The sequence below is a fragment of the Burkholderia sp. Ac-20384 genome (assembly GCF_017104605.1).
In the GTDB taxonomy this organism is placed as follows: domain Bacteria; phylum Pseudomonadota; class Gammaproteobacteria; order Burkholderiales; family Burkholderiaceae; genus Burkholderia; species Burkholderia lata.
This window is the reverse complement of record NZ_JAAGPE010000035.1, coordinates 1-51,499: the sequence shown is the minus strand read 5'-3', so window position 1 is coordinate 51,499 and position 51,499 is coordinate 1. Positions and strand designations below refer to the sequence as shown.

General features: G+C 62.9%; 58 protein-coding genes and 1 pseudogene. 16 read left to right on the top strand and 43 right to left on the bottom strand.

What is annotated here, in order from left to right:
• Positions 1–233, top strand: a pseudogene (locus G3O00_RS43300) (hypothetical protein); the annotation flags it as partial.
• Here G3O00_RS43300 and G3O00_RS43295 read toward each other — a convergent pair.
• Positions 230–442 carry a hypothetical protein gene (locus tag G3O00_RS43295; protein ID WP_241025067.1) on the bottom strand — a complete coding sequence of 71 codons (213 nt, stop codon included), beginning with the start codon at positions 440–442 and terminating at the stop codon, positions 230–232. The pseudogene G3O00_RS43300 and the gene G3O00_RS43295 overlap by 4 nt on opposite strands.
• A gap of 713 nt (positions 443–1,155) precedes the next feature.
• On the opposite strand from G3O00_RS43295, the gene G3O00_RS09750 reads away from it, so the two are divergent.
• The gene (locus G3O00_RS09750) at positions 1,156–3,798 is read left to right on the top strand and encodes a hypothetical protein (RefSeq protein WP_206142856.1); all 2,643 of its coding nucleotides are present in this window, start codon (positions 1,156–1,158) and stop codon (positions 3,796–3,798) included.
• Positions 3,799–4,144: 346 nt separating this feature from the next.
• Entirely contained in the window at positions 4,145–4,900 is a 756-nt protein-coding gene (locus G3O00_RS09745; RefSeq protein WP_206142855.1) for a DUF4393 domain-containing protein, read from the top strand.
• Positions 4,901–5,028: 128 nt separating this feature from the next.
• Here G3O00_RS09745 and G3O00_RS09740 read toward each other — a convergent pair whose 3' ends face one another.
• Both G3O00_RS09740 and G3O00_RS09735 read right to left on the bottom strand, forming a co-directional pair.
• Entirely contained in the window at positions 5,029–5,454 is a 426-nt protein-coding gene (locus tag G3O00_RS09740) for a lysozyme inhibitor LprI family protein (RefSeq protein WP_206142854.1), read from the bottom strand.
• Complete coding sequence (locus G3O00_RS09735; RefSeq protein WP_206142853.1) at positions 5,451–5,948, bottom strand: glycoside hydrolase family protein; 498 nt, start codon at positions 5,946–5,948, stop codon at positions 5,451–5,453. The genes G3O00_RS09740 and G3O00_RS09735 overlap by 4 nt, the downstream gene beginning before the upstream one ends.
• Positions 5,949–6,200: 252 nt before the next feature.
• On the opposite strand from G3O00_RS09735, the gene G3O00_RS09730 reads away from it, so the two are divergent.
• The gene (locus tag G3O00_RS09730) at positions 6,201–6,587 is read left to right on the top strand and encodes a hypothetical protein (protein WP_206142852.1); all 387 of its coding nucleotides are present in this window, start codon (positions 6,201–6,203) and stop codon (positions 6,585–6,587) included.
• A 65-nt stretch (positions 6,588–6,652) separates the two neighbouring features.
• Here G3O00_RS09730 and G3O00_RS09725 read toward each other — a convergent pair whose 3' ends face one another.
• From G3O00_RS09725 to G3O00_RS09645, 17 genes are all read right to left on the bottom strand, one after another.
• A complete protein-coding gene (locus G3O00_RS09725; protein WP_206142851.1) occupies positions 6,653–7,444 on the bottom strand; it encodes a DNA adenine methylase in 792 nt (263 codons plus the stop codon).
• A 167-nt stretch (positions 7,445–7,611) separates the two neighbouring features.
• Positions 7,612–8,106: a DUF2514 family protein gene (locus G3O00_RS09720; protein ID WP_206142850.1), complete on the bottom strand. Its 495-nt coding sequence runs from the start codon at positions 8,104–8,106 to the stop codon at positions 7,612–7,614.
• Positions 8,103–8,597, bottom strand: coding sequence for a glycoside hydrolase family 104 protein (locus G3O00_RS09715; RefSeq protein WP_206142849.1), 495 nt, complete (start codon positions 8,595–8,597; stop codon positions 8,103–8,105). The genes G3O00_RS09720 and G3O00_RS09715 overlap by 4 nt, the downstream gene beginning before the upstream one ends.
• A gap of 2 nt (positions 8,598–8,599) precedes the next feature.
• Positions 8,600–8,884 carry a phage holin family protein gene (locus G3O00_RS09710; protein ID WP_206142848.1) on the bottom strand — a complete coding sequence of 95 codons (285 nt, stop codon included), beginning with the start codon at positions 8,882–8,884 and terminating at the stop codon, positions 8,600–8,602.
• Positions 8,885–8,961: 77 nt separating this feature from the next.
• Positions 8,962–10,011: a contractile injection system protein, VgrG/Pvc8 family gene (locus G3O00_RS09705; protein ID WP_206142847.1), complete on the bottom strand. Its 1,050-nt coding sequence runs from the start codon at positions 10,009–10,011 to the stop codon at positions 8,962–8,964.
• A 9-nt stretch (positions 10,012–10,020) separates the two neighbouring features.
• On the bottom strand, positions 10,021–10,227 hold the full coding sequence (locus G3O00_RS09700; protein WP_205816817.1) for a tail protein X: 207 nt from the start codon (positions 10,225–10,227) through the stop codon (positions 10,021–10,023).
• Positions 10,202–11,080, bottom strand: coding sequence for a phage tail protein (locus tag G3O00_RS09695; protein ID WP_206142846.1), 879 nt, complete (start codon positions 11,078–11,080; stop codon positions 10,202–10,204). Before G3O00_RS09695 ends, G3O00_RS09700 begins: the two co-directional genes overlap by 26 nt.
• A gap of 10 nt (positions 11,081–11,090) precedes the next feature.
• The gene (locus tag G3O00_RS09690; RefSeq protein WP_206142845.1) at positions 11,091–13,529 is read right to left on the bottom strand and encodes a phage tail tape measure protein; all 2,439 of its coding nucleotides are present in this window, start codon (positions 13,527–13,529) and stop codon (positions 11,091–11,093) included.
• Between the two features lie 80 nt (positions 13,530–13,609).
• Entirely contained in the window at positions 13,610–13,912 is a 303-nt protein-coding gene (locus G3O00_RS09685; protein WP_205816820.1) for a phage tail assembly protein, read from the bottom strand.
• A 97-nt stretch (positions 13,913–14,009) separates the two neighbouring features.
• Positions 14,010–14,513: a phage major tail tube protein gene (locus G3O00_RS09680; RefSeq protein ID WP_206142844.1), complete on the bottom strand. Its 504-nt coding sequence runs from the start codon at positions 14,511–14,513 to the stop codon at positions 14,010–14,012.
• Positions 14,514–14,522: 9 nt separating this feature from the next.
• Positions 14,523–15,692, bottom strand: a complete 1,170-nt coding sequence (locus G3O00_RS09675) for a phage tail sheath family protein (RefSeq protein ID WP_206142843.1) — start codon at positions 15,690–15,692, stop codon at positions 14,523–14,525.
• A 74-nt stretch (positions 15,693–15,766) separates the two neighbouring features.
• The gene (locus tag G3O00_RS09670; protein ID WP_206142842.1) at positions 15,767–16,528 is read right to left on the bottom strand and encodes a tail fiber assembly protein; all 762 of its coding nucleotides are present in this window, start codon (positions 16,526–16,528) and stop codon (positions 15,767–15,769) included.
• Positions 16,529–16,541: 13 nt separating this feature from the next.
• Positions 16,542–18,773 carry a phage tail protein gene (locus G3O00_RS09665; RefSeq protein ID WP_206142841.1) on the bottom strand — a complete coding sequence of 744 codons (2,232 nt, stop codon included), beginning with the start codon at positions 18,771–18,773 and terminating at the stop codon, positions 16,542–16,544.
• Complete coding sequence (locus tag G3O00_RS09660) at positions 18,761–19,339, bottom strand: phage tail protein I (protein WP_206142840.1); 579 nt, start codon at positions 19,337–19,339, stop codon at positions 18,761–18,763. The genes G3O00_RS09665 and G3O00_RS09660 overlap by 13 nt, the downstream gene beginning before the upstream one ends.
• Positions 19,329–20,225: a baseplate J/gp47 family protein gene (locus tag G3O00_RS09655; protein ID WP_206142839.1), complete on the bottom strand. Its 897-nt coding sequence runs from the start codon at positions 20,223–20,225 to the stop codon at positions 19,329–19,331. Before G3O00_RS09655 ends, G3O00_RS09660 begins: the two co-directional genes overlap by 11 nt.
• Positions 20,222–20,557, bottom strand: a complete 336-nt coding sequence (locus G3O00_RS09650) for a GPW/gp25 family protein (protein WP_124647107.1) — start codon at positions 20,555–20,557, stop codon at positions 20,222–20,224. The genes G3O00_RS09655 and G3O00_RS09650 overlap by 4 nt, the downstream gene beginning before the upstream one ends.
• Positions 20,557–20,718: a hypothetical protein gene (locus tag G3O00_RS09645; protein WP_226135219.1), complete on the bottom strand. Its 162-nt coding sequence runs from the start codon at positions 20,716–20,718 to the stop codon at positions 20,557–20,559. Before G3O00_RS09645 ends, G3O00_RS09650 begins: the two co-directional genes overlap by 1 nt.
• A 129-nt stretch (positions 20,719–20,847) precedes the next feature.
• Here G3O00_RS09645 and G3O00_RS09640 point away from each other — a divergent pair, with 129 nt between their 5' ends.
• Positions 20,848–21,690: a hypothetical protein gene (locus tag G3O00_RS09640; RefSeq protein WP_206142838.1), complete on the top strand. Its 843-nt coding sequence runs from the start codon at positions 20,848–20,850 to the stop codon at positions 21,688–21,690.
• Here G3O00_RS09640 and G3O00_RS09635 read toward each other — a convergent pair.
• The 17 genes from G3O00_RS09635 to G3O00_RS09555 form a co-directional block, all read right to left on the bottom strand.
• Positions 21,674–22,354 carry a phage baseplate assembly protein V gene (locus tag G3O00_RS09635; protein WP_206142837.1) on the bottom strand — a complete coding sequence of 227 codons (681 nt, stop codon included), beginning with the start codon at positions 22,352–22,354 and terminating at the stop codon, positions 21,674–21,676. The genes G3O00_RS09640 and G3O00_RS09635 overlap by 17 nt on opposite strands.
• A 3-nt stretch (positions 22,355–22,357) precedes the next feature.
• Positions 22,358–22,882, bottom strand: coding sequence for a hypothetical protein (locus G3O00_RS09630; protein WP_206142836.1), 525 nt, complete (start codon positions 22,880–22,882; stop codon positions 22,358–22,360).
• On the bottom strand, positions 22,872–23,402 hold the full coding sequence (locus tag G3O00_RS09625) for a phage tail protein (protein WP_206142835.1): 531 nt from the start codon (positions 23,400–23,402) through the stop codon (positions 22,872–22,874). Before G3O00_RS09625 ends, G3O00_RS09630 begins: the two co-directional genes overlap by 11 nt.
• Positions 23,403–23,404: 2 nt before the next feature.
• Positions 23,405–23,692, bottom strand: a complete 288-nt coding sequence (locus G3O00_RS09620; RefSeq protein ID WP_206142834.1) for a hypothetical protein — start codon at positions 23,690–23,692, stop codon at positions 23,405–23,407.
• A 1-nt stretch (position 23,693) separates the two neighbouring features.
• The gene (locus G3O00_RS09615; RefSeq protein ID WP_206142833.1) at positions 23,694–24,689 is read right to left on the bottom strand and encodes a major capsid protein; all 996 of its coding nucleotides are present in this window, start codon (positions 24,687–24,689) and stop codon (positions 23,694–23,696) included.
• Between the two features lie 73 nt (positions 24,690–24,762).
• The gene (locus G3O00_RS09610; protein ID WP_206142832.1) at positions 24,763–25,107 is read right to left on the bottom strand and encodes a head decoration protein; all 345 of its coding nucleotides are present in this window, start codon (positions 25,105–25,107) and stop codon (positions 24,763–24,765) included.
• A gap of 29 nt (positions 25,108–25,136) precedes the next feature.
• The gene (locus G3O00_RS09605; RefSeq protein WP_206142831.1) at positions 25,137–26,219 is read right to left on the bottom strand and encodes a head maturation protease, ClpP-related; all 1,083 of its coding nucleotides are present in this window, start codon (positions 26,217–26,219) and stop codon (positions 25,137–25,139) included.
• Complete coding sequence (locus G3O00_RS09600; protein ID WP_206142830.1) at positions 26,216–27,709, bottom strand: phage portal protein; 1,494 nt, start codon at positions 27,707–27,709, stop codon at positions 26,216–26,218. The genes G3O00_RS09605 and G3O00_RS09600 overlap by 4 nt, the downstream gene beginning before the upstream one ends.
• Complete coding sequence (locus tag G3O00_RS09595; protein WP_206142829.1) at positions 27,706–27,912, bottom strand: hypothetical protein; 207 nt, start codon at positions 27,910–27,912, stop codon at positions 27,706–27,708. Before G3O00_RS09595 ends, G3O00_RS09600 begins: the two co-directional genes overlap by 4 nt.
• Before the next feature lie 13 nt (positions 27,913–27,925).
• Complete coding sequence (locus tag G3O00_RS09590; protein WP_346778964.1) at positions 27,926–29,968, bottom strand: terminase gpA endonuclease subunit; 2,043 nt, start codon at positions 29,966–29,968, stop codon at positions 27,926–27,928.
• Positions 29,913–30,443 (bottom strand): MarR family transcriptional regulator, encoded by a 531-nt coding sequence (locus G3O00_RS09585; RefSeq protein ID WP_206142827.1) that lies wholly within the window; start codon positions 30,441–30,443, stop codon positions 29,913–29,915. Before G3O00_RS09585 ends, G3O00_RS09590 begins: the two co-directional genes overlap by 56 nt.
• Positions 30,444–30,533: 90 nt before the next feature.
• Positions 30,534–30,728 (bottom strand): hypothetical protein, encoded by a 195-nt coding sequence (locus G3O00_RS09580; RefSeq protein ID WP_206142826.1) that lies wholly within the window; start codon positions 30,726–30,728, stop codon positions 30,534–30,536.
• An 86-nt stretch (positions 30,729–30,814) separates the two neighbouring features.
• Complete coding sequence (locus G3O00_RS09575) at positions 30,815–31,189, bottom strand: hypothetical protein (protein ID WP_206142825.1); 375 nt, start codon at positions 31,187–31,189, stop codon at positions 30,815–30,817.
• 377 nt (positions 31,190–31,566) lie between these two features.
• On the bottom strand, positions 31,567–32,340 hold the full coding sequence (locus G3O00_RS09570; RefSeq protein WP_206142824.1) for a zinc finger-like domain-containing protein: 774 nt from the start codon (positions 32,338–32,340) through the stop codon (positions 31,567–31,569).
• A gap of 220 nt (positions 32,341–32,560) precedes the next feature.
• Positions 32,561–35,068 carry a VapE domain-containing protein gene (locus G3O00_RS09565; protein WP_206142823.1) on the bottom strand — a complete coding sequence of 836 codons (2,508 nt, stop codon included), beginning with the start codon at positions 35,066–35,068 and terminating at the stop codon, positions 32,561–32,563.
• 260 nt (positions 35,069–35,328) lie between these two features.
• Complete coding sequence (locus G3O00_RS09560; RefSeq protein WP_206142822.1) at positions 35,329–35,712, bottom strand: hypothetical protein; 384 nt, start codon at positions 35,710–35,712, stop codon at positions 35,329–35,331.
• Positions 35,699–36,241, bottom strand: a complete 543-nt coding sequence (locus G3O00_RS09555; RefSeq protein ID WP_206142858.1) for a phage regulatory CII family protein — start codon at positions 36,239–36,241, stop codon at positions 35,699–35,701. Before G3O00_RS09555 ends, G3O00_RS09560 begins: the two co-directional genes overlap by 14 nt.
• A gap of 388 nt (positions 36,242–36,629) precedes the next feature.
• Here G3O00_RS09555 and G3O00_RS09550 point away from each other — a divergent pair, with 388 nt between their 5' ends.
• The 6 genes from G3O00_RS09550 to G3O00_RS09525 all read left to right on the top strand — a co-directional run bounded on the left by G3O00_RS09550 (position 36,630) and on the right by G3O00_RS09525 (position 40,299).
• Positions 36,630–37,058, top strand: coding sequence for a transcriptional regulator (locus G3O00_RS09550; RefSeq protein ID WP_206142821.1), 429 nt, complete (start codon positions 36,630–36,632; stop codon positions 37,056–37,058).
• Between the two features lie 455 nt (positions 37,059–37,513).
• Positions 37,514–37,732, top strand: coding sequence for a hypothetical protein (locus G3O00_RS09545; RefSeq protein WP_206142820.1), 219 nt, complete (start codon positions 37,514–37,516; stop codon positions 37,730–37,732).
• 50 nt (positions 37,733–37,782) lie between these two features.
• Positions 37,783–38,145 carry a beta-hexosaminidase gene (locus tag G3O00_RS09540; RefSeq protein WP_124647088.1) on the top strand — a complete coding sequence of 121 codons (363 nt, stop codon included), beginning with the start codon at positions 37,783–37,785 and terminating at the stop codon, positions 38,143–38,145.
• Positions 38,145–39,575 carry a pyridoxal phosphate biosynthetic protein PdxJ gene (locus tag G3O00_RS09535; protein ID WP_206142819.1) on the top strand — a complete coding sequence of 477 codons (1,431 nt, stop codon included), beginning with the start codon at positions 38,145–38,147 and terminating at the stop codon, positions 39,573–39,575. Before G3O00_RS09540 ends, G3O00_RS09535 begins: the two co-directional genes overlap by 1 nt.
• On the top strand, positions 39,572–40,048 hold the full coding sequence (locus tag G3O00_RS09530) for a hypothetical protein (RefSeq protein ID WP_241025066.1): 477 nt from the start codon (positions 39,572–39,574) through the stop codon (positions 40,046–40,048). Before G3O00_RS09535 ends, G3O00_RS09530 begins: the two co-directional genes overlap by 4 nt.
• Positions 40,045–40,299 (top strand): AlpA family phage regulatory protein, encoded by a 255-nt coding sequence (locus G3O00_RS09525; RefSeq protein ID WP_241025065.1) that lies wholly within the window; start codon positions 40,045–40,047, stop codon positions 40,297–40,299. The genes G3O00_RS09530 and G3O00_RS09525 overlap by 4 nt, the downstream gene beginning before the upstream one ends.
• On the opposite strand, the gene G3O00_RS09520 is transcribed toward G3O00_RS09525, so the two are convergent.
• A complete protein-coding gene (locus tag G3O00_RS09520; protein ID WP_206142818.1) occupies positions 40,277–41,551 on the bottom strand; it encodes an integrase family protein in 1,275 nt (424 codons plus the stop codon). The genes G3O00_RS09525 and G3O00_RS09520 overlap by 23 nt on opposite strands.
• 159 nt (positions 41,552–41,710) lie before the next feature.
• Here G3O00_RS09520 and mutS point away from each other — a divergent pair, with 159 nt between their 5' ends.
• Both mutS and G3O00_RS09510 read left to right on the top strand, forming a co-directional pair.
• The gene (gene mutS / locus G3O00_RS09515; protein ID WP_206142817.1) at positions 41,711–44,401 is read left to right on the top strand and encodes a DNA mismatch repair protein MutS; all 2,691 of its coding nucleotides are present in this window, start codon (positions 41,711–41,713) and stop codon (positions 44,399–44,401) included.
• Positions 44,382–45,653 (top strand): hypothetical protein, encoded by a 1,272-nt coding sequence (locus tag G3O00_RS09510; RefSeq protein WP_206142816.1) that lies wholly within the window; start codon positions 44,382–44,384, stop codon positions 45,651–45,653. The genes mutS and G3O00_RS09510 overlap by 20 nt, the downstream gene beginning before the upstream one ends.
• On the opposite strand, the gene G3O00_RS09505 is transcribed toward G3O00_RS09510, so the two are convergent.
• The gene (locus G3O00_RS09505) at positions 45,633–46,175 is read right to left on the bottom strand and encodes a peptidylprolyl isomerase (RefSeq protein WP_011352527.1); all 543 of its coding nucleotides are present in this window, start codon (positions 46,173–46,175) and stop codon (positions 45,633–45,635) included. The genes G3O00_RS09510 and G3O00_RS09505 overlap by 21 nt on opposite strands.
• Before the next feature lie 32 nt (positions 46,176–46,207).
• On the opposite strand from G3O00_RS09505, the gene G3O00_RS09500 reads away from it, so the two are divergent.
• From G3O00_RS09500 to G3O00_RS09495, 3 genes are read left to right on the top strand one after another with little or no spacing between them, the layout of a single operon-like run.
• On the top strand, positions 46,208–47,428 hold the full coding sequence (locus tag G3O00_RS09500) for a cupin domain-containing protein (protein ID WP_174933654.1): 1,221 nt from the start codon (positions 46,208–46,210) through the stop codon (positions 47,426–47,428).
• A 56-nt stretch (positions 47,429–47,484) separates the two neighbouring features.
• Positions 47,485–47,730 (top strand): hypothetical protein, encoded by a 246-nt coding sequence (locus tag G3O00_RS44115; protein ID WP_075122947.1) that lies wholly within the window; start codon positions 47,485–47,487, stop codon positions 47,728–47,730.
• Positions 47,660–47,923 (top strand): hypothetical protein, encoded by a 264-nt coding sequence (locus G3O00_RS09495; protein WP_041493100.1) that lies wholly within the window; start codon positions 47,660–47,662, stop codon positions 47,921–47,923. The genes G3O00_RS44115 and G3O00_RS09495 overlap by 71 nt, the downstream gene beginning before the upstream one ends.
• Before the next feature lie 112 nt (positions 47,924–48,035).
• On the opposite strand, the gene G3O00_RS09490 is transcribed toward G3O00_RS09495, so the two are convergent.
• The 4 genes from G3O00_RS09490 to G3O00_RS09475 form a co-directional block, all read right to left on the bottom strand.
• Entirely contained in the window at positions 48,036–48,812 is a 777-nt protein-coding gene (locus tag G3O00_RS09490) for an MBL fold metallo-hydrolase (protein ID WP_206142815.1), read from the bottom strand.
• A 4-nt stretch (positions 48,813–48,816) separates the two neighbouring features.
• Positions 48,817–49,962 carry an outer membrane protein assembly factor BamC gene (bamC, locus tag G3O00_RS09485; RefSeq protein WP_206142814.1) on the bottom strand — a complete coding sequence of 382 codons (1,146 nt, stop codon included), beginning with the start codon at positions 49,960–49,962 and terminating at the stop codon, positions 48,817–48,819.
• Positions 49,963–50,073: 111 nt separating this feature from the next.
• Positions 50,074–50,979, bottom strand: a complete 906-nt coding sequence (gene dapA / locus G3O00_RS09480) for a 4-hydroxy-tetrahydrodipicolinate synthase (RefSeq protein WP_011352532.1) — start codon at positions 50,977–50,979, stop codon at positions 50,074–50,076.
• Between the two features lie 48 nt (positions 50,980–51,027).
• Positions 51,028–51,499 (bottom strand): SAM-dependent methyltransferase (locus G3O00_RS09475; RefSeq protein WP_206142813.1); only part of this gene is annotated, 472 nt, incomplete at its 5' end.

The following is a 51,499-nucleotide window of genomic DNA, read 5'->3' as shown; positions in this document are numbered from 1 at the left end:
GATTTTGCACGAAATTCGTCGAAGAGTACAACCTTCTGAACGAATCGGCAGGCCTCTTCGGCAAGCGCCTTCTTCATTTCGTCGAAAAGTGCCTGAACCTCGACCGCCTGATCGACGACCACGGCAAGCTGTTTGCCGATGGACTCGACGCTTTACGCGCTGGCCGCTCTGCAGGTGAAATAATCGTCGACGACCTTCTCATAGACACCTGCGGCGACTACTCCACCATCTAAGGCCGACGGTTCCTGCGCAGTTCGTGGACTGCATAGACGAAGAGGAAAATCCCTACCATCGCCACGCCGGACGCAACGAAATCATTCAGCATACCCGTGCTATGTAGAAGTTTGGGGAAAAGTCCCATGCTCGTTCCGACGACGGCCAGAATCAGACCAGCGACTATGCCCCACGCCGGCCCAGACTTATCAAAGCTTTCATTTTTCATATCATCCCCCGTCCGATGTTGTTGTCTCCGAGGCATTTTCAATATAGCCGATCGATGCCAGAACATTGGCAACGGTGCCTCGACGGCCGTGCCTACGCAAAAAGCCCCGCCCTCGGGGGAAATGTGAGGACGGGGGAAAGAAACGGACGTCTCTGGCACAAGATGGGTCCAACAGGGTTATCGGCTGCATCGAGATGAACCTGAGGCCCGCAGCGCCGGAAAGTGCCGACGGTCAACCCGGCGTGACAATTTGGGCGGCTTTCAAGGTACAACGAACGTTCGTGCAGTCGCATCGGAACATGGGAGTTCGGCATGGCAACGCCTTGTCGCAAGAACGGACGATGCTGGCGGGTTAAGTCTGCATTTTCTGGGGTTTGTCGCGCGCAGCTTCCCGACGATGGACGCCGCGAGAAAGGCTGCTCCCGACTTCGCGCGGCGCGTGCACTTGTGCCTTGGCGGCATGATCGCGGACTGACCAAGCGCCGATGATATGGGCGGGCGCTTTGCAACGAGGCGTCATGTATCGCCTCGCGGCCGGTTGGGACTTTGGTCAGCTGCCGGACGAAGGTCGCCCTGTGTGACTGCGCGTCCTGGCGCGTCGGACTCTCTGAGCACTGGTTTTCTACGCCAAACCTGTAGAATCGTCAGACATTGGAAGCCTGCGCGAGGCGACCGCCAATCGCATAAGAAGAACGATCCTTTGCTGCACAGCCATGACACCCACCCACATTCCTACGCTGTCGTCCCTGCTCGAGCAAACGGTTCCACCAGATCCGGAAGCAGGCATTGAGAGTGCCGCCGATGCGTGCCTGGTCCGTAACCAGTACGACGAGGCGCTTTCAGGCTACTACCAGCTGGACGCGACGATCCCGCGAATCGCCACGAAAATCGCTTTCTGCCAGTGGCTGGCGGGAGACTACGAGGACGCACGAATCCGCCTGTTTGATCTTGAGGCGGAGCTTGAGGAGGACGGGATTGGCCTGCTGTGTGAGCTGATCGTTATCGATTCCGACTACACGCGCAAGAAAGCTGACATGGCAGCGATGTGGCCACGCCTGAAGGCTGTGATCGCTGCCGACTCGGTGCCCCGGATCGCGGCCGTGGCTCGCTCCCAGGGATTCTGGCCCGAAGACTTCGATGACCGGGAGCAGCGCCGGCGTGATCTCCAGCGCCTGCTCGTGCTTCACCCAGCTAACCAATTTATTCGTCTCGCCGTCATTCGCGAGATGAGGTTCTCAGACGCCACCGCAGCCGAAGTGTATGCGCTGCTCAAGGCGTGGCCGAGTCGTTCGCCAGCGCCGCGCTACCTGTGGGAGGCCGCCAAGGTTGCGGCAGACGCTGGGGAAGCGGCCGAAGCGCTCGACTACCTGAGCCAGCTCGAAGCGCGGGAGCGCCGTAGCGAGCAGCCTTCCGACGATCTGCTCTTTCAAATTGGTTTCGCGCGGTGTGTCATCGCGCTCGAATCGAACGCTCCCGACACGATGTCAGCGTTCGATCGTCTGATCGGCGACGCCGCTCACGAAGAACACCGTGTCGTCGCAAGCCTCGCCGCGCTTGAGGCAGCGTGCCTTGTCGCGCCGGATAGCGTGAGCGCATTCGGGGATCGCTTTATCGCGGCTCTCGAGGCGAGGCATTACGGCCTTTCGCTCGGTGCGTCGGAGCTCTTCAACGAAGCCATGCCGGTGGCAGGGGCAGGTTGGGACGAGTCGGGCAGCGTCTGGTCCTTTGGCGACCTGCAGCCGCTTCTGCCGATGCTCGCCAACGCCACAGGCGGACGTACGCGTCTTTATTTTCGCGCCTGCATAGTGGATTCAATGCTCGACGATCAAACCGATAACGACGTTGAACTCGCGGATCTTCCGACCGCCTTCTGGGATGAGCTCGCCGACGTGCTCGGCGATATTTCGGGTTATGAAGGCGAGTTCGCTGGGCGACTGCTATCGCTCCACACCGCGATTCAGGCCTATCGCGCCGACCCTGACTGGGCCGAAATCGGTAGCCGGTGGATCGCCTCAGAATGGGCGGCTCGACAAGTCCAGTACGCCGTGACTCGTGGGGAGTTGACAACTGATCTCGCGTGCGTCGAGGTGGAGTCGCTGAAGCCCTTTGCTGGCGGCGTCGCTGCTTGGCTGAAGGAACACCCAGTGCCTGCGCCGAGTGCCTACGACCTGGTTAAAAGCATCGTCGCCGACCTTGTTTCGAACGATGTGCGCGACGAGTACTTCCAGTTGATGGAAGTCGTCTCGCCGGGAGACGATCGCCCCGAGGTCCAGTTCTATTTCGGACTGTCTGCCCACTGGATGAAACAAGGTGCGACGGCGCGCGCCGCTTATCAGCGAACCCTTGCCAAAGCGCCCGCGCACTACTCGGCGATCTTCAACTCGCTTCTGCTCTGCAATGCGGTCGTCGACGCGCCATTCCTCGAGGAAATTGCAGGCTTCGTGGCGCAATTTCCGGAGAACGAATCGGAGCGGAAACAAAAGCTCGCCGACGCTCTGGTCAATGCGCAGAAGCGCTGTGAAGACGTTGCTGATGCCAGACGGCGAATGATTCGCGAGGAACTGTCCACATTTCCGCCACTCGTAAGTGGCCGCGTCGAGCCGGGTGACATCTCGCTGCGCGCGGCGGTGGCGCTGCTCGCGCTCTTCCGATGCGCCAACGCCGAACCCGGTGACGATGAGTTGCCACCGTTCGGGGGCAGCACCGTCCCCTTTGCCCCTGCCGTCGGTTGCCGCCGTGTGCTCTTCGATTTGCTGAACGCCGGGCTTGTCACCGTCCACCCCAAAACCAGCACCGATGCGTTTGCCTTCAAGGACGGCCAAGTCGAGGCTTGGCGTTTCGCAAGCGTGAGGTGGCTGCTCTCGCCATCGTGTGAAGCGCTGGTTAACCGCCTGCGTGGCCTGAACGGGGAGATCCCGCCGTCTTGGTACGAGGACGTGCTGCCTCTCGCGTCCGAGATAGCACGGGGTGAGGTCGTCGAATATCTCTGCTTTCTCGCTGAGGAACGCGGCTGGCCCGAGCCACGCGACACCGAGGAGGTGGCGGACCTCACGCGCGCTCTCGTCAATGAGTTGCCCGTCTCACAAACATTCTACGTGGCTTACCTCGGTGCCATGTCAGCCAGCGACTACAAGCAGAAGTATCCGGTCAGCCGCCAGCAGGCCTCCGACATGCTGGTCAAGCGCACGGCGGCCCGGCTGGAGTCCGTGCGTTCAGGCAAGTTTCCGGCCAAGGAATACGAGCGGCCCTGGAAACTGCCGCGCTCGGCCGTCAGTTTTGCGCTGTGGGGGACGATTCTGGACCGAGGTGACGATGGCTTCACGCGGCGCATCGCGGACCTGATGAGAGAGATCTAAGCCGCCGCCTAGTGGAAGTCGCGGTTCACGGCCGGCGGCTCGCCGAGTATCCAACGCGCGTCTGCAAGGCGGTTTACGGAGCAGAACTGCCCCTCGCACGTCCGTGCATGGTGATCGACGGGTGACCGCACATGGCCGGCAGCTGCCGGTCGTGGCCTCCCGCAACTGGCCGAACGGCGAACTCCAGCGAACCCGTGTGGGCCGCTGGTAAACTCGGGCAGCCAAAGCAACTTTTCCCGGTCACATAAGCTCGCAATCCACTGCAGCACCTGCACTCTGCACCGTGCTCGATAGACTCGATTCGCTGTAGGATACAAGTACGAACTTTTGCGACGAGCGCACAAACATGGATGACGTAGATCTTTTGAAGGCAATCCCACCCGAAGTCGTCAAGGCGGGCTATGACGATGCGATTTCACCAGCCATGAAGGAAACGGGAAAGTTCGGCGAGGATGTGATCAAGGCTCTTCGACTCGCCCTCTTTCCGCTTCAGTACCTTGCCACATATCAAGATAGGCTAGCGCGACATCTTCGCAGATCAATTGACCGCGTCCCGGAAGAGCGAAGAACAGTGCCAATTGAGGCCCTAGCTCTGCCAATTGTCGAGCAGTTGAAATTCCACGACGAGAAAAGCGTTGTCGGACAAATGTTCGTGAATTTGTTGGCACGTGCAATGGACCGCGAACGAGTCGGCGAGGCGCACCCAGCATTCGTACAAATTGTTGGTCAGCTTGCACCGGACGAAGCAGTATTAATAAGGCAGATCGCTCACGCAAAACCTTCAGCATACCTGCGCCCCCTCAAAAGAGGTCAAGTCGTCCTACTCAAAAGCGCTCGAGCTGCATTAATCAACGCGTCCAGCATGCCGCAAGGGCACAAGCAATTACTCGAATCGATATCGGTCTGCCCAGAAGAACTCGGTCAGCCCGAATTGTTGTATACGTACATCGAGCACCTAGTCTCGTTGGGCATCGTTTCATATACCGACGAGCCGCGACTCGACCAGTTCAAAGGCGTGAGAGAAGTCGGGTTCGACTTTTGGTTCATAACACTCAACGGCTTAGGAGAACTGTTTCATCGAGCGTGCTTGGATGAAAACTAGCAACACTACGCATGCAAAAATGGGGCAGTGAATTGCCCCTGCTGCTGCAAATCCTCGAAATGTAAAAAAGCCCGCTCGCAGCGGGCTTTTGCGCTTCTGGAACATCGATTGAGCACTGCGTTACGCGCTCATTTCGGCTTTCGAGTCGCGGTCGCAGATAGCCTCTGCGTCATCTTATTCGTCACGATCGCAGCACAGGTCGCTTGCGCCGCCGGCCGCATCGACCCATCCCCCCACTCCTTACGCGAGGACTTCTCGCACGATGCGTCTCGAGCCTTCTTCCACTTTGCGATCTTTGCCTCAAGCGCAGCCTTGCGCTCCGGATGCGCTTCAATCTGCTTGTCGACGACCCGCTGCAGCTGACGCTCCGCGACGATCTGGTCACGCCACGCACAAAAGTTCATGCTGGTCTGACTGCCATCGCAATTGTTCAACAGCTCGGCTACTTCACTTGCCGGTAGACCGCTGCGTGCCGCGATTTCATCGGCCGGGGTTTGCTCGGCATGCGCAGCAGCCGATACGATCAAAAGCACCCAGAGGAAAGATTTCCTCATCGCGCCCCCTGCGACTGGAACGGTGCGGTCTCCAACCGCCGCCGGTTCACGAGACCGTTCGACCGGACCGCACGAAGCCGACGACCATGCGCATCGCGCGGATGAACGTAGACACGCTGATTCATGTGGGACACAACGCCGGCATCGTTGTTCTGGTTCGCGGCATGTAGTGCGTCCACGGCCCCGGTATTGCCAGCGTTGTAGGTGTAGCTGACGAGTTCGTCGAACTGCGCCTGCGTCAACTCTCGCTGGGTCACGGTTCTACGCACCTGGGCTTCCGCTCGGCCCACGCCCGTCGCAAGTTGCGCATTCACCTGCGCGGCTGTTACCGGGCGACGCAGCTCCTCGGGGGTGCAGGGCCCCGTATGCGCAAGCGTCCCCACCCCAAAGGTGCAGTTGTTCGCCTGATCGTTGTAATAGGCCATGACCGCCTGTTCCCGCGTCCGCAGTGCAGCCCAGCCGGCCTCGCTTAACCGCATATTTTCATTTGCCATCGTCGCCCTCTCAAAGCGCATATTCGTATCCCACGACTCCGCGTGGTCGAGGCACTTTACCACTTGCTGAGGACCACAATCGCGAAACAGCAAGAAGGCTAGAGGCAGGACAGCATAAAAGTCACTTTGGCATCGCTGCCATCTCACCCTGACCGGCAATGCCACGAGAATGATCGCGTACCTCGATCATGCCGACGAGCTGCAATACGCAGCCCCGCTACGCCGCCTGTCAAACAAAATCGACAAGAGATCATGCGGGTCGGACGCATGGGCAACCCGCGCGCATCCGTTGCTCCGTTCTCTGATGAGTGGCGCGCACACGAAGCCATGAAATGCCGGCTCCACGACGTCCCCGGCGAACCAGATCCAGGCTCCGACAAGGCAACTAAGCTGCCTGAGTTCCAACGCCTGACATGGGAGGAGTTGCGCGACGCGTGGAGCGCGACCGCCTACAAGAAAAATCGTGCGCTGACGCTCGAACAGCGATTCATGCTGGAAGTCGTGCATGTACGCCGGACATTGCGGCTCATGGAGAAAATGGTCTGCGCCGCCGAGCTGGAGTTGAAGAAGAACGGCTATCCAGACTCGTTCGCACTCGACCAACTCCGCCGCATGATTGATGGTGCTCGCTTCGATTGACGCTGCCGGCCGTCGCCAACCTGTGAATGTGATGCCGGCACGATAAATCGCGCCGGCATCGTCGGTTAGAACAGTCCCACAGGTTGGGCTGCGTCATCCCAACTGAAGATGATCAGCTCGTTACGGTTCACCGCTCTACTACCTCCGCCGACGACGTACTGGATCGGCACCGCCTCAATGTGATACCCATCAAACACGCGCCGAATGTCAGGATGATCGTTCAGACTGACGATCGCCCGCCCCTTGATTGTCCGTAGCCGCTCCGCCATCTTCTCGTACTCCGCAAACGGAAACGGAACGCCATACCCCTCCGTCTCGTAATACGGCGGATCGAGATAGAACAGCGTATGCGGACGATCGTACCGATCAATGCACGCGGCCCAATCGAGGCGCTCGATATACGCCCCAGCGAGTCGAAGATGTGCTGCAGACAGGTCCTCCTCAATACGCAGCAGATTGAGCTTCGGCGGTGTTTCCGTCGCTGTCCCGAATGTCTGGCCTGCGACTTTGCTACCAAAGCAACTTTTCTGTAAGTAGTAGAACCGAGCCGCGCGCTGAATATCAGTGAGGGTTTCAGGGACTGTCAGCTTCAACCACTCGAACACCTGACGGCTCGTCAGCGCCCATTTGAACTGGCGCACGAACTCCTCCAGGTGATGCTGCACGACGCGATACAGGTTGATCAGCTCGCCGTTGACATCGTTGATCACCTCTACCTTCGCCGGCGGGCGCATGAAGTACAGCGCGGCCCCGCCTGCAAACACTTCGACATAGCAGTCGTGTGCGGGGAAGCGCGGGATCAGGTGATCTGCAAGACGGCGCTTACCGCCGATCCAAGGAATGATGGGATTTGCCATTGTGAAAGCCGTTTTTAAACTTGGTGTAGAATCCGGCCCGCCTACGTAGGTAAGCAGGGCCTTGGCTAATTCACTGGCTCAGACAGTGGAAAGGCGGCCGGCAGGATGCTCTAACATCCCGCCGGCCGCCCTGTTTCTTTCGAGACCGCTCGGCCTCGATTGCCGCGCTACTGCGGCAAATTGGTTTGCGCGTCCCCGATCAACGCGTCGTAACTGCGCTCGCACTGCCGGCCGGCGATGCCGCGCTCGTCAGCGATCCTCGCCAACTCTCCCGCGCGCTCGTCAGCCCGGCCGAACACGTCGGCAAGCAGATCGAGGGGGTCACCGGCTGTCGTGCTTCCACCGGTAACGCCGGCACGCCGGACGTCGGCGATAAGCCCGGCGACCTGCTTACGCAGCCCGTCAGCAGTTCCACTAGCAGCAGCGGCATCAGCCACCGCCTGATCACGTTCTTTCGCAGCATCGGTTGCGATCTCCTGTTGTGCCGCCAGTCGACGGCGAAACTCGTTACGCTCGTTCGCCAGGTCGTCGATCTGCCTCGCCTGATCCGCAACCTTCGCGGATTGATCGGCGTCACGATGTCCTTTGACGTACCCGCAGGCCGAGCCGGCTATCACGCCGGCCACGACGACCAGCCAGATACGCGGATCGATCCATGTCATGCGACCACCTCCCCGCCGGCCGCGCGATACGCCGCCAGCAATTTCTCGATGTCGTTTTCATGCTGGCCATACCCCGCCCCCGGCAAACTGGCCCATACGTTCGACACCTTCGCGACGGCTTCGCGGAACCGCCCGGCATCGATCAACGACAACGCGCCGTGTTCACGAAGCTGCTGCAGCGCGTACCGATCCTGCGATACCGGTCCGAAGTCCGGCAGCTTCATTTGCGCCTGATAGATCCGCCACCAGCGCGTGAGAATCTGATAACGTCCGGCCGCCGTCGACGGAACCCGGATCTGCCGGTTGAGGACGTTCGGATGCGCCGCGTAGTTCGAGAACAGCAGCGGCCGCGACGCCGTAGCACCGACCAGCACGTTGTAACCGTCGTCCGACTTCGCCAGCAGCGCAGTGCCGATCTCGCTGACCGCGATGGCGTCGAGAAACGCCACCCGATTCTTTCCGCCTGCACAGGCAACACTCATTCGTGCCATCTTCACTTCTCCCCAAACAGTCGCTTCGCATTCCGACGCAACAGCACTTCGAGGTACTGCGACCCCACAATGCCGAGCGCGCTCCCGAGACCCAACAGCGCGATCGGTGGCAGATCCGGGATCTGCAGCAGCGCAATGCCGGCCACCATCGACGTGGCGGACCCCAACATGGCCCGGCCGGCGACGAGCCGAATCGTCAGTTGCTCCCCGCCCACCAATACCTTCGCAATGCCGATCAGTCCGCCCATGATGATCAGCTCCAGAATCGTCTTTTCGTGGTCTTGCATCGGTTCCCCTTAGCCCGATAAAAAGAAAGGCCGCCCCGGTTGCCCGTGAGCGGCCTGTAAATACGGTGCTTGACGCGTTACTGCGGCGCCGGCACCACCAGAGTGATTTTCTTGCCCGACTTCTTCTTGTGCCCGACCTTCGCCTTCCCCTTGTTCCCTCCGTTCAATGAGACGACCGTGATCCACCCGCGCGACGCGAACGTGTGTTCGACCGACTCGATCAGAAACTCGCCGTCTACACCGGTCTTGAACCCCTTCAGCGCGACCGTCTTTTCCGCCGACAGATCTGCGCGGCCGCGCATCGTCAGCCGGCTCGTCGACGTATGGCGGTTGAGCGTCGCCAGTCGCGACGTCGCACCGGCCTTCGCGGCTTCCGGACTGGCGAACGCATGCCGTTCGGTATGCACCGCGGACGCACCTGGCGGGGCATCCGGATTCGGGATCGTCAGATCGATCTTCTTCCCCGTCTTGCGGTCGTGCACCTTCGTGCGAACGGCCGCAAAGCTCGCGCGATCCGGGAAGTTGATGTCGTAGTCGAGCAGATCGCCCGGCGTGAGCGTGACGATCGGCAGCGGCTTGCCGCTCGCGCTCTTACCAGCGCCGCGAGGCAGCACGATCAGCTTGCCGGCCTTGACCGTCGCCGTCGCGCCGTACAGGCGAGCAACGCGCGTGATGAAGTGCAGATCGCTTTCGCCAAACTGGTCGATACGCGGCACGACGACGTCGACGTCACACGCGGCCGACCACTTGTTGCGACGCGCGACGTCGCCAACGATGTCGGCCAGCTTCGCATTCGACCAGCTCCCATTTCGCTGCGTTTTCGACGTCGCGCGCATGTTCGCCGGCTTGCCCTTGATCACAACGCTGGCCGGCGGCCCACGCACACCGACCTCGTCGACGGCATACTCGCCGAGCATCGACAGCCCCTGCCCCTCCCATCCGATCGACACCTTCAACGTCGCGCCCTTCGGAGGAAAATCGATGCGGCCGTCGCGATCGTCGAGCGTGATCGTGCATTCATCTGCGTCTAGACCGGGTTTGTCGATCGCTCGAATCTCGAGCACGCGATCCTGAATGACCTTGGTCACGTCCGAGCCGTTCGCGACGACCTGAAAGATAGCTTCCATCGCACCTCCCTACGTCCAGAGCTGGACTGACTCGACGCGCGGCGCGTCGAGATCCGGCATCAGGATCTCGACGCCGGACGGGAACGGCTGCGGTCGATTCGCCAGCCCCGGGTTCGCCTCATATACAGCCTCGACGGTGCCCTGCAACGTTCCATAGAAGCGATAGCAAAGCGTGTCGAGCACGTCACCATCAGACGTTCTTAAAGTCTTCGCCATAGCGACCGAACTCCACCGAGAATGTTTGCTTACGCGGCAAGCCGTCCGCGAGCAGCGCCTCCTGCTCCTCTTCGATCGCCTGCAACAGCCAGCGGCCAAGCACTTCACCGTCGCCGGTCGTGAGCTGCACTGGCTTCATCCGGCCGCCGATCGCTCGCAGCCGCGTGATCTGCTTCGTGCCGGCCCCGAGCGCCGGGAACACGACGCCCGACAGCGTGATCGTCTCTCCCCCTTCGCTAACGGGCTGCAGCGCCTCCTGACGGTTCAGGCGCTCCTGCGATGCGACGCGATACCGCGTCGCTCGCCGCAGCTTGTCGTGAGCGGCCGTCGACAGGTTGAAGTGGAATGCGTCGCCGGCATCCGTCGTCATCGACATCAGGTGCGGCGTGCTCGACGACGCTCCGTCCACGAGACCCGACAGCATCGAGCCGACGCCGGTCGACTTGATTACGTCAAGCACCGCCGAATCTTTCAGGCCGACCGCCGCGTTGAACTGATTCCACGCCCCACCCAATGCAGACTTCACGCTGTCGGCGGCAGCCCGCACAAGGGGGAAATTCGATCCGTCGACGGCCTTCAGAATCGAGCCGATCGACGCCTGCGTCGCGTTGAAGCTACGCAGGACAGCACCGACCTGTGGAAATAGATCCGACGCCACCGACAGGGCGCTCGTCGCGCCCGTCAGCAGCTCGGCTGCGCTGCTCAGGTTGCCGGTCGCAAGACGCTGCAGCACATCGATCGTCGCCATGCTCGCCGCGCGGTTTCGATCGAATATTCGGACCATCTGCCGCACGCGCTCCGTCGCGATCCCCGCCTGCGTCGCCGCCCCCGTGATCTGTCGAATCACGTCCATAGCACCTCCCTTACATATGCGGCGAGTCGAACATTGCCGTTCGACTGTTCGTCTTGCGCTGCTGCTCTTCCATCATCCGCGTCAACTGCGGACTGACTTGCGCGAGAAACTTGTTCGCCATCTCGGTATCGCTTGCTTCGATCTTCACGTTGAAGACCGGCGCGAACGTGTTCTGCTGATCGATACGCGGCCCGAATCGGGCATCTGCCGCAGGAGTCTCGGCAGCCTTCGCCGCCTTGGCCGCCGCTTCGGTGTTCGCGGGCGTCTCGTCAGGCTTCTGCCCCAGAAACTTGCTCGCGATGGCGCTCAGTGCCTTGTCGCCCACAAACGTCCCGAGCGCCCCGCCAATCACGCCGACGACGGCCGATCCGATCGGGCCGCCGAGCGCTCCGATCGTCGCCCCGACCTTCGCGCCGATCACGCCACCCGCGAGACTGCCGGCGATACCTGCGAAGCGAGTCGCCTTCTTCTCGTTCGTATCCGTGCTCGACGCGACGGCGTACGCTTCGCGAGCCGCCAGACCAAACTTCAGCACGGTCCCCGCCACGGCCAGCTTCCCCGCCCACGGCGCAACTCGACCGAACAAAGCACGTCCCGCGTTGAAGAGCCGCCCGATCCGCCCCGTCCGAGCCGCCGCCCGACGCGCAGCTCGACGCGCGGCTCGCCGACCACCACCCAGGTCACCAAGCCCACCACCATCGAAGCCGCCGCCGGGCATGTTCACGACGAACACGCGCTGCACGCCACCAGCGGCACCAGCGGCCCCGCCGAGCGCATCCAACGCACGCCCGACCGCCCCGCCCGTAGCCCCCGCCCTCCCTGCGGCCCCGCGACCACCACCACGCGCCAGCAACGTGCCCCGCGCGATATCGAACAAGCCGCGCCCGATGCCCCAAAGTGCCTTTGCTCCGCGCACCGCGAGAACCGTGCCGGCAATGCCGACAACAGCAGCAGTCGTCTTCGGAGCGCTATCGGCTGCGGACTGGATACCGCTCCCGGCCCCCTTCGTAGCCTCGCCAACGCGATCCGTGATCGGACGCAGAGCGTCGCCGATGCTGCGCATCGCGTCGTCCCATTGCTGCCCGACCTCGCCCCAAACCTGTTTGGACGTCTCGCGACGGTCCTCCAGATCCTTCTGGATCTCACCGCTCGCCTGCTGCGCGTTGCGCTTCAGGCTCGAATACAGCTCGGCGTTCTGCATGTAAGCCGTCAGCGCCGCCTTGACCTGCATGTCGTTGAACAGGTCGCCGGTCTTCATCGTGTCGGCAAACGCAGCCATCTGCGCCTGACGCTTGGCCGGGTCCATTTCCGAATTGAATTGCTTGGCAGCCGCTGCGAGCTGCTTCGCCTTCGCCGGGTCGACACGCTCGATGTACGCGCGAGCGAGCACGAATGACGCCTCCAGCGTCGACCAGCCCTTGCCGATCGCCTCGCGCATCTTTGCCTGATAGTCGACGCCTGCCTTCTCATAGTTGCGTTCCGTCTCGCCCGAACCGATCTTCGAGAACCAGTTTTTCAGGTTGTTCGCCGCTTCGTCGGAACTGCCGGCTGTTTTCATCTGCACCTGGAGCATTGCCCCGAGCTGCGTCACCGAGTCCTGCCCCGTGATGCCGATCTTCTTCATTTCGGCGAGCAGCACCGGGAACCACCGCGCCATGTCGACGGACTCGAACGACCCTTCCTTGCCGAGATACGCGATCGCTTCGAGCGCCTTCGACATCTGGCGCGGGTCGACGATCTCCGCGTTTTGCTGCAGCGCTTGGATCATCTTCGCAGTCTCGACCGACGTCGCCCCTTGGCCGATCGAGAATTTCGCGACCAGCGGCGCGAAGTTGAGCGCCTTACCGAGATCCATACCTCCCGCAACCATCTGGTTCACGGCGTCGGCAAGCTCGTTGCGACCGATGCCGTTCGCTCCAGCGTCGCGCCGAATACGCGCGCCCATTGCAGCCTCTTCCTGCGTGCGCGCGATGCCGGCCTTGATCGCGATGTCGCGAATGATCGCCTGATAGTTGGCCGAGATCGTCGCCGGCACCGCGACGGCCGCCGTTAGCTTCATCGCGTCGCCGATCACGCCACGCCCGGCCTCTTGTCCGGCTGCCAGCCGCGCACGGCCGGACGCCTGCAGATCCAACCCCCGAGCCGTCCGGCCGAGCTGCGCGTATGCGCGATCGAGCCGACCGACCTCGATGCCCGCGTCTCGCAGCGCCTTCAGATTGCTTTCGAGCTTGCGACGGATGCCATCCGCCGCGCTGTCGCCCGCCAAATGCAACCGGCGGAACTCTTCCTGCAGGCGCATCGTCTCGCCGACCTGCCGCTGCCAGAGCCGCGAGTCGTTTGCCCGCTTCTTCATCGCGTCGATCTTCGACGACGTGTCGGTGATCGCCTTCCCGAACGTCGCCGACACCGCCCCGCCGATCACGATGCCAAGCGCTAAGTCTTTCACCATCCCGGCCCCCTCAATCCGTCAGCCACCAGAGCATGTCGTCGATCGTCATCTCGTCGATGGACGTCGGCGACATGCCGTATTCACGCACCAGCCGCTTCGCCAGCGCTTTGAGCGTCTTTCTGTCCACCCTTGCGTACGGATCGAAAGGAGTAGTACGCGTCCTGCACGCGCTCGTAATCGGCCATATCCATCTCTTCGATGTCGTCCGGTGCAACTTCAGCAAGCGTCGCGAACAGGATCAGCTCCTGTTGCTCGGTATCGTTCGGTGCGAGCTTCTGCGCACCGCGCATGTCGCGCACCTTCGGCCGGCGCATCGTGAATTTGTCGCACTCCACGCCGTTGAGTTTGATCGGATAGACGAGCGGGACAGTGACCTTTTCCATTGCGGTTCCTGAAAAGAAAAATGGCGAGCCATCGGCTCGCCATTGATTGAACAAAGTAGCTTTGCTGCGTGTCCGTCGAATGACGAACGCGAGGCACTTACATGCCGAGTCCCATACGAACTTCGGCGAGCTGATCAACACCGTTGATCACGCGCTTGCACGCGAGAATATCGATCTCGTGCACGATCGCTCCAGCGACTTCCAGCTTGTAGTAGTCGCACGACACGCTGAATTTCGCTTCGACCTTGTCGCCGGGCTTCCAGTCGCCCGGATCGACTTCATACAGCATGCCGCGCAGATAGACAGCTACGCTTTTCGTCTTGCCGCTACGGTCCATGAACACCGCGCGGAAGACGCCGTTGAACGCGCCTTGATCGACCAGACCGAAGAAGCGCAGCACCTCGTATTCCATTGTCGACATTGCGAACGACGCATCGAGCGCTTCCATCCCCTGATCGACCTTAATCGGAGCGTCCATCCCGCCGGCCCGGTGGTCGTCCGTCTTGATCTTCAGCTTCGGCGGCGTCATGCTCGTCGCACGCCCCGCGTAACTACGGCCATCGACGAACGTATTGCAGTTGTACAGAGTTTCCGGAATCATCGCTGCCCCTTAGATCTGGTTGTCGAGCACTTCGGTCAGCCACTGGTTCGTGACCTCGAAGCGGAAAATCGGGTTTTCGGCCGGCGGGACATCCGTGAATCGGATGTTCCAGTACACCTTGCCGTCTTCGAGCTGGCTCGCAGTGTTCAGCAGCGGGTCCGGATAGACCTCGAAGTTGATCACGGCGCCCTGACGCTTCAGATCACGCATGAACGCCTGCAGCCCTTCGGTCACGTCGCTGACGTACGTCGCCGTGATGCCACGATCGACCGCCCACTTGTGGCCGGCCTGCACGGCATCCATGACGATGTCGAGCGTCCGCACGCGCGTGACGAACTTCCATTTCGGATCAGCCGACAGCGTGCGGTTCCCCCACAGGCGGAACCCGCCGTCGCGAATGATCGTCGTGATGTTCGCGTTGTTGAGCAGGTTCGCGCGACACGTCTCGTCACCGTCGAGGTATTCGATCGGCCGGCCCGTGCCCGTGATCTCGACGATCTCCTTGTTTGACGGCGACGCCCAGAATCCGATCTTCGCGTCGGTCTGACAGAACAGGCCCGCTGCGTACGTCGACGCCGACAGCGAGATCTCACCATTCGTCGCGTTGTCCCATGCCTTCGCACCGGGGTCGACCATATACAGGCGCTTGCTGCCGAAATTCTTCGCGTACGCGATTGCCGCCGCGTCGTCGACGTTCGGGCCGTCGATCACAGCCACTGCACGCAGTTTGCCTGCAAGGGAATCCGCTGCCGTTGCGACGGGTTGTTTCGACGAGTGCCCAGGTGCGATCAGCAAACGCGGTTGCGCATTGAAGCGTGACTTCGCATCGAGCAATGCCTGCATGCCCGTGCGCGCACCACCGGCCGAGACGCCACCGATGATCGCCGACGTGAGCTGCGCCGCGTCGGCCGCTGTCGGCACGCCGACCGCGACAACAATCGCGCTGCTCTGCGCATAGATCGCTCGGGCGGCTCGCGCGATTGCGCTCTTCTCGCCAAACGCACGAACCGCCTCGCCGTAGCTCGTCAGTTGTACCGGTACGTTCGGCTGCGCCAGATCGGGGCCGGGCGTATAGGTATCGGTCATGCCAACCACCGACGACGACGGCACTGCAATCGTGCGCGGGCCGCTATCGACGATAGTCGTCGTGATGCCGTGAAAAAAGGAAGTCGCTGCCATGCGGATCTCCGGAAATAAAAAAGCCGCTCATCGGAGCGGCTTGAAACGAAACAACGCGTGCTGCGTCGGCAAAGTTACTTTTTGGCGGGCGTATCGGATTCCTTCGGTTGCTCCAGCTCGGGCTCGGGCTCGGGCCCGGCATCAGGCGTCACATCCACTTCCGCCAGATGCTGCATTTCCGCCTCGGCCGCTGCGGCTCGCTGCGCGGCCTCTTCGGCTTCACGCGCGGCCTTTTCCGCACGCTCGGCCACAACCTTCTCGAGAATCGCTTCGGGATCGGGTTCCGCCGGCCACTGGATGTCGCCCGGAAACGTCGGCAGATCCACCACGCGAACCAGCGCTACCTGATACGCCGCCCATGCATCGAACGTCGCTTCTTCGATGTCCGACAGTTGGTCCGTCACGCGCGCGTCGGACTTCCCAAGATTCTGCTGACGCGCCTTCTCCATCCGTTCGTAGAAGTCGGCCATCGCAGCCGCACGCACGCGATCCGCGACAATTGCCTCATTTATCACCCACGCGCCATCGTTCCAAACATATTCGTCGGACGGCCGGGGCTGTTCGGTCAGCCCCTCGCCGTCCGGACTGATCCCCGCGACGGTGATTTCGACCGGCTCCCCTGTATCGGTTCGATACAACCGGACACCGCGATAATCCGGCCGCAGCGCCCATTTTCCGTCGATCCAGAATGGCCAGGAACGCTTCGGAACATCCGGAAGCGGCGTGAGCGTACAGAACGCGGGAACGAGATATCGATCCACGTTCATCGGATCACTCTCGGCAAGAAAACTCACCACGTAGCGGCCCGTCTGGTTGTCGTACTGATTGCAAAGCATGTTCTACCTCGATTTAGTAAGCGCGAATCATGGCGAGTAACGCAACATTGCGGGGGCGGCTTTCATTGCCACCATCGGTCGCGATGCTGATCGAGTGCGAGTGTCCACCGGCCCCGCCGATGCCAACGGCGTGCCCGTGCTCACCGCTCCAGTCAATACTGATCGGGATCGTCGAACCGTCAGTCCCCAGATTGTTCGCGCGACCGTTGTCCATCCCGTAACCGCGGCCGGTACTCGTCGAAAATGCCCCATTCGAACCAAGCCCGAAGCCGTGCGAGTGAGGCTGTTGCGATACTCCGTGACCATGCCCGCCTTGCGCATCCGTCCAAGCGCCGTGCGTGTGATCACCGACAGCACCAGCCGACGCGCCGTGACCGTGTGAACGGTTCAAGCTATCCTGCCAACCGCCGATCTGGCGCTGAACATCCACCCCGCGCGAATCGTCCCAGCAGCGGACGAACTCGCCGCGCAGATCCGGCAACCGAAATGTCGTGTTGCCGTCACCGGATGAGAAGCAACCCTGACGGCCCTTGCCCCAATCACCATCTGCAACCATCGCGCCGCTCGCCTGCGCGTATGTCCACAGCAGCGGATAATCCGCACGCTTCAGCTCGGTGCCGTTTAGCTTCAGGAATCCGGCACGCGGTGCCGTTCGGGCCTCCCAAACGATCTGGCCGATCTGCACGTCGGCTACTGCGGCCGCAAACCACGCCGAAGTAATCAGCTTGTTCGACTTGTCGCCGGCCGGAGGCGACACGGCAGTGACCATACCGCCAATCTGCATTTGCGTGGAACCGTCGTCAGCGACCTTTCCGACCGTGACACGCCCGCCCTGCGGCATCAGTTGCAACGTGCCGATCGTATAACTGGAGCCGCGAGTCACGTTGATCGCGGCCTGCGAGTTGTTGTACGCATCGTTGACCGTACGAACCGCGAACGAGCCATCCGAGCCCGCGATCATTTCCCACGTTTTCTGGTCAGCCGGTGCACCGTCACGTGTCAGATGAAGCGATGTCTGCCCCGCTCCACCTCCGTTCGAGGCGACAAGTGCTCCCGCCGAATTAATGCTCTTGAGCGTACCTCTGTTTTGAAACGCTGACTTTCCATCGTCCCACGCACCTGCAGACAGAACACGGCCCGAGTTCGGAGCCAACTCAATTGTCTTAATCGACGAACTTCGATCAGCGCGAGTGATCGTGATAGCGGGGATACCACGCATCCAAGCATCGTCGATCGCACGAATGTTCAGCGAGCTGGTATTGGACTGGATATCCCACAGCTTCATATCGAGGTCGGCATCTGCCGCTTTCAACACGACATCGCCACCCGTGTTGGCACCGAGCGTCACGCCCGAGCCCATCGACTTAGCATTACCTGCGCCGCCGCCAAAATAGCCGACGCCTGCGCATTCCACGTTTCCGGCAGCCCGCACGTCGCCACCGAAGACTGTGCCCCGGCCTGTTCCATCGATCCGCACCACCCCGGTTTCGAGATTCCATGCGAATGGTCGATAGTCATTCCAAGGCCCGAGTGGATCACCTTTCTTCGTCTGGAACAGATACAAGTCTCGGTCGTCGTTGCGCAGGATGATGCCGTAGTTGGCCCCTACAGCCCGATACTGCCCACCCTGACCTCCGTCAAGGTCCATCCCCGTAGAACGAACGCCGCTTGCGAACGACGCCCGGTATGCAACCTGCAATCCATCGCGCCCGTTGTCAGCCGTCGTCCCCAAGAGCACACGGCCCGCTGGGACGACCCGCATCCGCTCGGCACCGCCAGCAGTCAGCACAAGAACGCCACTCTCGGTCGACGGCCCGACAAAACAGTTGCCGTTTTGGATTTCGAAGTGCGATACCCCCTGCGCCCCGATCTGCAGATATCCATCACGCGGCGAGAACACCCCCGTATCAGGATCGTTGGCAAACCCGTAGCCCGCACCGTTCGTGTTGTTCGGCGTGATTGCCCCGACCTTGCCCATCAGCACGCCCTTCAGCGTGCCGCCCGTGTACGGTAGCTTGTCGTTACTGAGTGCGTCGGTTCGCTTGCCAAGTGCATCGACCTGCGCGCTCACATCACCGACCCGCTTGTCGTTACCATCCGCCCGGTCTTTGAGGTACCGCGTCCGATTTGCAAGTTGCTTTGTCGGCACGTTGTCGACCCCATCCGGGCCGCCCTGTACGGGGTCCGACGTCTCGAACTGGTAGACCCCGTCCTCCCACTTACTTTCTTCTTTCAGATTGGCCATGTACCGATCACCCCTCGCGTAAATTGACCATTGCGCGTCGCGACGCCGTTGTGTCGGATCGCAACCTCAGAAAAATCGAGCCACGCGAGCCGGCTACGAGCCGGCGCGTAACGCTCGATCGCCCGCTTCAGGTTCTCGCCCTGATCTCGCGTTACCGGTCGACGCAGCTTCACGATGTACTCGGCCCACGCAGTCGACCAGCCGTGCAGATATCGACCGTCGCGCTTCGCCGAGCCATCGCGCCGCTTAATCTGCCGCCCCTCTTGAATGTCGACCTCACCAAACCCAAGACGGCGAACGATCTCGCGGATCGCCCACGGCGTGCCCTTCTTTTGATAGATCGCCAGAGACGACTTGATCAGCTCGCGTCGCGCCTCTTCCGACTCCGCCAGCTCCCATCCGTCGACCGCGAGCGACCACGCGAGCCACGGCAGGAAAGCGGCCGGACAGCGATCCGCATCCCAGAGCGTTCGGATCACATCCGGGTCAACGGTCGACCGCATCACTTGCGCGAGCGCCGCCTCTAGACTGGTCTGGTTCGTCGGCAACAGTGCTTCAGTCGTCATCGTTCACCTTCGGATTGAGCACAATCGACCTACACCGTGCGAACTGGTCGGTCGCACACACGACGTCTGCCACCGGGGCCTTCAGATCGACCCGCACGACACCCGACGCTTTGGGATGCAGCGCCCCTGTTACGGCCGACCGGGGCATACCAACCCGCAGGGCTTCACCCGCAGCGACCGCGATATCGAGATCCTGCCGTCTCGCGGCGAGCACGACGCCCGGATCTGGTCCGCGCCCGATGTACACGTCTGCGACGATCGTGTACTCGACCGGCCGCGCCGGCACTACGAGCAGCGTGTCATTGAGGGGTCGACGATCCTCGGGAGAAAGCGCCCGGCGGACCGTATCGAGCAGCGCAGCGCTTGCGACGCCACCGTTCGAGTACGACTTCACTACAACGCGCACGACACCGCCTTCCGGCCGGTCGACGCGCACGTCAGCGACATCCGCAGACGCGTCCATCGCAAGCGACCGATACGCGCCGAACGGACCCGCCGTGGACGCGCGCTCGATCCCCATCTGCGTCCGCAACCGCAGCCGCTCGTCGCGCTCGTACGTGACCGGAATCGGCGGGTGCGCCTCCGGATCGCCGGGGTCCACGATCTCTTTCTTCAGGTTCCAGAGCACCGCGAGGTGTTCGAGATCTGCGCCCGTCGCATAGGCCAGCAACACAGCCCGGCCAGCATCGTTGACGCGCGCCCGAAACCGGACATCCTCGTATGCAGCCAGCTCTAGCAGCTTGACGACCGGATCGGATTCCAGCGCGGCCGTCCAATCCGGATAGATGCGCTTGAAGTGCTCCAGCTTGCGCTGGTACAGCTCTTCAAAGTCGAGCGTTTCGACGAGATCCGGCGGATCAAGCGCCGACAGATCAATCACTGTCATATCGTCACCTCGAATACAACGTCGTCGCCGCTGTAGCGCCCGGCGATTCGAAAAGTTACTTTGCCGTCCACGACAGACAGCGCGTTCACACGATCCAGCGCGATACGCGGCTCCCACCGCCCGATCGCGCGCGCGGCTTCGGCCTGTGCGGCCGATATCCACCCACGCGTCACGGGTAGGTCGACCATCGCCGGCAGATCCGAGCCGTAATCGGGCCGCTCGCGGCGGGTTCCCTTGCGCGTGCTGAGAATGTCCGCGATGCTCTGCACGAGATGATCGAGTCCGCCGATCAGTCGGCCCGTACGGCGACACATACCGACCAGCGCGACCATCACTGCGCCTTCGTCGGGATGCGCTTGAAGCACTCGCGCGATTCGAGATACGCGATATGCTCAGGCTCGGTTACCTCCGTTTTGCCGGCCAGCACGGCAACGTGCGAACCGTCCGGAAACACGATCACGCGACTGCGAAACTCGGTATCGATGAATGTCACGGGTGCTGCCGCCCCGCCTTGCTGTGCGTCTTTCGCCATAACCACCCCCACAAACGAAAAACCCCGCACAGGGCGGGGCAAAGTAACTTTTGTCTAGAATCACGGTACATATTTACATGGAGTCAAACCGTGAGCACTCAGCGACGGACAACAATCAAAAGACGTCCCGCAATACTGGCGACGCCTGTCCATATATCGGTCATCGCAAGATTCCGAACGATCGTCAAGAAAGTGTGCCTTGGTGCAGTTCCTCTTCTTCGGCACCCATTTGTGCTCCTCGTCGTTGGATTCCTCTTCACGAACGTCCTGGCGGTCTACATCACCAACAAAATCGACAACGACCGCCGACGTAGCGAAGCAACAATTCGCGACTACGATCAGCTTCGATCCTCTATTGACGACTTAGTCTCTTCGTTCGAACTGTATGCATCCGCATCGAAACGCGCGATGCTCACGCTGCAATCTCATTCGTCGGATGCGACTCTGCAAGAAGCCAATCGAAACTATCAAGCAGCATATTCGGCATGGGTTCAACATCGAGCCATCGACTCCGTCGCAATTAACCAGCGCCTCGTAGGCGGTAGTATCGGGAGCGTCGTCATGGACATCGGCAATCAAATACGGCTTGGAACCGAACTACTGGATAACTGTATTCAGTCACATTTCAACGAAATGCCGGGACTTCGCACGGAAAAATCCAGCGACCTGTCATGCTCGGCGAGCCCTCCTCTAGCTGAGTTCACGATTCCCGCAAGGCTAATGGCACTCAGAAAGTGTATGGAGTTTTTCGCTGGAGACATCCGACCTCACCCACGCTTCGACCTCGGTAGCGAAGCTGGCCACAACGCGATGACAAATTTGCTGCTCACCGGAATCGACGACGTTTGTTCACCGGAGAAACTGATTGGCATCAAAATGCCACTTCGTGGCTCCCGTCATAGCCCTCAGATTGATACTAGACAGGCGGGCTAACCAACTCCCCGTCGCCTTGCTCGCGGTGCCTGTGCTTGGTGAGCGACTTACCGCCGGCAACGATGTCGTCGCGATACTCAGCACCGCCCGCGATCTTCATCGCCACGTTACCGCCCTCGCCCGGCTTACCCTGCATGCCACCGTTAAACGTGAGAAGTTGCTCGGTCGTCGTATTGCCAGTGAACGTTGAGTCCGGAACGTCTGCCAGCAGCTTCGCGCTGCGCAGCGTCGCACCGTCTGCCTTCAGCTCGAACTCCGTCCCGCCGATGCGGAACACGATCCGACCGCCAGCCGGCACCGACAGCACGTATTCATGGGTCGCATGGTTGTACTGCTCGAACCCACCATCCGGGTAATCGGTCGCGGTCTCGTCCGGACTCGACCGGCCAGAGCCGCCGTGCTGCACCGTGTAGTAACCGGGCGCAACGAACGCGCCCGCGAGATCCCCGGACGGTGCCCACAGCGCGACCTCTTCGTCGACGGACGGCGGACGCCACTGCCGAACCTTGCCGGCGGCACCGGCCTGCCACTTCAGCCAGTCGCTGACCCAATCACCAACGCGCACCTTCACGCGCGGCGGGTCGTACGTGATTGCCTCGACTACCGCGGATTGCGTCAAACACGCCATGCGGCGATCCATCTCGCCAAGCTCGAAGTCGCTCACACGTCACCCCGCTCCTTGGTCCGCCGGATTCCAGTACCGGTCTTCGTGCCCCGGCCCCGTCTCTGGATCAACGCCCCACAACACCGCGCGCCCCTTCGTCGGCGGCTCGTACGCGTCGCCCAGGTCAAATTCGTGCACCCACTCGACGAGCCAAACGAGATACGTGTCCAGCTCGGGCCGGAACGGATCTTCACCAGCCGAGCCGACTTGTTTGCCTGGCGTCACGGGCAGTCCCCACGTTGCGCCGTGCACTTTCTGCAACACGCGCGCCGACAGCTCGCGCACCTGGACGTCGGCATCCTCGACCAACGGGTCGACGATCACGCGGGCCTGCATACGCGCGACCAGCGGCACACGCCCCGTTCCGTCATCGTGCCCCAGCTCCAGCTCCGACAGCTCGATCGCAACAAACGGCGTGTCGATCGCCTTGCCGATCTTCGGATACGCGTGGATGCGCTCCAGATCCGGCAGCCGCTCGCGCAGACCGGCCTCGATGCCGTCGTGCAGTTGTTTCAGGTTATCGAGCACGGTTCATCGCCTTTTGCAGTTCATAGTTGACCTCTTGCCGCAGCACCGTCATCAGTCGCGCTTCGCATGCGCGGGCAGCCCGTCGAAACGCTGGATCACCCGTCTGCGACCATTCGACCGTCACGATCTCGAACGGCGTTCGCGCCTTCCCGGTTCGCCGATAGATCGGCCCGTCCGGCTGACGCGTCGTCTTGCGCCATGCGCCCTCGAACAGTGATTTGCCGGCCCGGATGCCCTGCTTCGTGCGCCGGACTGCGCCGAGCCTGTGCGCCTCGATCGGGTTCAATCCGAGCCACACCTTCCCGGTATCGGCCGACCGCATAAAGAAGTACATGCGCTGCCGCAGCAGCTTCTGCTGGATGCCCGTCGCGTTGCCGACCTCCTTCGCGGTCTGGCTCCTGATCCACGCCCCTGTCTTGCGCAGCGTCCGACGCCATGCCGCCTGCATTGCTGCTGGCGGCAGGCCCGCGAGCGCTTCGAGCGCCTTCTTCACGTCGATCTCGATTCTCAGCAGATCCATCGTCACCTCAGAATCAGGATCGTCCAGCCCGTGCCTGTCGCGTGCATCTCGAACACACGGAACCGCTCACCACCTGCCTCGACGATACTGCCCTTGGACACACAGGCCGCGTCGTCGTCGGTGATGTCGAGGATCGGCGCAACGAGCTGCGTGCGTTGCGTTCCGAGATCCGGGCCGAGCCACGGCGCCTTGAACATGCCCTGCAGCGGCTTGCCGTCGATCTTGACCTCGTCCGACAGGTCTCGCTTCACGGCCGTGTCGACATCGGCCATCAGATCCCGGAACGCCATATCACGCCTTCAGCTTGATCAGCGCCTTCGGACGCGTGCACAGGTGGATCGGGTTCGACTGCGCCTCGATCTCGACACCCTTGCCGAAGTCCATCAGCTCCTGTTTCGCGTAGTACGGGATGCCGGTCGTGTTCACCGACTCGACATAGTCGGCCGGCGCGAAGCGCGAGATGAACAGATCCGGAACACCTTCCGGGATCGCGTGCGCCTCGTCGTCCGCCACATAGCCGACGTCGCCGACGCGGCCGCGATATCGCTCGAACGTGCACCCGCCGAAGTCGAACGCCTCGCGCGCGTCGCCACGCAACTGCGCCGCCATCACGGACGCCAGATACGTCTCTTTGACCGACTTCGCGCTGATCAGCTTGTTCCAGAACGCACGGCCGCAGAGCACGCGCACGCCCGTGTACGTCGTCGCGCCGAGCGCATCTTCGATCGCGTCCTGCACCTCGATACACTTCGTGCGAAGCTCCGTATCGGCCTTGCCCAGCTCGAACGGAATCACCGTCTGCTCGATGTCGAAGTACTTCCACAGGTCGATCAGAACCCGCTTGCCGTCCGCATCCAGCACTGCGCCCTTGATCGCGCCGATGCGATGGAATTCGTGTGTCGCGTCGAGCTGGCGGCGCATCTTCGCGAGGCGGCGATTCACGACGGTCTGCAGCGCCTCCAGCTCGGTCTCCGAACCGAACGCGCGCAGATTCTGGATCTCGTCCGCCTTGATCACCGCACGCTGCGGCAGGTGCACGGCGTTAATCGGAATCATGCTGCGCTTGCTGCCACCGACAACGGCAGCCGGCGAACCGCGCTCGCCGGCCGCAACGAGTGCCAGCGTGTCGCCGTCGCGCTCGATCTGGATCGTCGTCGTGGTGATGCCGTCCTCTTCGAACAGCCCGAGCGTGCCTATCCGGCCGGGAACATACGGCTGCTCGTTGATCGCAGCACTCAGGGACGACAGCGAAAACGCATCGTCTTGAAACAGGGCGATATCCGCCATACAACCTCCGACATGAAAATGGATACAAAAAAGGCCACGCGGTCGGCGTGGCCTTGAATGGGGGGTGTTGCGATCAGCGGACGATCACGTGCCGCTCGGCGAGATCACCGCGTCCGGCCGCATCAAGACCCGTGAGCAGCCCGCCCGCGACTTCAGCGAGCCGGACGATTCCCGTTGCCGGGCGCGACGCTTCGGACGCCGCCAGCGGCGCATAGAGGATCGCTGCAGCGACTTCAGAACCGTCGTTCGCTTTGTTGTCGTACGGCGCATATTCGCCGGTACTCGTCACACCGAGCACCTGGCCGGACGACAGCGCCGCCCCCGCTTTCACGACGATCCGCTCGCGCGAGATCTGCCCGTTACCCTCCGACACGAGAAATTCGGCCGGGAGATTTGCCTGTACCTTCCAGTTCGACATGTGTTTCCCCTCCTCGGGTTACGTCAAAGTTACTTGCCGCTCTTGCGAGCCGCGTAGATGGACGCCGCACGCGGCGCATTCGCGACCACGGGCGCGTCTTGCGACGCAGCCGGGGCAGCACGATGGTTGATCGGCTTCTGCGAGGCCGTGACACGCTCGAACAGCCGCGCACGCACCTGATCCGGCGTCAGGCCATCGGAGACGAAGCCCGCTGTTAGCTCGGTCAGGCTCGCGGCCAGACAGATCCCCGCGATGTCCTGCGCGCTGCGGATCGCTGCGTCGACCGTCGCGCGATCCCGCAGACCGGTCGCCAGCACAATGCCTTCGGCGCAGTGCTCGATCCGCGCGTCGCGGCATGCTGCGAACACATGCGACGCCAGCGCCGTGACATCCGGCGTTGCCGGCGGTTGCGACTGTGGCGCGAGATCGGCCGGCGGATTGGGTTGCGGATCGGACGGCGGCACCTCGCCGTCGTCCTCCAGCACCGCGCGGATCTCGGCCGGCACGGCTGTGAAGCGCGCAGCGAGTCGAGCAGCGCCCGCGTACGCGGCGATGCGGATCGGATCGGCAATCGCGTCGCAGAATCCTTGCTCTTTCGCTTGTGCGGCCGTGAGCCAGGTCTCCGCATCCATGATCGCGCGGACCTCATCGTCGGTCCGGCCGCTACGCTCGACATAGGCCGCCAGCATGTTGTCGGACGTGCTATCGAGCAGATCCGCGAGCTTGCGCAGATCCCCAGCCTCCCCAGCGGCGACCGTGTGCGGGTTGTGGATCATCAGCATCGCGTTCGACGGCATCTCAATCGTGTCGCATGCCATCAGAATCAGCGACGCTGCCGACGCGGCAACGCCATCGACACGTCCCGTCACCTTGCCGGTATGCCGACGCAGCGCGTTGTAGATCGTGAACGCGTCGAACACGTCGCCGCCCATCGAGTTGATCGCGACGACGATCGATGTCGCGGTTGCCGCGACCTCGTCGAGCTTCGCGGCAAACAGATCGGCGTCGGTGCCCCAGAATCCGATGTCGCCATAGATCTGGATCTCGACCGCCTTCCCGCCGTCCGCGTTCGCCTGCGCACGGATGTCCCACCACCGCTTCTTCCCTTTCATTCGCCATCCCCATTAGAAAGATCACCCGCCCCGTCGACCGGATCGAGCGTGTCATATCGAATCCCGAGCCGGCGCTCACGCGCAAGATCGTCTGCGTTCTCCCGGTCGACCTGCTCCGGATCATCACCACGCGCAAGCACGGCACCTGTCCGACTCGCCAGCCCGGAGCGGATCTCCATCCGCTTTGCCGTGACGTCCTGCACCGGATGGATATACGGCCAGCCCTGTGGCACCCACCGCACCCGCAGATAGTCGCGACGGCGTCGGTAGTAGTCCGGCATCTGCATCGCGCCCGACAACGCGCATGCGTCGACCCACCAGCGCCAGACCTTCCGGCAGAACTGGTGAATGAACACGTTCCATTGGATCTGCTCGATCGACCGCCGAAACTCGTTCAGGATCACCCGCAGCACGCGATCGCTCACGTCCCGCAGATCGCCCGTCATGACCTCATACGGCATGCCCACCGACGCAGCAGCGGCCATCAGTTGCTGACGCATGAACGGGCCGTAGTCGGTTCCTGCGCCCGGCGGCTCTGCAAACGTGACGCTTTCACCCGGCGCCAGCTCCTGCATGCTCCCCGGTTCAAGCGATACGACTGGCGAGAAACCGTCGACGTCGTACTCCATCGCTGCGCCTGTAACTGGATCGCCCATCAGGCCCGGCTCGGCAGGCGGCTTCGTGATGAAGCCGGCAAAGAGGTTGCTGACCTCCTGCCGGAACAGCACCGCGTCGTCGAAGTTATCCAGCGACTTGAGCCGCAACAGCACGGTCGACAACTCGGGGACGCCGCGCACCTGGCCGGGACGAAGCGCGAGGAAAACGTGCGCGATCTCGTCAGCCGGCACGCGTACGGTCTGCATGTTGGTCGTCGACGCGCGCCCGTACTCGCCGGGGTGACGCTGCAGCAAGTGATACGCGACACGCCGGCCGTCCGCATTGAACTCGACGCCATTGATGATCTCGCCCCCGCCCGGCATGATCTCGTTCTTCTCCATCGGCAACAGATCGCCTTCGAGAAGCCTGATCTGCATCGGGACCGCCAAGCCCTCGCTCGGCCTGCGCAACTGGCGACGCACCAGCACCTCGCCGTCACCGAAGAACGCACGTGCAGCGAGCGTCTGCACGCCCCCCATATCGAACAGATCGTCTGCGTCGATCTCCTCGCAGCTATCCTCCCAAAGTTGCTTTTGCATCTTGCGCACAGCATCGATCGGGTGCTGCGGATGCGCTTGGATGCCGTTCCCGATCGTGTTCGATACGAGTCGAGCGATCGCCGTTTTCGCCCACGGATCGTTTCGGATCGCATCGCGAGCGCGCGACCGCAACAGCGGCAGGTTTTGCACCGCCGCCGCATTCGGTCCCGCGCCCGACGCCCGCCACGACTTCGCCCGTGCGCCGGACGTGCTCGCCGACTCGTAGGCAGCCGCTTTCAGCCGCGTCGGCACCACGAACCCGCGCTTCGCGAGTGACGGAAATCCCGGATTCATCGCACCCCCCTGCCTGCGTGACGAATCCGGACGATCGACGAGCGTCCGGCCGCACCGTTCAGGTCGCGAATGATCTCGGTGCGCGCTTCACGTAGCTCGCCGATCGAGCGATATTTCACTCGCCGGTCGGCATACTGGACTTCCAGCTCGCCCTTCGCGATTGCCGACTGGATGCGCTCCAGATCCTGCTTTGTGTATGCCATGCGATTACCTCGTTTAGCGGCGCTTCAGGTACGTCGAGCGCCCCACACGACGCCCCTGAATGCGCGAAACCCCGCTCGGGGGCGGGGTTTCGGTGGGTTTTTCTACTGGCGGCGACGGCCGCGGAGTCTCGATAACCTCGGGCACGTCCGGCGGATCGGGCGGCACATCTACAGGCAGCGCCGAAGGCAACCCCTCCAGCCCCGGAACCGCGTCGACCAGCGAGACCTGCGCCGCCCGCTGCTGCTCGACCTCCCAGTGCGCCTCGGTCATCGGGTGCGCCTTCACACTGCGGGCCGCGTGCAACGCGTACCCTTCGCAGTCCAGTGCCTCGTTTCTCGGGCTGACCTTCTTCCACACGCGCTTACCGCCGCGTGGACCCGGCACCTTCACCTCTGCAGTGAGCTGCGACAGGTAGTCGCTGCGCACGCCGCTGTACCAGTGCATGCGACCCGGCCCGTCGCCTTCGAGCTTCAGCCGGTTTTCAAGGATCAGATCCTTCGCACGGCTCACGCCGACCATATACGGCCTCAGCCCGTACTTCGCCGCCTTGCTGTTGTTGCGGTTCGAGTCGATCGATGCCTTCGGTACGCTGAAGATCTCCGCGTCGATGTTGCTACTCCCCTTGACGGCCATCACGTTGTAACGGGCCTGCTGCGCCGCGCGCACATACTTGTATACCGCGTCCGACGTCGAGCCGTCCGACGAGTCGATCGACGTCGCACGTACGCGCAGCAGCCAGCCATTCTCGTGCCGGTACGCGTGCGACAGCAGCATCGTCAACGCGCCCCATACACCGCCCGTCATCGGGTCTTGCTGCTGCTCCGTCACGTTGCCGTAAATCTCGCCCCACAAAACGAGCCAGCTTTCCTCCCCGCGCCCCCATGCGCGCACTACGATCGCGAGCCGGTCGTGCTGCACGTCGACGCCAAGCGTCAACAGCAGGCCGCCGATCGGCACCGTCAGCTCCGCGTATGGCAGCGCACGCTCCGCGAGCACGTCCAGCTCGGGCAGATCGGTCTTGTATTTGTACGGCCGCCCCTGCGAGTTGTTCACGAACGAGCGCATCTTCGTGTCGTCGCCCTCGCGCAGCGCCTTGTCGGCCGTCAGCCACTTTTTGACCAGTGAAGCCATGTTCGAGCCGGGGAACGGTGACACCAGCTCGTTGATGCGAAAGCCGGCAACGCCGTGAAACGGTGCCGTCGCAACCCATCGACCACGACGAACAGCGCGAATGCGCGTCGCGTCGTCCCACAACGACCCGCAATGCGGGCACGTGTAGCGGGCCGACTCCGGTTGTGCGCGGCCGTAGACCTCATGCGCGACTTCGGCGCCCTCGCTCCAGGTGACGTTTTCCCACGCCAGCTCATGCTCCTCATCACAATCAGGGCACGGCACCAGATACACGCGCTGATCCGAAGCCGCGTACCCTTGCTGGATGCGCGACAGGCCGTCGACGGTCGGCGTGCCGCCCAAAATCATCTTGCGCCGCCGGTCCGAATAGCTCTTGTTCCGCTCCTCCAGCAGCGTGATCGAATCGCCCTGCTCGCGCACGTTCGTGTTCGCGTCGTCCGGCTCCTCGACAGCGACGACCGGGGCCGGCGTCGACTTCACGTCGTCCGGCGCGTTCGACGTGATGAACTTCAGGAAGCCGCGCGGGAACGTCTTGTGATCCCACAAGTTGTTTTTGTCGCGGGCCGCGTGAACCGGCAGTTTTGCCGACAGGCGAGGCGTCACCTCGACCATCGGTTCGAACTTCTCCAGGTTGAACTTCTTCGCCGTCTTCTCTTTCGGGAACATGATGATCATCGGACACGGGTCGACGTCGATCCGCTTGCCGATGTAGTTCAACAGGACGCCATCGGTCCACGCAACCTGCGCAGACTTCATGCACACAACCTTCTGCACGGTCGGATCGTCGAGCGCTTCGTGCATACCGAACACCCACGGCGTGATATTCGGGTTATACCGGCCGGGACTGGCCGATCCCTTGGCGCTCAACCTACGACGTTTGCGTGCCCATTCCGTCGTCCCGATCTTCTCCGGCGGACGCAGCATCGTCGCGATCCGGCGAATCACTGCGCGGACTGTCTGGGTCGTATTCAGAAAGCTGCTCAAGGCATCCATATATGTGCTCGTTCAACCATTCGACGTCAACCTCGACGCCATATAGCGTCTGCAGCTCCAGCACCAGCTTGTCGGACAGCGACAGCAGCTCGGTTTGAAATGCGCCGACCATCAAGCCGTACGCCTGTTCGAGCTGCGCCGCGTTGACGAGCTGCCCCTTCTTCTCAGCCAGCGTCAGCAGCTTGATCTCACGATCGACGATCTCGGTCTTCGCACGTTCGGCGACGAGATCGATGCCAGTACCACTGGAACGGCCGGCCGCGACCTCGCGCAAGTGCCGGATGTATGCGATGCGGATCTCGTCGATCGACGCCACGCGATAGTCGAGCTGGACCTTGTCGACGAACCGAGAAACGGCCGACTGGTCTAGGTCGAGATGGTCGGCGATTTGCTGCTGAGTCGGCATGAATATGACCCCCTATGGAAACTCGCCAGTAGAGAAAAAACGCGGGTGCGAGCCCCCGCGTATGGTGATGCCCGTAGGGTCCCCGCCTGCTCAAAAAGTGGGCAGACCCGCACCGATCGCGACATCGGCGCTCGTGCCGTCGCCTGCGCGGTCCATCGCCCACACGACACGGTCCATCGCATCGTCAAACACGAAGCACCGCGCGGTGACGCGCCCCATGCTTCGATCTTCATCCCACGTCGACCAGACCTCGCTCGGCCCGGCGCTCGTCGACTCGATTCGCATTTCAGCGCCCCAATGCAAAAAGCCCCGAGGGCTTTCGCGCTCAGGGCCGGCAAACAATATTGAAATTCACGTATGCGTGAGAAGCGCTAGTTTTGCTTCTCGGACGAAATCGCCTTGGCGACGCGGGCCAATCCAACCAAGCCCAGGACTGCATCCGTATGCGACATACCGCTATGCCGCGTGACAACATAGTGCGCACCGCACGACGCAAACTCGACCTTCTCCTCCAGCCGATCGGCCACCCGAGAGCACGCCTCCATTGCGTCCACACCGGACTCACGAATTCCGTCCTTCCGCAGCTCTTTCGTAAATACCCACGCCGCATCTGCCAAATGATTCTCCGGTTCAATCATTCTCGACGACGCGTCGTGCAGAACGCGCTCGACGTTCGCCACATCCGGATCTGAAGCTAACAGACTTTTGTCAAAGACTAGTTCAGCCAGCTTATGCCCGGTTGTCATCGTCGACGGATCGACTGGTTTCGGGCCGCACGCAACGCACAAGACTGCGGCGGCAAACACTATGGTCCCTCGGAACATCAAATACCCCGTTTTTGTTGATATGGCGGGCATTCTACGCGGCGCGCAAACAGGGCTATCCCGAAAGCAAAAAGCCCTGAGGGCTTTCGCACTCAGGGCTTCGATATTCATTTCGTAAGGGCGCACGCCCTCCCAACAGATCCCGACTGACAGTTATCGTTGTTGGTCGCGGCGCTCCCGCGATTCAGTACGCCTGTCGGGCGATTGATGCGACACGAGTGTGCGGTCGCTCACGTATCCAGTGACGCGGTAAAGGATATGCAGAGTGTAAGCGATCCGCTCTTGAAATGGAATACGTTTCATCCTCGCAATTGCCGACGCAATGTGTCGTACACCGATCCATCTACCGTATCCAACAGCGCGAGCATGTCGTGAAAGCGCCACGACCAGTTCCGCCGGTACTCATCGAGCGACACGCCGAGCGCGTGCGCCCGGCCAGCGTCGTCGACCTGCCGCTTACCCGAACCGGAACAGTCGGGGCAGATGTGCCGGCCCTTCGCATCCGAAACCGGCGACGCGGCGATCCGCCCCATCCCGCCGCAGTCGTCGCATGGTTCGTATTCCCGAAAGACCAGCGGCCCGTTACGCCCTTCGAAGAACGGGATGCGCTCCTCCGATATACACACCTTCCCGCTGCCACCGCATACATCACACGCATGCGTCGACGTCGTGACGGGACGCGCGCGGCGCACGACACCCCGCCCCTCGCACTCGACACACTGGTCGTTTACCCACTCGTCCAGCAACCGCAGCGCGAACCGCTCGACGATGTCGACCTTCGATCGCTCGACAGCATGCCCCGCACGTTGCTCGCGACGCTCGTCGCGTGAAAGGCCCGTGAACCGCGCACGCTTGAAACGGCCCGACGTCCGGATCATCTGCGCCAACAGCAACGTTGCACGTCGAATCATTGCAGGCGTCGGCAGCGGCCCGGCCTTGATTCGGGCAAGCGAGCTACCGAGATCGTTCGCAAAGGCGAGCGCGCCCAAAGTAACTTTAGGATCGGCAATCGGGTCGGTGAACTGACCACGAACGCTCATAGCAACGCCTACCCGCTCTTTCAAATCGATCATCACTCTCTCCTATTCGTCCTAATGTCCTAATGTCCCAAGGGATAAGGCTTGCAGGGGTGCGCGCCTGCGACATGCGACATGCGCCGCTCACGTCGCGCATGTCGCGCCCCTGCACCCGCGCCCGAGACCGCGCCTTGGGACATTGGGACATGGGACGTCCGCAGCGCGCCAAGGCGGGTCAAGTGGCGCGCTAACCGTGCAAGCACAGCGCGCCACGCGATCACAGCGGACTGTCGTCATCACCCGCTGCGACCAGTTCGCGTTCCGCTTCCGGCTCTTGCTCTTCCTTCACGTAGTACCAACCGCGCGATCCGGTCGACTCACGCTTGCGCACCCAACCGAGCGACTTCAACGCCTTGCCGATACGGCGCTGTTCCGCCAATGTCCACTTCGACGTATCGAGCTTCAGAATGTCCGCGAGGATCTCTTCCATCGTCGTGCGCGACGCGAATTCCAGGGTCTTAGCGATCTTGTCTTCGTACACGTCTCCTTCGTAGCGCTCCGCCTGCTCGATCTCGAACAGCGGGCGCTCATGCTCTTCTACGTGCCACACGACGCCCGAGCGATACAGGTGTACGGCTTCCGCCCAGAGCTGTTCACGAACAGCCACAATGCCGTCAATGTCGACCAGACCGCCGACACGCAACGGCCAGTAGCGCCGGTTGCCCGACTCGTCCTTCAGGTACGTATCGAAGTTGACGGAACCCGCGAACACACACTGGCGCGGGACGTCGGTCGCACGCTTGCCGTAGAAGTTGCGGAACCGGTCGACGGCGGTCGCGAAGAAGCTCTTCACCGCCGACGAGTCGGCCTTGTTCAACGAGTCCAGTTCGGCCAGCTCGATCACCCACTTGCCGGCCAGCACCGCGTACGTGTCTTTGTTGCCGATCTGGATCGGCGTGTCGGTGAACCACGGAGCGCCGGCCAGCACCTTCAGCGCCGTCGATTTGCGATGCCCCTGCTTGCCTTCGAGGATCAGGACGTTGTCGACCTTGCAGCCCGGCTCCATCACCCGCGCGACGGCCGCGATCATCCACTTCGTGAACGCGAGTTGCACATAGTCGCTGTCGGCCACGCGCAGGTATGTCGACGGCATCGATCGCACGCGCGACACGCCGTCCCACTTCAGCCCTTCGAGGTATTCGCGCACGTCATGAAAGTGGGTTGCATCTGCCACCAGCAGGACCGCGTTCATCACGACATCGGTACGCACCGACAGGGCGTATCGCTGCGACAACCAGAGCGCGCAGCGCTGGTCGTCCATGTCGGTCCACTCGCCCCTCACACCTTGTACGAACGGCGGCGCTTTGCGCTTCATCACGCGGCCGCCGAAATCGTCCTGCTCGATGACGCCCTGCCATGCCTTGTGATTCGAGAGGATCATGTGCACGTTGCCGAGCGTCGGCAGCAGCGTGCCCTTGTCCGACCGCGCCAGATCCTGCTCCCACGTGTGTGCGCCGTTCTCTGCCTCACGGCCATCCCATTCCGGTTGTTTCGCGGCAGCGGACGTCGCGACAGATTTCGACGGCGTGACGTCCACGGTCGACACGTCGACCGTCGCCGGCCGGATCTCGTCGTTCGCTGGCGCGATGACGCGCAAGATTGCCGCCTGCACCTGCGCCTCGACAGCTTCGAAGCCTTCTTCGACGTGCAGGTCGTTGAAATCGGTCAGCTTGCGCTCGCCGCGATTCGCGAACGCCGGATAGACCACGCTGACGTCGCCGACCGTCGCTGCCGCGTCGTACGCACGTTTCAGGCCGGTATTCTCGAAGCGCTTACGACGCAGAGGCATCACGTCGTTACCATAGCTCACCTCAACGTACGGCACGCCGTTGTCGTCACGACGACGCGACGCGGCAACCATGTACCACGTGTTCTTCGCCTCGATCCGCACCGGGTCTGCACCAAACGCCAGTTCGCCCCGGAAATTGAATTCGTCGGCGAGCCAATCACGCATGCGCTGCTCGATCTTCCAGTCGTCGTCGGCGCAGATCAACACGTGCACATCCGGGTACGTCGCACGCAGATAGCGCACGGCCGGAAGGATGCCGCCCGCGTCAAAGCAGATATCGACGGCGAACGCGTCATCGATCGCCATGCGGATCGCACGCGCGGTCGCATAACCTTCGGCGACCAGCACGATCTGGTCGTCTGCGCCGACCTCGCCAAGCAGGTACGAAGCACCCTTCTTTTCCATGCCCTTGTTGAAGCGCTTCGCGCCGTCCGGCGTGATCTTTTGCAGGCCGACGAGACGAGCGTCGTCGCCGTACTGATACATGGGCACGAAGATCGTCCCGTCCGCGTCGAAACGCACGCCTTCAGCCGTGATGCGCTTGCGGCCCAGGTACGCGGACTCGCCATACTCTGCCGCACGATTCCACTGATCACGCGCGCGGTTCGCCGCGAGTTTCGCCTGACGTGCATCACGCTCGGCCTGCTCACGGTCGGCGGCTTCCTGCCGGCGTCGCGTCTCCGCGAGCACTTCCTCGCTCATGGGTGCGCCGCTCCACTCGAAGCGCTCGGTGCCGGGATCGTCGCCCGCGAAGTGGCCGAACGTACCGCCGTAGCCGATCACTGCGCCCTTGCTCACAACCTCGCGAAGCTGATACCAGTACTTCTTGCGCGGCCCATACCGATGATGTTTGCCGTCCGCTACCGGATGGCCGACGGGCAAGTCGGGATGTCCCGCCGCGCGCAATTGCTGAATGATCTGGTCCAGTGTCGCCATATGAAAAATTCCTCTATCAAAGTCACTTTGGCCGCATGTCGCGGCCAGATCACAATTCGTTGAGCTACGCCCTGTTAGCTCGCACGTCGGGCCGCATCCAGCTCGGCGAGGCGACGGTCGCGTGCGACCTTGTGAGAGAAGCTGCGCCACGCTCCCCGCCCGGCCGCATAGGACTGCCGTCCACTCGGCGAGCGGCTGTACTGCGATGTGCCACGTCGCAACGCACTACTGATTCCGTTCACGTTCACAGGGGTCTCCGTTTATTTGCCGCGCAGTCGACGCCATTCCGCCGACATGGATTCGTCGAACGCGGCAAGATCCAGCGCGCAGAGACGATCGGTAAGCTGGTCGCGGAACGCGTGACGCTCCGCCTTGGTTGCGAGCGCGGCGCATGGACGCGCAGCTCGCTCGACGAACAAGCGCACGCGCCCCACTGCGTTCGCTTCCGCAAGAATCGGAGCGAGGCGATCGGGGAACGTGGCGATCAGTTCGGATAGCAAGCGCCCCGCTTCAGCGGGGGCACATTCGAAGCGGGATGCGAGTGTCGTGACAGCACACGCCAATTGCTGATCAGTCGAGCAACAGAGGCCGATCTGTTCACGCTCGGGCCGACAGCACCCCATGCCGGACTTAAACCGCTCCATGACGACGACGGCGACGTGCGGCAAGATTGCGAGCAGCGTGGATCAAGCGCTGAAACAGACGCTGGCCCTTGCGGCCGGTCGCGATGATCTTCTCGGCGTCATGGTCGTCGATTCGCTGATCTGCCAGTGCCCGTGTCACGTCGTCAGCAACGAGGCCCACGTGCGCCTGCAGGTGCAGCGCCGTCGATACGAGGCGCAGCGTGCCGGGTTCACCGACGTCGTCAGCGGCGTGGTCGTCGACGTGTTCGGCCACCAGACCGAATCGCGAATTCAACGCATGCAGCGCGTCGAGCGCGTACACCTCGCCCTCTGCCTTTTCCTGCATCCACTCGATAAGCAGCTCGAACATTTCCATCGACAAGCGACTGTCGCCGACACCGCGCAGGCGCAGGCGAAGCGATTCCGCCGTGATGTTCTTGCCGCGCCGGATCGTTAGGTGATTCGCCGCGTCGGCGACACCGCCGGGCGTGTTGCGAACGGACGTATAGAGGACGTCCAGCCATTCGGTACTGTCGTATCGGCAGGTCATATCGGGAGATTGGTAGGCGGTGACTTTCATCCTGTTGCGTACTCGGGGCCGCAACTAAGATTCGGCTCATGTGGCGCGTAACCACTGCGGTCATGCAACGGCGGGGGGTCACAACGACTTATCGTGTGAATCCAGAGAGGCGAACAGATCTGGGCGAGCAAGCTTCAAAAACAACAGACGCGCTCGCGGAATGCCATTTCGACGCCATTCCGATACGGATGGCATACGGACTTCGCAAAGTTGAGCGGTTGCGGCCGTACCGCCAAATGCATCGATCACGGCGCACGCGTACGGGTCTCGATTCAGGAGCATGTTCATCCCGCCATGTTAGGCGCTCCTTACATGAAAAGCAAGGCATTCCTAATGCCCATTCAGTTAGGCTTTCCTAATGACGACACTAGCCGAACGCCTGGAACAGGCAATGAAGTTGCCGCCCGAGAAAAAGGCAGCAGATCTGGCGCGAGCGTGCCGAGTGCGAGCGCCCTCGGTCAGCGACTGGTTAAGCGGGAAAACTAAAAAGATGGAGGGCGCGAACTTGCTGCTCGCGGCTGAATTCCTGAGCGTCGATCCGTGGTGGCTCGCCACTGGCGAAGGACAGATGGTGCGGCGTGCCAATGCGCCTGCACCGCAAAGACAGGAGACTCTCGGCGTGCATGCTCAAGCGCTAGTAGACGCGCTCGCCAAAGCAGACAAGGTGGGATTGCCGTCCGCAGCATTCGTCGCGTTGCTGGAAACTCTCAAGGTGTTTGAAGATCTGCGCGGACAGCAGTCTGGTGATCTTCTCGATCTGAATGCCCCTGACTCGCAAGAGGGGTAAGGTTCCAGTCGAACACTGCGGCCCTGCGGTGCGTTCCGATCTGCCCTGAGCGTATTCCGCGCCCCTTGATCGGGCCGCCAAGAATCTCAACATCCCAATCGAAGCTATCACTGCTGTGTGGGCCGATGACCCGCACCAGCACTCCGATACGTGACCGATTCCTGCATCGACTGACGATCGCCACATCGCCCGGTTTGCAGCGCATTTCCCCTGTTGACATAGCCCCGCAACAACCTCCCTTCGGCAAATTTTTCGCTTAACCACTGTATAAACATACAGTATTTGATCGGAAGAATACAACTCCTTTCAGGGAGATTCATAGCATCGCTTCGCCCGCGACACGTCGGGACACATGGCGCCATCAAAAAGAGTTAGGAATTCCTATTGCAATATGAAGAAGGAATGCCTAACATTCGACTCCATTACTGCCGCTCGCGCAGACAACGGAGAAGCCCATGAAAATGTTCGACCATCAGTCCACCGATCGCCACGAATGGCTCCGCGACGAACAAACGCCGCGCATCACGCCTTCCGAACCTGCCCGCCAAAGCACCTTTGAAAAGTCGCCGATCTTCCGCTGGACGGTCGTGGCCGGCCTCTTGTTTGTCGCAGTGAACGTGTTCCAAGACGATCCGGTCGTCGTACCGCCGACCGCCTACCGCGTAACCGTCTAATCCGCCCCGACCCTGCCGGGGCATGCGCTCCCGGCGTCATGGAGACAACCATGCCGCGAATCAAAGCCCGAACCCTCCCCCTCGTCGACGTCGAACGTCGCGACACCCTCTCGCTTCGCACGATCGTCCGCTATGACCCGAACGCTCGACGCCCCTCAACGCCGATCCTCGTCGGCAAATACGTCGTTGGTCGCCGCCCCTTGGCGGACAGCGTGCATACGGAGTATTTGATCCTCGACGGCACCGAGATCGCCGGCAAGCAGATCTCCATCCCGGACGAAGGCAACTGCGCCGACGCGATCAAGCGTCTCCGTGCCGCGAAGCGCGCGGCGGGTATCGAGGCATCGAAGGCGATCGACAAGGCGAAGAAGCCCGGCAAGGTCCGCACAGCAGCGACGCGGGAGGTTGCGTAATGGACGATCGCACGCAACAGCTCGACCTGACCGCACCGATCCCGACTGGAAACATCAAGGCAGCAGCCGCAGCGGCCGGCGCAACGTCGGCGGACTTGTGGATGGTCCCCTACGAACAGCTTCACTACGATCCGGCCGACAACGTCCGTGCGGTTGATGCCGAATGGGTAGCACACCTCGCCGCGCTGATGCGGGAGAACGGATACGACAAGGGCTCCCCCCTCCATTGCTACGCCCGGAAAGTTGACGGCAAGGATCTTCTCTACGTGTACAAGGGTCAGCACCGCTATCTCGCTGCCGGGCACGTGATCGCAACCGGGAAGAATCTGGGCAAGATCCCGGTCGTCGTCCGCGACGCCAAAAACGTCAACCGCGCCGAAATGGTGATCGACGGCTATCTCAGCAACAACAACAAGCCGTCGTCGCCGCTTGATCTGGCCGCCTCCGTTGCGGAGCTTCGCGACATTCACGGCATGTCGCTTGCAGCGATCTGCAAGCGCTTGAATGTCACTGACCAAACGATCCGCGACGTCGGCCTGCTCGAACGCGCACCGGCTGAACTTCATCAGCTCGTACGGGACGGGCAATGCACCGGCACACTGGCGATCGAACAGATCCGCCAACACGGGGGAGACAAGGCACTCGAACGCATCGTCGTCGGGATCTCCAAAGCGGCGGAAGCCGGCAAGACGAAGGTAACGAAGAAGTATCTCGATGCCGCGCCCCTGCTCGACGCGCTCCCGGAACCGACATCTTCGGCCGATCAGACAACGTCTGCGGCCACCACCAACGACGCCACACCTCCCGCAGCGTCGACGGCCGCGGATGCCACGGTCGCGACACCAGCACCGGCACGGGTCGCCCCGCACCAAAGCGCCCCCGCTAAGATCAACGAAAAACTGGCAAAGCAACTTTTGCAGGCCCTTCAGGCCGTGCGGCAAGACCCCGTATTCGGCAAGCTTTCTCCGGGCACTGTCGACGCCGTACATGCCGCGCTCGCGCCGCTCGCAGACTTGCTCGATGCAACGCCTGCACGCAAGACCGCCCACACCATCGCCACAGCGAACGAACACGGCGTCTATGCGCCGACAGACGTAATAGCTGCGCCGAAGCAACAGCGCACCGGGCGATGCCCGGCGGAAATTCGTGTCGCGCTGATTGCGGAAGGTGTGTGGATTTACGGCATGGATTACACGATCGGGATGGCCGGTGGCGCATCGCCATGCACATACCACGAAGGGATGCCAACCCATCCCACCCGCGTGCAGGCAATTCGCGGCGCTGTACGCGACCTCACTCGTCGCATCGAGGCAAGCCCCGTCATGTCGAAGGCCAAGGAAACCGACAGCGTTCGTAAGTGGCTCGACAAGCTGTATGCGATGCCCGACCCCGACTGGACGCCGGAAATGGCACTGGAGACGCCTAAATGACCCCGCGTCCGGCCCTTTCTACCCCACGTCCGCTGCCGCGAAAGCGGGAACACGCGAAGAAGCGCTCGGCTATCGCACTGGCGAGCGTCAACGGTGCGTCGATACAGTCGAACAGCGGCGGGCTGACGCCCGCAACAACGATCCAGAACAACGAAGCGCCGCTCGCGCGGCGCAAACCTATCCAGACGAACGAAGCCTTGGCGGATGCCCGCCAAGGCAGGCTCACGCGCCTCGACGCCATTCGCACCGAGATCCGCACACTGGTCATCGAGATCTCGCACGCGGCCGACGTCGAGCTGCTGGATCTGATAGCCGACGAGTTCGGGGCATTCGCACGCCACAAAGCCGCTCAGGACGCGCGCACCTGGGCAGCAACTGCGGGAATCACACTTGAAACCGGCTTGATGCAGCTCGCTCGCGCACTGCCCGGCGCAATCGATGAAGTGACGACGAACAAAGGAGTATCCGCATGACCGTTGCAATGAAACCGATCTACCTCGATATCGAATCGGTCTCCGCAGCGATCTCCCTATCGCCGGCCGTCATTCACAAGCTCGTCCGCCAAGAAGAGTTTCCGAAGCCGCGTGCGTTGTCGGGCCGACGCGTCGGATGGCTCACGCGAGAAATTGAGGAGTGGGCAGAGGCACGAACACCGTCCGAGTTTCTGCCCCCGCCGAATTGTGGAACCGGCCGCAAGAAGGCTATCGCCCATGCACCCGACTAACTGCCTCCAGCTTCGCATCCAATTTCGACAACCACTGCCGGCGCTCGGCGTCATAGTCGTGACGATTGTAGACACCACCGACTCCCGGCAGCATATGCCCGATGATCGCCTCACCGATCTCGTACGGGCACCCGAGCGCAGCCAGCATGGTCCGAGCCGTTCGGCGCAGGTCGTGAGGTGCCCAATGGGTAACTGCGAGGCGCGTCCGGACCTGCTCCGGACGCGTTTCACTGTAGGGCATATGGAAGTGAACGGCTTGGCCGAACACCTTCTGTTGCATCGGACCGCCCTTCTCAGATGGGAACAACCACCCCTTTCCGTAACGCTCGAGTCGCCGACGAACAATTGCTTCCGCGCGACCAATTAACGGCACCCGCAAGTCGGCAGCGTTATCGTGGCGAGCGTTTTTCGTCTTGGCCTTCGGTACCGTCCACCAAAGCCCGTCCGGCTCTTCTGCAATCTCCCGCCCTTCCATCGCGCCAATCTCAGCGCCACGCGTTGCCGTCCATAGATACAGAGTCAGAGCGTCCTCGACGTTGCGACTGAAGTTTGGCAACCAGTTAATCACCGCGCCTGCTTCAGCGTCGCTAAGAAACCGCTTCACGGTTCCGGTCGGCTGGCCTTGTATGCGTTTCCCATTGCTGCGCAAGCGACCACGCATGATCTGACGCCACCAATTAGGCGCGGACTCGGGCAATTTGCCGGCGTCGAGCGCATAGTCCCACGCAGCCCCCAACTCAAGCCGCAGCTTCGACGCTTGCACGGGGATGTGACGAAATGAATCGATTTTCGTGAACGCGCGCTCGCGCGTCAGTTCAGCGGCCGGCAATTCAGCGAGATCGCCAATCATGGTCCGGAACATCCGGGCAACCTCGGCGGCCCCCTTCTGTTTGCGATTGTGCTCGACGTGCCCTTTCAGGTAAGCCGCGCACACTTCGCCCACTGTCGGCAATTCCCCTTGCTGTACCATTACGGCGACAGAGCCGAGTGCTTGCCGCTTCGAAAGCGCCGGGTCGTTGCCCGCGTTGCGCTGGTCCCTCAAGCGCTCCCATTCAACGGCCGCAGCCGCGATCGACAGCACGGGCCATTCGCCGATTTTGATTTGCCGCATGCGCCCGTCGACAGGCGACTTGTACCTGTAAATCCAGCTACGACGCGACGTTGTTGCCTCAAGCCGGAGACCAGGACAACCGTCGATGTTTAAGTGTGCACCGGGCAAAAGTTGCTTTGCCGTGCGTGCGTCAAATCGCATTCAAATCTCGGCGTAGGTTTCCGCCATACACCGAACAGCACCGGCGTAGGCGTAGGTTTCGTGAAAGGCGAAAAGCTACGCTGACGATGGAAATTTAGCAAGATGTCGCGACACGGGGAAATTCAATTGCGAAGCCCCCGAAACTGACGGAAAGCCTTGATGGATAAGGACGTGCAGGAAAATACGAAGCAAAAACAGCAGCTTACAGAAGCTGCTTTTAGCAACCACACCCCCATGATGCAGCAGTACCTGCGCATCAAGGCCGACCATCCCGACACGCTTGTCTTCTACCGGATGGGCGACTTCTACGAGCTGTTCTTCGAAGACGCGGCGAAAGCCGCACGCCTGCTCGACCTGACCCTCACGCAACGCGGCGCATCGGCCGGCACGCCGATCAAGATGGCCGGCGTACCGCATCACGCGGTCGAGCAGTATCTTGCGAAGCTCGTGAAGATGGGCGAATCGGTCGCGATCTGCGAGCAGATTGGCGATCCCGCCACGTCGAAGGGCCCCGTCGAGCGCAAGGTCGTGCGTGTCGTCACGCCCGGTACGCTGACCGATGCCGCGCTGCTGTCCGACAAGAACGACGTCTACCTGCTCGCGATGTGCACGGGTCACAACAAGCGCGGCGTAGCGGTGAATATCGGCCTTGCGTGGCTGAACCTCGCGAGCGGCGCGCTGCGGCTCGCCGAAATCGAACCCGACCAGCTCGCTGCCGCGCTCGAACGCATCCGGCCGGCCGAGATCCTGACGCCGGACGGCGCGACCGATGCCGTGCCGGCCGGCGCGGGCGCAAGCAAGCGCGTGCCGGCATGGCACTTCGACATCGCGTCGGGCACGCAGCGTCTGTGCGACCAGCTCGATGTCGCGAGCCTCGACGGTTTCGGTGCGCATTCTCTGACGAGCGCATGCGGTGCGGCCGGCGCGCTGCTGCTCTATGCGGCCGCTACGCAAGGCCAGCAACTGCGGCACGTACGCAGCCTGAAGGTCGAGAACGAAACCGAGTACATCGGGCTCGATCCGGCCACGCGCCGCAACCTCGAACTGACCGAGACGTTGCGCGGCACCGAATCGCCGACCCTGTATTCGCTGCTCGACACCTGCTGCACGACGATGGGCAGCCGCCTGCTGCGTCACTGGCTGCATCACCCGCCGCGTGCGTCGGTCGCTGCGCAGTCGCGCCAGCAGGCAATCGGCGCACTGCTCGATGCACCGGCAAATGCCAGCCTCGATGCGCTACGCAGCGCGCTGCGCCAGATCGCCGACGTCGAACGGATCACCGGGCGTCTCGCGCTGCTGTCCGCACGCCCGCGCGACCTGTCGAGCCTGCGCGACACGTTCGCCGCGCTGCCGGCGCTGCGCGAGCGCATCAGCGCGATCGTCGCGAACGCGGACTCACTCACCCGCGTCGACGCAGCACTCGCACCGCCCGCCGAATGTCTCGACCTGCTGACGAGCGCGATTGCGTCCGAGCCGGCCGCGATGGTGCGCGACGGTGGTGTCATCGCGCGCGGCTACGACGCCGAGCTCGACGAACTGCGCGACATCTCGGAGAACTGCGGGCAGTTCCTGATCGATCTCGAAGCGCGCGAGCGCACACGCACCGGCATCGCGAACCTGCGCGTCGAATACAACAAGGTGCACGGCTTCTACATCGAAGTCACGCGCGGCCAGACCGACAAGGTGCCCGACGATTACCGCCGGCGCCAGACGCTGAAGAATGCCGAGCGCTACATCACCCCCGAACTGAAGACCTTCGAGGACAAGGCGCTGTCCGCGCAGGAACGCGCACTGGCGCGCGAGCGCGCGCTGTACGACGCGGTGCTGCAGGCGCTGCTGCCGTTCATCCCCGAGTGCCAGCGCGTCGCGTCGGCGCTCGCCGAACTCGACCTGCTCGCCGCATTCGCCGAACGCGCCCGCGCGCTCGACTGGGTCGCGCCGACCTTCACCGACGAAATCGGCATCGAAATCGAACAGGGCCGCCACCCGGTCGTCGAAGCGCAGGTCGAACAGTTCATCGCGAACGACTGCCGCTTCGGCACCGAGCGCAAGCTGCTGCTGATCACCGGCCCGAACATGGGCGGTAAGTCGACGTTCATGCGGCAGACCGCGCTGATCGCGCTGATGGCTTACGTGGGCAGCTACGTGCCGGCCAAGTCGGCATGCTTCGGCCCGATCGACCGGATCTTCACGCGTATCGGCGCAGCGGACGATCTCGCGGGCGGCCGCTCGACGTTCATGGTCGAAATGACCGAAGCTGCGGCGATCCTCAACGACGCAACGCCGCAAAGCCTCGTGCTGATGGACGAGATCGGCCGCGGCACGTCGACGTTCGACGGCCTCGCGCTCGCATGGGCCATCGCGCGCCACCTGCTGGCGCACAACGCGTGCTACACGCTGTTCGCGACGCACTACTTCGAGTTGACGCAACTGCCGGCCGAATTCCCGCAAGCGGCCAACGTCCACCTGTCGGCCGTCGAGCACGGCCACGGCATCGTGTTCCTGCACGCGGTCAACGAGGGCCCGGCCAACCAGAGCTACGGCCTGCAGGTCGCGCAGCTCGCAGGCGTTCCGGCGCCCGTGATCCGCGCCGCACGCAAGCACCTCGCGTATCTCGAACAGCAGTCGGCGTCGCAGCATACGCCGCAACTCGACCTGTTCAGCGCGCCGCCGGTGGCCGCCGACGATCTCGAATGCGCGGACGCGCCGGCGCTGCCCGACACACCGCATCCGGCGCTCGAAAAACTGCGCGACATCGATCCCGACGATCTCAAGCCGCGCGAAGCGCTCGACCTGCTGTACGAACTGCGCACGCTGGTCCGGTCGCACGATGCCGACGGGCACGCGTAAGCGCATCCCGCGCCGCCTGCCGGCTCGCACGGCCGCCGCGCTCGTCGCGGCCGTGCTGGCGCTCGCGCAGGCTGCCGCGCTGGCCGCGCCGCCGAAGCGCAGCACCACGCCCTACTCGTTCGCGGTCGTGTCGGGTGTGATCAACGCCCCTGCTGACGAACCGGCCGCCCAGCGGCTGCTCGATGCGATCGCGCGCGAGCGCAACCTCGCGTTCGTCGTCTATGCGGGCGATCTCAAGGGTTCGAAGGAAGCGTGCCGCGATGCGCTGTATTCGCAACGCGGCGCGATCCTGGATGCGGCACGCGTGCCGCTCGTATTCATTCCCGGTCACGACGACTGGGTCACGTGCAACACCGCGGCCGGCGGCGGCTACGATCCGGTCGAGCGGCTCGACTTCCTGCGGCAGACGCTGCTCGCCGATTCGGCACTGCCCGACCCCGGCGCGCTGCAGATCACGCGGGAAAGCGAAGTCGCACGGTTCCGGCCCTATCGGGAAAACGCCCGCTGGATGCGCGACGACATCGTCTACGTCGCGCTCAACGCGCCGGCGCCGAACAACCACTACCTGACGGCCGGCGGCCGCAACGGCGAATTCGAGGACCGCATCATCGCGAACGGTTTCTGGATCGACCACGCAGCCGAATATGCGAAGCGGCGCGAGGCACGCGCGATGGTGGTGATGTTCGAAGGCGATCCGCAGTTCGAACGCTATGAACGTGCGGAACGCTTCGCATGGCTGCGTTTCAACCGGCCGCGCGTGCGCGACGGCTTCCGTGAGTTGAAACGAACGCTGGTGAAGGCGGCGGCGACATTCCGCGGCCCGATACTCGTGATGCACGCGAGCGGCGAACCACTTGCGAGCGGCTTTCTGATCGACCGCCCGCTGCGAGCAGACGACGGTGAACTGGTAGGAAACGTGACGCGCGTCGCGATCGGACCGCGCCATCCGACGAATCAGTGGGTCAAGGTGAGCGTGTCGCCGGCTCGGCAAACGATCTTCAACGTGAGCCTGCAGGAGGTGCCGAAGAACCTGCCCGTACCGCCCGCGCTGCCGCTCGTGCCGCGTGACGATGTGCCGCTGCCACAGATGCCGGAAATCCCTGCGTTGCCGGCGCTGCCCGACTCGTCGTCGGTCGCGCCGCCATTGCAGGGTGACAGCGCCGCACCGGGCGGCGCGTCGTGGCCGGTGCCCGCCCCTGCGTCGGGGCCGGCACCCGGCCTGCCTGCGAGCTCAGTGCAGGGTACGCCCTGACGGCGCTTCGCCGTCTTCGTCTTCGTCCTCGTCGACGATCTCGAGCCCTTCCGCGCCATGCGCGTGCTCATGCTCGATTTCGTCTTCGGTGGCTTCGCGAACGTCCTTCACGGTGAGCGCGAAACGCAGTGCCATGCCTGCCAGCGGGTGATTGCCGTCGAGCACGACCTTGTCTTCGGCGATGTCGGTGACCGTGTAGATCAGCGAATCGACTTCCTCGTCACCATCTTCCGGCGTGCCTTCGAACTGCATGCCCACTTCGAGCGGCTCGGGAAAACGATCGCGCGGCTCGATCTTCACGAGTTCGGGATCGTAGTCGCCGAACGCGTCCTGCGGTTCAAGCTGAACCTCCGCCTCGTAGCCCGGCTCATGGCCGTCGAGTTGTTCCTCGATCTTGGGGAACGTGCCATCATAGCCGCCGTGCAGATAAACCATCGGCTCGTCGCTTTCCTCGATCAGATTGCCCTGTGCATCCGACAGCTTGTAAGTGACCGACACGACAGTGTTTTTTGCGATTTTCATCCAATTCTCCCAAATACAAGTCTCATTATACGATGCGCAACCGGTCTCAAGCCGAACCGCGGGATGCCGCTGCCGCCCCGTTCGGCGCGCCGCCTTCCGATCTTCCCACACCGCTGCTCGGCGGTCTTACGCCGGCGCAATTCATGCGCGGCTACTGGCAGAAGAAGCCGCTCCTGATCCGCCAGGCGATCCCCGGCGTCGCGTCACCCGTCTCGCGCGACGCGCTGTTCGAGCTCGCAGCGGACTATGACGCGGAATCGCGACTGATCACCCATTTTCGTAACAAGTGGCAACTTGAGCACGGCCCGTTCGAGCCCGGCTCGCTGCCGGCCGTCACGCGCAAGGCCTGGACCCTGCTCGTGCAGGGGCTCGACCTGCATGTCGATGCCGCGCGCGCCCTGCTCGACCGCTTCCGCTTCATCCCCGACGCGCGTCTGGACGACCTGATGATCTCCTATGCGACGGACGGCGGCGGCGTCGGCGCGCACTTCGACTCATACGACGTATTCCTGCTGCAGGTCGAAGGCCGGCGCCGCTGGCGCGTCGGTGCGCAGAAGGACCTGTCGCTGCAGCCGGACGTGCCGCTGAAGATCCTCGAAAACTTCGAGCCGAGCGACGAATGGGTGCTGGAACCCGGCGACATGCTCTACCTGCCGCCGCACATCGCGCACGACGGCGTCGCCGAAGGCGAATGCATGACCTGCTCGATCGGCTTCCGGGCCCCGTCCGCCGGCGAGCTGGGCGCCCAGTTCCTGTACTATCTCGCGGAGCGTGGCGGCCTGCGCGACAGTGGCGGCGACGACCTTTACCGCGATCCGAAGCAGCCGGCCGTCGACACGCCCGCCCAACTGCCCCCGGCGATGGTCGAGCGGGTTGCCGAGATCGTGGACGCGATCCGCTGGCGCAAGCGGGACGTCGCCGAATTCCTCGGCTGCTACCTGAGCGAGCCCAAACCGAACGTCGTTTTCGACCCGCCCGCCCGTCCGCTGTCCGAGTCCGCGTTCATCACGCAAGCGTCACGTCGTGGCGTGTGTCTCGACAGAAGGGCCGCATTGATGTATAACGCGCGCTCGTACTTCATTAATGGTGAAGAAGGACCGCTCGAGCAGGCCAGCGAATGGCTGCCCGAACTGGCCAATCAACGCCAGATGGAGGCGAAACGGTTTGTAACACTATCCCGGGTTCCCTCAATGACAGCCTTATTGCACGAGTGGTATCGTGCGGGCTGGATACGGGTCGGAAACCGGAATTAGTGTGAGTCGCCCCGTATGCCCGTACGGATCAAATTCTGTATGGGAAAGACAACGTATTGACCCCGCATTTGTCGACGGTCGATAGGAAAGTGCATATAATTTCCGCCCAAGCCGTAGGGAAGATTCACGCTCTAGAAGTGCATCTCCACCAGCGGCCCAGGTCGGTGTTGGAGCACATTACCGGTATTGTTTCGCGCTGTTGCTTACCTTTAACCATAAAAGGACGTGATCATGAAGAAATCCCTCCTCGTAGCTTCCCTGTTGGCTGCTGTTGCACTGGCTGCTTGCAACAAGAGCGCTGATCAAGCTGCTTCGTCGGCTGCAAGCGACGCGGCTGCTGCTGCATCGACGGCTGCTTCGGCAGTTGCTGGTGCTGCGAGCGACGCTTCGGCTGCTGCTTCGTCGGCAACGGCTGCTGCGAGCGACGCTGCTGCTGCAGTGGCGTCGGCTGCTTCGGCAGCGACGGCTGCTCCGGCTTCGGGCGCAAGCCAGTAAGCCTCAGCGTCAGCTGAAAAAAAACCGGCCCGAGGGCCGGTTTTTTTACGTCTGTCGTTTCCGCGTCTGTCGCACGGCAGTCGCTCCGGGCCGCCGCAGCGGCCCTGCCCCGCTATCCGAGCGCCAGCCAGTCGAAGCCCGCTTCCTGCGTGGCCACGACCACTTCGTCCCCGCTCGTCCCCAGTACGCCGCCAAACGCCTGGCGGACCAGTTCCGGCAGGTTGTTCTGCTGGCTCAGGTGCGCCGCGACCAGGTGCTTGAGGCGGCTGCGCTCGAGCGACGCGAGGATGTCCGCCGCGGCGTCATTGCTCAGGTGGCCGTGGTTGCCGCCGATACGCGCCTTCAGCGACTGCGGATAGCGGCTCGAGGCCAGCATCGCGGTGTCGTGGTTGGATTCGAGCACCAGCGCGTCACAGCCGCTCAGGACGGCCGTGATGTGCGGCGTGGCCATCCCGACGTCCGTCAGCACGCCGAGCCGGCTGGCGCCGTCCATAAAGACGAACTGGAGCGGCTCACGCGCGTCGTGAGGAACCGTATAGGGCATCACGGCCAGATCGCGTATCGCGGCCGTCTCGTCGCCCCACAGCACGTGGAGATCGACATCGGCCTCGTCCGCGCCGACCGCGCGTGCGGTGCCCCAACTCATGTAGAGCGGCAGCGATCCGCGACGAGCGAGCGTCAGCGCACTGCCGACGTGGTCGCTGTGTTCGTGGGTAATGAGAATCGCATCGAGATCGCCGATGCAGAGATTCAGTCGGCCGAGCCGGCGCTCGACCTCCTTGGCAGAAAAACCGCAGTCGAGCAGCACGCGGGTGGTTGTCGTGCCGCTCGAGGCCTCGACGACCAGCGCGTTGCCTTCGCTGCCGCTTCCGAGGCTGGAGAATCGCACGCGCTCAGTTCAGCTGCGCGTGGAGCAGCGAAATAATCCGCTGCGCGTCCGACGAGTTGTCGACCTGGCCGTTTGCGCCGACCACCGCAACCTGCGTGCTGCCGTTGCCCTGTGCGCGCACGTTGACCAGGAATTCCTTGCCCGGCTTCGCAGCCGACGGGCCACCGTAGAACAGCTTGCCGAACAGGCCGTCGCGCTTGAGCTCTTCCATCGTGTTCGCATAGCGCACGGTGTACACACCCTTCTCGCGATCGCGATTGTCGACCGCGAAGTTGGTGCGGTCGAGCGCCAGGCCCACACGCAGCCATGCGCGGTCGAACGACTCGGCCAGTTGCAGCGTCGCCCCGCCGCCGCTCGTGTCGCTGACCTGTGTCGGCGCCGTCGCGGGATGCGCATCGGTCAGCAGCTGCTTCGCCTGCGCATCGGTCAGGCCGAATTTCTGCATCAGCTTCGACAGGAATACGGCTTCGAGCACCGGGTTGCGCGGACGCTCCTCCCAGCGCGACGACGTGCCGCCCTGCGGGCCGACCATCATTTCTTCCATCGCGCTGTGCGTGATCGAGATGTCGGTGTTGCCGTCCGACGTGCGGTTCACGAGCGTACGGAAGCGGTCGCGCGTGCCGGACGAGTACGCGAAATCGATGACCTTGCCGATCGTGCGGCGGAACCAGTCATCGGGGATGTTCGCGCGGTTTTCAGCCCAGTCGGTAGCCATGATGCCCGTCGACGGCGCGTCGGTCTTCAGCGAGAAGCCGTTCTCCTGCCAGAACTCCTTCAGGATCGGCCACAGCTGCTCGGGCGTCCGGCCATCGACGACGAGCCAGCGGCGGTCGCCGTCGCGCTCGATGTGCATGCCCAGCGGATCCTGCGCGCTCGGGATGCCGTCGGTCGCGTTGCCGGCCTGCGTCGTGACCCGCGGGGGCAGCGTGCCGAGGCCCGCGTTGCTCGGCGGCGCAACGAACTGCTGCGTCGTCGGCACCGGCTTCAGGTCGCTCGGCACGGCGAGCGGCGGCGCCGAACCGGTGTTCTTGTAGTTGACCCGGTCAGGGGCCAGGTAGTCGTTCAGCGTATCGCAGCCGGCGAGCGCGCCCAGCGCCAGCGCCACCACCGACATCTGGAGGGCGCGAGAAGAAAAGGCGAAACGTTTCATGAAATCCTTCGTCTTGCTTGAACGCTCGTCAGGAGCGGCGCCGGACGGAGCCGGCCGGTGCGGGTTGATCAGGGTTCGAGCCGGCGGCCGCAGGACGCGGCCGCCTCGGCATCAGGCGAGGACGCCGGCCTCGACGAGGGCCGAACGCACGGCTTCGTGGCAGCGCTCGTCGAGCGCCGTGAGCGGCAGCCGGATGCCGCCCTGCATCTTGCCCATCGCCTGCAGCGCCCACTTCACCGGAATCGGGTTCGCCTCGATGAACAGGTTCTTGTGCAGCGACAGCAGCTTCATGTGCAGCGCGCGAGCCGTCTGTACGTCGCCGGCCAGCGCCGCGCGGCACAGATCGCTCATCGCACGCGGTGCAACGTTCGCCGTCACCGAGATGTTGCCGTGGCCGCCAAGCAGCATCAGCGCGATCGCGGTCGGATCGTCGCCGCTGTAGATCGCGAAATGCTTCGGCGCGGCCTTGATCAGGTGCGCGGCGCGATCGATGTTGCCGGTCGCTTCCTTCACGCCGATGATGCCCGGGACTTCCGCGAGGCGCAGCGTCGTCTCGTTCGCCATGTCGGCGACCGTGCGGCCCGGCACGTTGTACAGGATCACCGGAAGATCGACCGCTTCGGCGATCGTCTTGAAGTGACGGTACATGCCTTCCTGCGTCGGCTTGTTGTAGTACGGCACGACCTGCAGCGTCGCGTCCGCGCCGACAGCCTTCGCGTGCTTCGTCAGCTCGATCGCCTCGGCGGTCGAGTTGCCGCCCGCGCCCGCGATGATCGGGATGCGTTTCGCCGCATGCTCGACCGCCGTGCGGATCATCAGGATGTGCTCTTCGACGTTGAGCGTTGCCGACTCGCCGCTCGTACCGACCACGACGAGCGCATCGGTGCCTTCCGCGATATGCCAGTCGATCAGTTTGCGAAACGCCGGCAGGTCGAGACTGCCGTCTTCGAGCATCGGGGTGACGATCGCGGGGATGCTGCCGCGGATTTGAATGCCGTCTTGGGTGCCGTTAGCCATGAAACGCGATTGAGAGTATGTACCGGTAAACGTTGAGATTGTAGCGGATTAGCCGGGCAGTTCGTAACGTGGAATTCCCGCCCCCGCCTTCGGGGTCGCGCCCTCGCGCACTGCGCAGAGACGCTGGACGAACGCCTCGCGCGGCGCGGCGACGAACCCGTCCTCGTACGCGACCACCCGCAGGCGGCCGTGCACGGCGTCCAGCAGCTCGCCCGGGGCGAGCAGGAACGCGGGGTTGGACGGTTTCCCGACCGTTTCGTTTCCTTGCGCGAAGGTTTCGTAGATGAGCACGCCACCCGGCGCCACCGCATCGAGCAGATGGGGCCAGAGCGGACGATGCAGGTAATTCGTGACGATCACGGCCGAGAACCGCTCGCCGGCCGGCAGCGGCCACGGCGCGCCTTCGAGATCGGCGGTGCGGGCATCGACGCCCGGCATCGCCCGCAATGTGGCCAGTGCGGCCGGGTCGCGGTCGAGTGCGACGACCGGATGCCCGTGCGACGCGAACCAGCGCGCATGG

What these genes read in the sequence shown, in the direction of transcription:
- G3O00_RS09680 (WP_206142844.1), bottom strand. Translation starts at nt 14,513, where the DNA reads ATGATTCCGGAAACTCTGTACAACTGCAATACGTTCGTCGATGGCCGT.
- G3O00_RS09530 (WP_241025066.1), top strand. Translation starts at nt 39,572, where the DNA reads ATGACCCCGCGTCCGGCCCTTTCTACCCCACGTCCGCTGCCGCGAAAG.
- G3O00_RS09650 (WP_124647107.1), bottom strand. Translation starts at nt 20,557, where the DNA reads ATGGTCGCGCTGGTCGGTATGTGTCGCCGTACGGGCCGACTGATCGGC.
- G3O00_RS09720 (WP_206142850.1), bottom strand. Translation starts at nt 8,106, where the DNA reads ATGACATGGATCGATCCGCGTATCTGGCTGGTCGTCGTGGCCGGCGTG.
- G3O00_RS09745 (WP_206142855.1), top strand. Translation starts at nt 4,145, where the DNA reads ATGGATGACGTAGATCTTTTGAAGGCAATCCCACCCGAAGTCGTCAAG.
- G3O00_RS09565 (WP_206142823.1), bottom strand. Translation starts at nt 35,068, where the DNA reads ATGGCGACACTGGACCAGATCATTCAGCAATTGCGCGCGGCGGGACAT.
- G3O00_RS09495 (WP_041493100.1), top strand. Translation starts at nt 47,660, where the DNA reads ATGAAGAAATCCCTCCTCGTAGCTTCCCTGTTGGCTGCTGTTGCACTG.
- G3O00_RS09505 (WP_011352527.1), bottom strand. Translation starts at nt 46,175, where the DNA reads ATGAAAATCGCAAAAAACACTGTCGTGTCGGTCACTTACAAGCTGTCG.
- G3O00_RS09750 (WP_206142856.1), top strand. Translation starts at nt 1,156, where the DNA reads ATGACACCCACCCACATTCCTACGCTGTCGTCCCTGCTCGAGCAAACG.
- G3O00_RS09510 (WP_206142816.1), top strand. Translation starts at nt 44,382, where the DNA reads ATGCCGACGGGCACGCGTAAGCGCATCCCGCGCCGCCTGCCGGCTCGC.
- G3O00_RS09590 (WP_346778964.1), bottom strand. Translation starts at nt 29,968, where the DNA reads ATGCTGCGTCCGCCGGAGAAGATCGGGACGACGGAATGGGCACGCAAA.
- G3O00_RS09600 (WP_206142830.1), bottom strand. Translation starts at nt 27,709, where the DNA reads ATGAATCCGGGATTTCCGTCACTCGCGAAGCGCGGGTTCGTGGTGCCG.
- G3O00_RS09535 (WP_206142819.1), top strand. Translation starts at nt 38,145, where the DNA reads ATGGACGATCGCACGCAACAGCTCGACCTGACCGCACCGATCCCGACT.
- G3O00_RS09660 (WP_206142840.1), bottom strand. Translation starts at nt 19,339, where the DNA reads ATGACGACTGAAGCACTGTTGCCGACGAACCAGACCAGTCTAGAGGCG.
- G3O00_RS09700 (WP_205816817.1), bottom strand. Translation starts at nt 10,227, where the DNA reads ATGGCGAAGACTTTAAGAACGTCTGATGGTGACGTGCTCGACACGCTT.
- G3O00_RS09595 (WP_206142829.1), bottom strand. Translation starts at nt 27,912, where the DNA reads ATGGCATACACAAAGCAGGATCTGGAGCGCATCCAGTCGGCAATCGCG.
- G3O00_RS09725 (WP_206142851.1), bottom strand. Translation starts at nt 7,444, where the DNA reads ATGGCAAATCCCATCATTCCTTGGATCGGCGGTAAGCGCCGTCTTGCA.
- G3O00_RS09570 (WP_206142824.1), bottom strand. Translation starts at nt 32,340, where the DNA reads ATGATCGATTTGAAAGAGCGGGTAGGCGTTGCTATGAGCGTTCGTGGT.
- G3O00_RS09500 (WP_174933654.1), top strand. Translation starts at nt 46,208, where the DNA reads ATGCGCAACCGGTCTCAAGCCGAACCGCGGGATGCCGCTGCCGCCCCG.
- G3O00_RS09545 (WP_206142820.1), top strand. Translation starts at nt 37,514, where the DNA reads ATGAAAATGTTCGACCATCAGTCCACCGATCGCCACGAATGGCTCCGC.
- G3O00_RS09520 (WP_206142818.1), bottom strand. Translation starts at nt 41,551, where the DNA reads ATGCGATTTGACGCACGCACGGCAAAGCAACTTTTGCCCGGTGCACAC.
- G3O00_RS09655 (WP_206142839.1), bottom strand. Translation starts at nt 20,225, where the DNA reads ATGACAGTGATTGATCTGTCGGCGCTTGATCCGCCGGATCTCGTCGAA.
- G3O00_RS09710 (WP_206142848.1), bottom strand. Translation starts at nt 8,884, where the DNA reads ATGCAAGACCACGAAAAGACGATTCTGGAGCTGATCATCATGGGCGGA.
- G3O00_RS09625 (WP_206142835.1), bottom strand. Translation starts at nt 23,402, where the DNA reads ATGGATCTGCTGAGAATCGAGATCGACGTGAAGAAGGCGCTCGAAGCG.
- G3O00_RS09730 (WP_206142852.1), top strand. Translation starts at nt 6,201, where the DNA reads ATGCGGGTCGGACGCATGGGCAACCCGCGCGCATCCGTTGCTCCGTTC.
- G3O00_RS09575 (WP_206142825.1), bottom strand. Translation starts at nt 31,189, where the DNA reads ATGACAACCGGGCATAAGCTGGCTGAACTAGTCTTTGACAAAAGTCTG.
- G3O00_RS09740 (WP_206142854.1), bottom strand. Translation starts at nt 5,454, where the DNA reads ATGAGGAAATCTTTCCTCTGGGTGCTTTTGATCGTATCGGCTGCTGCG.
- G3O00_RS09560 (WP_206142822.1), bottom strand. Translation starts at nt 35,712, where the DNA reads ATGGAGCGGTTTAAGTCCGGCATGGGGTGCTGTCGGCCCGAGCGTGAA.
- dapA (WP_011352532.1), bottom strand. Translation starts at nt 50,979, where the DNA reads ATGGCTAACGGCACCCAAGACGGCATTCAAATCCGCGGCAGCATCCCC.
- G3O00_RS09685 (WP_205816820.1), bottom strand. Translation starts at nt 13,912, where the DNA reads ATGGAAAAGGTCACTGTCCCGCTCGTCTATCCGATCAAACTCAACGGC.
- G3O00_RS09605 (WP_206142831.1), bottom strand. Translation starts at nt 26,219, where the DNA reads ATGAAAGGGAAGAAGCGGTGGTGGGACATCCGTGCGCAGGCGAACGCG.
- G3O00_RS43295 (WP_241025067.1), bottom strand. Translation starts at nt 442, where the DNA reads ATGAAAAATGAAAGCTTTGATAAGTCTGGGCCGGCGTGGGGCATAGTC.
- G3O00_RS09540 (WP_124647088.1), top strand. Translation starts at nt 37,783, where the DNA reads ATGCCGCGAATCAAAGCCCGAACCCTCCCCCTCGTCGACGTCGAACGT.
- G3O00_RS09580 (WP_206142826.1), bottom strand. Translation starts at nt 30,728, where the DNA reads ATGCGAATCGAGTCGACGAGCGCCGGGCCGAGCGAGGTCTGGTCGACG.
- G3O00_RS09585 (WP_206142827.1), bottom strand. Translation starts at nt 30,443, where the DNA reads ATGCCGACTCAGCAGCAAATCGCCGACCATCTCGACCTAGACCAGTCG.
- bamC (WP_206142814.1), bottom strand. Translation starts at nt 49,962, where the DNA reads ATGAAACGTTTCGCCTTTTCTTCTCGCGCCCTCCAGATGTCGGTGGTG.
- G3O00_RS09735 (WP_206142853.1), bottom strand. Translation starts at nt 5,948, where the DNA reads ATGGCAAATGAAAATATGCGGTTAAGCGAGGCCGGCTGGGCTGCACTG.
- G3O00_RS09555 (WP_206142858.1), bottom strand. Translation starts at nt 36,241, where the DNA reads ATGACCTGCCGATACGACAGTACCGAATGGCTGGACGTCCTCTATACG.
- G3O00_RS09715 (WP_206142849.1), bottom strand. Translation starts at nt 8,597, where the DNA reads ATGGCACGAATGAGTGTTGCCTGTGCAGGCGGAAAGAATCGGGTGGCG.
- G3O00_RS09705 (WP_206142847.1), bottom strand. Translation starts at nt 10,011, where the DNA reads ATGGAAGCTATCTTTCAGGTCGTCGCGAACGGCTCGGACGTGACCAAG.
- G3O00_RS09615 (WP_206142833.1), bottom strand. Translation starts at nt 24,689, where the DNA reads ATGGCGGATATCGCCCTGTTTCAAGACGATGCGTTTTCGCTGTCGTCC.
- G3O00_RS09665 (WP_206142841.1), bottom strand. Translation starts at nt 18,773, where the DNA reads ATGGCCAATCTGAAAGAAGAAAGTAAGTGGGAGGACGGGGTCTACCAG.
- mutS (WP_206142817.1), top strand. Translation starts at nt 41,711, where the DNA reads ATGGATAAGGACGTGCAGGAAAATACGAAGCAAAAACAGCAGCTTACA.
- G3O00_RS09525 (WP_241025065.1), top strand. Translation starts at nt 40,045, where the DNA reads ATGACCGTTGCAATGAAACCGATCTACCTCGATATCGAATCGGTCTCC.
- G3O00_RS09690 (WP_206142845.1), bottom strand. Translation starts at nt 13,529, where the DNA reads ATGGTGAAAGACTTAGCGCTTGGCATCGTGATCGGCGGGGCGGTGTCG.
- G3O00_RS09670 (WP_206142842.1), bottom strand. Translation starts at nt 16,528, where the DNA reads ATGCTTTGCAATCAGTACGACAACCAGACGGGCCGCTACGTGGTGAGT.
- G3O00_RS09550 (WP_206142821.1), top strand. Translation starts at nt 36,630, where the DNA reads ATGACGACACTAGCCGAACGCCTGGAACAGGCAATGAAGTTGCCGCCC.
- G3O00_RS09695 (WP_206142846.1), bottom strand. Translation starts at nt 11,080, where the DNA reads ATGGACGTGATTCGACAGATCACGGGGGCGGCGACGCAGGCGGGGATC.
- G3O00_RS09675 (WP_206142843.1), bottom strand. Translation starts at nt 15,692, where the DNA reads ATGGCAGCGACTTCCTTTTTTCACGGCATCACGACGACTATCGTCGAT.
- G3O00_RS09620 (WP_206142834.1), bottom strand. Translation starts at nt 23,692, where the DNA reads ATGGCGTTCCGGGATCTGATGGCCGATGTCGACACGGCCGTGAAGCGA.
- G3O00_RS09610 (WP_206142832.1), bottom strand. Translation starts at nt 25,107, where the DNA reads ATGTCGAACTGGAAGGTACAGGCAAATCTCCCGGCCGAATTTCTCGTG.